Origin of the sequence: Bradyrhizobium sp. AUGA SZCCT0176, from assembly GCF_018130145.1 — a bacterium.
Classification (GTDB): Bacteria; Pseudomonadota; Alphaproteobacteria; order Rhizobiales; family Xanthobacteraceae; genus Bradyrhizobium.
Genome location: NZ_JAFCMB010000002.1, coordinates 1 through 56,524, shown reverse-complemented (window position 1 = coordinate 56,524; position 56,524 = coordinate 1). Strand labels below are relative to the sequence as shown.

Below are 56,524 nucleotides of genomic sequence, written 5' to 3'. Positions count from 1 at the left end.
CCGTGACGCTGACGCTGACTTCGACTTCGGGGTGCACGGCGATCGCGATCGAGTGCTTGCCGATGGTCTTGATCGGCGCGTCCAGCATGACCTGGCTGCGGCTGATGGTGACGCCGTCGGCTTCGAAGGAAGCGATGATGTCGCGCACGCTGACCGAACCGAACAATTGGCCGGTTTCGGAGGCCTGGCGCAGCACGACCACGTTGCGGTCGTTGATCTTCTCCGCGACCTTGGTCGCTTCGCCCTTGGCCTTGAGGTTGTTGGCCTCGAGTTCGGCCTTCATGCCGTCGAACTTGGAGCGATTGTCCGCGGTGGCGCGCAGCGCCTTGCCGCGCTTGAGCAGAAAGTTGCGGGCAAATCCGTCCCTGACTTTGACGACTTCGCCCATCTGGCCGAGCTTGGCGACGCGTTCCAGCAAAATGACTTCCATATTCGTTCTCCTTTTGAAGTGGTGATGATCCGGTTCGAGTGGATGGGTGGAATGGTTACGCTGCAGGCACCGGCGGCGGTCTGCCGCGCATGAAGCGTTGGCGAAATCCGAAGACGGCGTCGGCGAGGCCAAGAACGACCATCGCCAATACCGGCCAGCCGAACACCACGACGACGGCGTAGGCGCAGGACAGCCAGAACGCGCGGCCGTTCAGCGCCAGTGTCAGCGTGTGCAGTACGGCAAAGCCGGTGATGGCGTAAGCCATCAGCAGTGCTGTCGCTGTGATCTGCGCGAACAATGCGGGAAGCCCGCCGACGAAACAGAACGCCAGTGCGACCGACAACGCGACCAGCGTCATCGGCGGTAATTCGGCGGCCTTCAAATCCGGCCACGGCCGGTGCAGGCGGCCGGAGGTCGCGGTGATTTTGCCGGCGAGCCAGAGATTGAGGGTCAGCGTCATCATGGCGACGATCGCGGCTGCCGGTGGCGCGATGATTGCGAGCGCGCTAACCCACCGCTCGGTGTCGCCTGATGGCGCGGCATTGCGGGGCGTCAGAATTCGCAGCAGGCCGCGTTTCAGTGACGCCGTAATCGCCTCGGCGTCGCTGCCGAGCGTCAGCATGGCGGTGATCGTGGTCAGCATAGCAAAGCCTGCAATCCACAGCAGGATGCGGCCGACCGGATACCATTCCACGGCAGGTGCGGCAGGCGACGCGCCATTGCCTGCTTCCTCGGCGGGCAGCGGCCGTCCGAGCAGCGCGAGATGGCCGAGCCACCAGGCGGGCAGGGCGACGGTGACGACAAAGGCGATGCAGTAGGGCAGGCCGAACATCAGCCCGAGGCCCGAAGCCGCGGCGATGCCGCCGATCGTTGCCGCAAGCGGTCCCCATCCAAGGGCGGCCACCATCAGCGGCAGCGGGGCCAGATAGAACAACAGCAATGAGATCAGCGCGCCCGAGATGATCGAGGCGAACATCAGCGCCGACGCAGAGCCGGCCGCAAGCGCAATGAGTATGATCACGATCATCAGCTGTCCCGCTCCCTTCGAGCGGTTAGAGGTCTTTGGACCCCAACCATCGGCGACCGGACGACCCGGAAGCCTTATGAAAAGTCGCGATCGGCGGCACGGATGCCGCCGATCGAAATTGTCTTAGCGAATAACGTAGGGCAAGAGGCCGAGGAACCGCGAGCGCTTGATGGCGCGGGCGAGTTCACGCTGCTTCTTGGCGGAGACGGCGGTGATGCGGCTCGGCACGATCTTGCCGCGCTCGGAAACGTAACGCATCAGCAGCTTGGAATCCTTGTAGTCGATCTTCGGCGCATTCGGACCCGTGAACGGGCAGGTCTTGCGGCGGCGGAAAAACGGACGGCGTGCACCAGCTTCAGCCATGATTCTTACTCCTCTACCGCTGCGTCTTCATCGCGCGGACGGCGCGGCCCGCGGTCGCCACGGAAGCCACCGCCTTCGCGATCGCCACGGAAACCGCCTTCGCGGTCACCCCGGAAACCACCGCCACGGTCGTCGCGTTCGCGATCGCGATCGGCCTTGCGCATCATGGCAGAGGGACCTTCCTCGTGCTCTTCGACGCGGACGGTGAGATAGCGGATGACGTCTTCGCTGATCCGCTCCTGCCGCTCGATCTCGGTGACCGCAGCGGAGGGCGCATCGATGTTCATCAGCACGAAATGTGCTTTGCGATTCTTGTTCATGCGATAGGTGAGGGAGCGTACGCCCCAGTTCTCGGTCTTGGTGATCTTGCCGCCGAGCCCTTCGACGATGCCCGTCATCTGGGTGGTCAGCTCTTCGACCTGCTGGGTGCTCGCATCCTGACGCGCGAGAAAAACATGCTCATAAAGAGGCATGGGTGTCCTTTCCTGTGTTGGCGCGGTTCCCGGCGGCAAGCCCTTCGAGACCTTCGGAAAGGACTCGATAATGCTCAGAAGGCGGAAGCACGGGACGACGGGCCAACTGGCCCTGCCACATCAACATCGCCGAAAGGTGAGATTGCTGAGACCGTCCGTTCAGCTCCCGGCCGGGATCCACGGATGCGCGGTTTATAGAGATTTTGAGCCCGCTGGCAAGCGTTGATGCGGGATTTTGGCCCGGTTGATGCCATGGCCGACCTCTGCCTCCAAGGACCCAATTGACATATTTGTTTGTATGTCATACAAATAAAAGACGAGAGGGCAAAATGGCTCCCAAAATGGTTTCCGAGTCCGTCGAAACCGCTCAGGCACTGGCCGGCGACCCCAAGCACGCCGTCCGCGCCACGCGTTCCGCCGGACGCCAGATGCGTTCCCGCCTGCTGGATGGCGCCAGCCGCCTGTTCAAAGAGCGTGGCCTTTCCGGCACCTCGATCTCGGATATCGCTGCCGCTGCCGACGCGTTTCCGAGCCAGATCACCTATTATTTCCGCACCAAGGAAGCGCTGTTCGTCGAGGCCGCCTGCCGCGACATGCTCTACGTCGCCCGTGCGGCCGAGCAGGCGGCGTTGTCGGCGCACACGCCGCGCGACTACACGCGCGCGCTGGTCGAGAGCGTGACATCAACGGATTCGGTCGCCTTCTTTGCCGAAGCTCTGACGCTGACGCGCCGCCGCCAGGATCTCGCGCCGCTGGTGGAGCGCACCATCGAACGGCTGCACGGCGAGGGCCTGCGCGCCTATTCGAACCAGATCGAATGCCACGGCTGGAGCACGCTGCGCGATCCCGACGCGACCTCGCGGCGATTCTGGGCGGTCGCGATCGGCGTGATGGTCGAGGGCTTTGCCATGGGCCGTTCGGCCGAAGAATTATCCGCAGAGATGCTGCGCGTGCTGGGCGAGCAGGCGACGACGAAATCGGCCGGCGACGGCGGCCGCCTGCGCCTCGTCGGCAATCCCACATCCGCTTCAGATTCAACCGAAGGGGAGACATCGTCATGACCGCGCTTCGCATGCGTGCCCGTGATTTCCTGTCCGAGGATGAATTGATCGCCGTGCGCCGGCGCTCGACCTGGAAAGGCGTTGCCCTGATCGTTCATGCCTGGGTATTGATCATTGGCTCGATCGCGCTGGTGGCGTGGTGGCCCAATCTGCTGACGTTTCTGCTGGCCGTCGGCATCATCGGCTCGCGCCAGCTCGGGCTTGCGATCCTGATGCATGACGGCGCCCATGGCTGCCTGTCGGCCGACGAGAAAACCAATCTGACTCTGAGCCAGTGGTTCTGCGCCTATCCGGTTTTTGCCGAGACCCGCGCCTATCGCCGCTATCATCTGCAGCATCATGCGCGCACCCAGCAGGAGGATGATCCCGATCTCATCCTGTCGGCGCCGTTTCCGATTACGAAGATGAGCTATCGCCGCAAATTCCTGCGCGATATCACCGGGCAGACCGGCTATCAGCAGCGCAAGGCGCAATTGCTCAACGCGCTGGGTCCTGCGGAATGGCCACTGTCGAAGCGCGCTGCCCATTTTTGGGAAAAGCTTGGTCCGCAGTTCGCGGTCAATGCGGTGATGTTCGCAGGCCTTGCCGCTGCCGGGGTGTGGTGGGCCTATCCGCTGTTATGGCTGCTGCCGCTCTTCACCTGGCAGATGGTGATCACCCGCATCCGCAATATCGCCGAGCATGCCGTGGTGCCCGACAGCAGCGATCCCTTGCGCAACACCCGCACCACGCATGCCGGTTTTCTCGAGCGGCTGTTCATTGCGCCCTATTACGTGAACTATCATCTCGAGCATCATCTGCTGTTCTACGTGCCTTGCTACAACCTGCCGCGCGTCCACAGCATTCTGAGCCAAAGCCGGCATGCCGACCGCATGGAGGTGCAGCCGAATTACGCTGCCGTGCTGCGGCTCGCCACCGCGAAGCCAAACCAGCAGGATCGTCCGGGCCAGCTTGTGAGCAGCGCGCGCCGTGCGCGGGCCGGGGCGGAGGTCGGCGGCGATCAGAAGGCCGGCGGCTTCTAGCCGCCGCTAACGCGTGTTCGGCCGGCTTGCGCATTGGCGCGGCGAAACAGCACGAACAGAAACGCCAACAGCACCGCGGCCGACAGGGCGAGCGACCAGTGAATGCCGATCGCCGCGCCGAACAGGCCCACGGTGATGCCGCTGAAGGCCCGCATGCCGAGCCCGGCCATGTTGAACAGGCCGACGACGCGGCCGCGAATGTCGGCGGGGGCATTCAGCTGGACCATGGTCTGCGCCATCGTGTTGAACGACAGCTCGAAGAAACCTGCGGCGAACAGCAGTGCGATCGCAAGCGAGTAGATCCCGACCGACGCGAACGCGAGCAGCGACAACGCCCATAGAATGGCAAGGACGATGGCCGTCTGAGGCGTCGCTCTGAGCCGTCCCCACGCTTCCAGCGCGATGCCTGCGAGGAGCGCGCCGGCGGCGTCGGCCGCCAGCAGCACGCTGTAGGCCACGCCGGGGTCGCCGTGGCCGAGATCGATGGCAAAGCCCGGCATCTGGGCGTGATAGGCGTTGCCGATCATGAAGGAGGTCAGCCCGGCGAGCAGCGTCATCGAGATCAGGACAGGGTAGGTGCCGATGACACGGATGGTCTGCACGATGTCGGAAAGGCCGCGGACGGCGAGGCGCTTTGCCACTGCGCCCTGGGCGCTGATGGGTGCCCAGAACAGCCAGAGCAGCATCGGGAGATAAAAAAGCGTGTTGAGAATGATGCCGTGGGACGGGCCGAGTGCCAGCATGATCACGCCGCCCGCGGCCGGACCGACCAGGATTCCCAAATAGCGCGCCATCGCGTTCAGCCGCACCGCGCTCGGCAGGTCGGCGGGGCCGACGATATCGTAAAGCAGCAGCTGGTTCGGCGTCTGCCACAGCACGCCGGCGCAGCCGTGGATGACCAGGAGCAGCATCGCGTGCCACATCTGAAGCGTGTCGGTGACGAAGAAAACTCCCCATCCCGCCGACGCCACGATGAAAAGCAGCATTCCGCACTGAATGATGCGGCGTGGATCGAACCGGTCGGCGAGCCCGCCGACGGCGACGGAAAACAGCAGAAATGGCAGCCAGTGCGACAGCACCGCAAAGCCCGCCAGCGCCGGCGAATGGAATTTCTGGAACACCACCCAGTAGCTGATCACGTGCTCGACATTGTCAGCCATCATGGCCAGCACGTAGGCGACGAACTGGGCCCGATAGGGCCGCGACTTCATGGCCGCGAACGAGCTTGACGCCACGGGTTTCGCAGAAGGTTCAGGACTCAAGAGATCACCTGGGTAAGACTTATGAGCACGACTTGGCCGGGGCTCGGCGATTGCGGGGCTGGCGCGGCATCCGTTTCCGCTCGCGCCGTTACACGCTTGTTACATGGCGCTCAAGACAGCAGGAGCTGCTCCGGTGCCGAAATAGCTGGGTTGATCGATATCTGCGATGATGCCGGCAAGCGCCGCGGCGAGGTTCCGGGCGGCGTAACCAATTTTGCACCGCGATTGCTTGTGCGATGCACGCTCCGTCCGGCTTGACAGGGCGGCGAAAGCCGGTGTCTTACGGCTGCACTTGAAGGAGTTTTCAGTCAAAATGACCGCAGCATTCACCTTTCCGGGCCAGGGGTCGCAGGCCGTGGGCATGGGCAAGGCCCTGGCGGACGCCTTTCCGGCCGCGCGGGCGGTATTCGACGAGGTCGATGCGGCGCTCGGCGAAAAGCTGACCGCGATCATCTGGGAGGGGCCTGCCGAAACCCTCCAGCTCACCGAAAATGCCCAGCCGGCGCTGATGGCAGTGTCTATCGCGACCTTGCGCGTGCTGGAGACCGAGGCCGGCTTCTCGGTCGGGCGGGATGCGGCATTCGTGGCCGGTCACTCGCTCGGCGAATATTCGGCGCTGGCCGCGGCCGGCAGCCTCAGCCTCAGCGATACCGCGCGCCTGTTGCGCACCCGCGGCCTTGCGATGCAAAAGGCCGTGCCGGTCGGCGTCGGCGCCATGGCCGCGCTGCTGGGTCTGGACTACGAGGCGGCGGTGGCTGTCGCGGCTGAAGCTGCGCAAGGCCAGGTCTGCCAGGCCGCCAATGACAATGGCGGCGGGCAGGTGGTGGTCTCCGGCGACAAGGCCGCGGTCGAACGCGCGCTTGAAATTGCAAAGACCAAGGGCGCCAAGCGCGCGATGCTGCTGCCGGTGTCCGCACCGTTCCATTGCAAGCTGATGCAGCCCGCGGCCGACGCCATGGCGAAGGCGCTGGCCGATGTGACGATCAAGGCGCCGGCTTCGCCGCTGGTGTCGAACGTGCTGGCCGCGCCGATCACGGATCCCGATGAGATCAGGCGCCGCCTGATCGAGCAGGTCACCGGCACCGTGCGCTGGCGCGAGTCGGTCGCCTATATGGCGGGCCACGGTGTCACGCGATTTTTCGAGATCGGCGCCGGCAAGGTGCTGAGCGGGCTGGTCAAGCGCATCGCCGACGGTGCCGTTGGCGTATCCGTCGGCGGGCCCGGGGACATTGCCGCCGCCAAGGACGCATTGGCGGCTTCAGCGTAAGCGCGCCGAAAAGGAGACTTCGATGTTCGATTTGACGGGCAGGACGGCGCTGGTGACCGGCGCGACCGGCGGCATTGGCAACGCCATCGCGCAGGCACTGCATGCGCAGGGCGCGACGGTGGCGATCTCGGGTACGCGCCGCGAAGTGCTGGATGCCTTCGCCACCAAGCTCGGCGAGCGCGTTCACGTGCTGCCGTGCAACCTTTCCGACAGCGCGGAAGTCGAGGCCCTGGTGCCTGCGGCGGAGGCGGCGATGGGGCAGGTCGATATCCTGATCGCCAATGCCGGCATCACCCGCGACAACCTGTTCGTGCAATTGCGCGACGAGGATTGGGACGACGTCATCAACGTCAACCTGACCGCGACCTTCCGCCTGGCGCGCGCCGCGACCAAATTGATGATGCGCAAGCGCTTCGGCCGCATCATTGCCATCACCTCGATCGTCGGTGTGACCGGCAATCCCGGACAGGCCAATTACACCGCGTCGAAGGCGGGAATCATCGGCCTGATCAAGACGCTTGGCGCCGAGTACGCCAAGCGCAACGTGACCGCCAATTGCATCGCGCCCGGATTCATCAAGACACCGATGACGGATGCGCTCAACGACAAGCAGCGCGAGACCATCCTGTCGAAGGTTCCTGCAGCACGGCTGGGAACGCCCGAGGACATCGCCGCGGCGGCGGTTTATCTCAGTTCGAACGAGGCGGCTTACGTCACCGGGCAAACCATCCACGTCAACGGCGGAATGGCCATGATTTGAGCCGGTTAACGGCCCGATCGATGGGCTCAAAGGCGGTTTCGGGGGGCCGGGCGAGGGCTTGTAGTCAACGGTAGGGAAGTATGATAACCGAACCACCGACGGATGGGCAAACAAGGCCATTGCAGGATTTTGAAACCCTGTATATTGGCGTGGCGACGCCTGCCGTTCGCCGGGCCTTTATCGGCTACCACCGTGCCGAATCAAGACTATGCGCGATTGCGAAGGAAGTTTAACGACCACGATGGCTCGTATCGTCTTGCGGTATCTTGGGGTCGGGTCCAATGGAACAAGCACGAGGTTGAACGATGAGTGAGATTGGCGAGCGGGTTAAGAAGATTGTGGTCGAGCACCTCGGTGTTGAACCCGAGAAGGTGGTCGATGCGGCAAGTTTCATCGATGACCTTGGCGCTGACAGCCTCGACACCGTCGAGCTTGTGATGGCATTTGAAGAAGAGTTCGGTTGCGAGATTCCCGATGACGCCGCGGAAACGATTTTGACCGTCGGCGACGCGACAAAATTTCTCGAAAAGAACGCGAAAAGCTGACGCCCCCGCGCGGTGCGCATAGAGCCGGACGGGCCGTTGTCGAACGGTCCCCCGGTTTCTTGTTATGGACCGCCAGTTTCGGGCCGGAGTTTTTGATATGAGGCGGGTTGTCGTCACGGGGCTGGGCATGGTTACGCCACTCGGCTGCGGCGTTGACGCAACGTGGACGCGTATCCTCGCCGGCAGGAGTGGCGCCAGGCGAATCGAGACCTTCGAAGTTGCCGATCTCTCCAGCCAGATCGCCTGCGTGATTCCACGCGGCGACGGTAGCGGCGGCACCTTCAATCCGGACCAGTGGATGGAGCCAAAGGACCAGCGCAAGGTCGATGATTTCATCATCTTTGCGATGGCCGCCGCGCGCCAGGCGCTCGACGACGCCGATTGGCATCCCGAGAGCGAAGAAGACAAATGCGCGACCGGCACCCTGATCGGGTCCGGAATCGGCGGCCTGTCCGGCATCGCCGATACCGCCCTGCTGCTCAAGGAGCGCGGGCCGCGCAAGGTCTCGCCGTTCTTCATTCCAGGGCGGCTGATCAATCTCGCTTCCGGCTACGTCTCGATCGAGCATGGTCTCAAGGGACCTAACCATTCCGTAGTCACCGCATGTTCGACCGGCGCGCACGCGATCGGCGACGCCAGCCGCCTGATCGCGCTCGGCGATGCCGAGGTGATGGTGGCGGGCGGAACCGAATCGCCGATCTGCCGGTTGGCGATGGCAGGCTTCTGCGCGGCGCGCGCGCTCTCGACCGCCTTCAACGACACGCCGGAACGGGCTTCGCGTCCCTACGACAAGGATCGCGACGGCTTCGTGATGGGCGAGGGCGCCGGCATCGTGGTGCTCGAGGAATATGAGCACGCCAAAAAGCGCGGCGCGAAAATCTACGCCGAGGTGATCGGCTACGGCCTGTCCGGCGACGCCTATCACATCACCTCGCCAGCGCCGGACGGCGATGGTGCCTTCCGCAGCATGAGTGCGGCGTTGAAGCGTGCTGGAATCAGCGCTTCCGATATCGACTACATCAACGCGCACGGCACCTCGACGCAGATCGGCGACGAGATCGAGCTCGGCGCGGTGGAGCGGTTGCTCGGCAATGCAACGTCCAAGGTGTCGATGTCGTCGACCAAATCGTCGACCGGGCATCTGCTCGGCGCGGCCGGCGCGATCGAGGCGATTTTCAGCATCCTTGCGATTCGCGACAACATCGCCCCGCCCACCATCAATCTGGAAAATCCGTCGGTGGAGACGTCGATCGATCTCGTGCCTCAAACGGCGCGCCAACGCGAGATCAATGTCGCGCTGTCGAATTCTTTCGGTTTCGGGGGTACCAACGCCTCCGTCATCGTTCGGCGCGTAGTTAGTTAGCAAGTGTTTAGAGCGACTCCACCGTTTTGCCGTATTCGGCGATGACTCCTAGACGTGGGCGTATGCTATTGGCCGGGCAGGGGTTTGTCAGGCCACGATTGAACCGGCAGGATTCAGGTTGCATCGATGAGTGAAAGGCCGCCCATTTCCCCCCGGAGCCCGCGCGCTGCGCTGGAGCCCGAGCAGGTACCGCCGCCGCCGAAGCGGTCCGAGCGTGCCCGCAATCCGTTTGTCGTGATCGGCAATGCCATCATCACCATTCTGATCATTTTGATGATCGGCGCGGGCACGGCGTATTATTACGGCCGCCAGCTTTTGGAGACGCCGGGTCCGCTGCAGGAAGACAAGATCGTCAATATTCCGGCACGCGCCGGCAAAAGGGACATCGCCGACGCGCTGCAGCGCGAGGGCGTGATCAACGTCAATCCGTGGCTGTTCATCGGCAGCGTGTTTGCGTTGAAGGCGAGTTCCGATCTCAAGCCCGGCGAATATTCGTTCCAGAAGCGCGCCAGCCTGCGCGATGTCATCGCCACCATCGTCGAAGGCAAGGTGGTGCAGCATGGCGTCACCATTCCCGAAGGCCTGACCTCCGAGCAGATCGTGGCGCGCCTCACCGACAACGACCTGTTCTCGGGCTCGCTGAAGGAAATGCCGCGCGAGGGCACGCTGTTGCCGGAAACCTATAAATTCCCGCGCGGCACCAGCCGCGAACAGGTGGTCCAGCGCATGCAGCAGACCCAGAAGCGGGTGCTTGCGGAAATCTGGGAACGCCGCAATCCGGACATTCCGGTCAGGTCGCCGGAGGCGTTGATTACGCTTGCCTCGATCGTCGAGAAGGAAACCGGCCGGGCCGACGAGCGCAGCCGGGTCGCCGCTGTCTTCACCAACCGGCTGCGACAGAAGATGAAGCTGCAGTCCGATCCCACCATCATCTACGGGCTGGTGGGCGGCAAGGGTACGCTGGGCCGGCCGATCAAGCGCTCCGAGATCACCCAGCCGTCGCCCTACAATACCTATGTGATCGAAGGCTTGCCACCGGGCCCGATCGCCAATCCCGGCCGCGCCTCGCTTGAGGCGGTCGCCAACCCGGCGCGGACCCGCGACCTGTTCTTCGTCGCCGATGGTAGCGGCGGACATACCTTTACTGAAACCTACGACCAGCACCAGAAGAACGTCGCCAAGCTGCGGGTGCTGGAAAAGCAGATCCAGAACGACACGGTCGAACCGGCCGAAGAGGCCGCAGCTCCTGCAGCGGCAGGCGCGCCGGCGGCCGACACCAACCCGACGGCGACGACGCCGAGGCCAACGGGGACGAAGAGACAGCCCGCACGTCCGGCGGCGCCTGCGGCCGCCCCCGGCGCCCGCCAGGGCGCGGCGCAATCGACCACCACGGCGCCGGTGGTTCAGCGCTAAGTCAATTCCATCAGGCGTGAATTCGTTTTAAGCTCGCGCCGCACCCCGAGTCTCGCATCTCCCTGTTTTCGGAAAGTTTTACGCGATGGCGCTATCGAGCATGACCGGTTTTGCCCGGAGCAACGGCGCCAGCGGTCCGTACACGTTCGAATGGGAACTGAAGTCGGTCAACGCCAAGGGCTTTGACCTGCGGTTGCGGCTGCCGCCCGGATGGGACGAACTCGAGGCTTTAGCCAAGAAGCGCGCCGGCGAGGTGCTGTCGCGGGGCACGGTCTACGCCAATCTCAACGTCAAGCGTGCCAACGCGGTCTCGACCATCCGCATCAATGAGGACGTGCTCAACTCGATCGTAAAGGTGGCGGGTGTGCTCGCCGGCAAGATCGACGCGGTGGCGCCCAGCATCGATGGTCTGCTCGGCATCAAGGGCGTCATCGAGGTGGTCGAACCCGAAAGCGATGAGGCCGAAGACAAGGCGGCCAAGGACGCCGCGGCGCTGGCCTTCGAGCAGGCGCTGGCCAATCTGGTCGAGATGCGCCGCCGCGAGGGCGTCACGCTCGGGCAGATTCTCAACCAGCGCATGGATGAGATCGAGAAACTCGCGAAGAGGGCCGAGGCCGCGCCCGGCCGCAAGCCCGAGGCGATCAGGGTGCGTTTGGCCGAACAGGTCGCGGCGCTGCTGGAAACGTCAGATCGTTTCGATCCTGACCGGCTCAATCAGGAAGCGATCATGATCGCGGCCAGGGCCGACATCCGCGAGGAGCTCGACCGCATCGCCTCCCACATCGCCCAGGCCCGCGAGATGATCGGCAAGGGCGGCCCGGTGGGGCGCCGGCTGGATTTTCTCGCCCAGGAGTTCAACCGCGAGGTCAACACCTGCTGCTCGAAATCGAACGATCTGGAGTTGACCAATACCGGGCTCGAGATGAAAAACGTGGTGGAGCAGTTCCGCGAGCAGGTCCAGAATCTGGAGTGAGCGATGACGGCTGGTGGTTTCGACGGGGTTGAGCGGCGCGGACTGATGTTCGTGCTGTCCTCGCCATCCGGCGCGGGCAAGACCACGCTGTCGCGGATGCTGATCGACAAGATGCCTGGTCTAAAGATGTCGGTGTCGGCGACCACGCGGCCGATGCGGCCGGGAGAGGTCGACGGGCGCGACTATTTCTTCGTCGACAAACCGAAATTCGAAGCAATGGCCAAGAAGGGCGAATTGCTCGAATGGGCCACCGTGTTCGACAATCGCTATGGAACGCCGCGCGCGCCGGTCGAGGCCGCGCTGTCGGCCGGGCAGGACGTGCTGTTCGATATCGACTGGCAAGGCACGCAACAATTGCGCGAGAAAGCCCGAGCCGACGTGGTCAGCGTGTTCATTCTGCCGCCGTCGGCTGCCGACCTCGAAAAGCGCCTGCACACCCGCGCCCAGGATTCAGACGAGGTCATTCGCGGAAGGATGGACCGCGCCACCCACGAACTGAGCCATTGGGCGGAATACGACTACATCGTCATCAACCAGGACGTCGACCATGCCTTCGCCGAGGTGCAGTCGATCCTCAAGGCCGAGCGGCTCAAGCGCGAGCGCCGCACCGGACTGACGGAATTCGTTCGCGGCCTGCAGCGCCAGCTCGAAAAATAATCCCGACTGCGATCGCAGGCCTGGTTCGTCCCTAGGTTACGCTAAGCCCGGCCTTACGTATGCGCACTGCGCGCCAAACGCGCCAGCATCTCCGTTACCCGCCGCTCCGGATCGTCGGGCGCGCGCGGATCGCGGGGAACGTCGCGGGGAGTATTGCTGCGCCAGATCGGCGTCTCGTCCGGGAACATCGATGGCGACGTCCGTTCGGTCGGGATCGAGTCCCAGATCGCACGGCGATCACCGCGCGCTTCCAGCGGGACCGCCTGTGCGCGGCCGAACCGGTAAACCAGACTTGCGGAGATGCCTGCCAGCGCCAGCGCACCGGCCATCACCAGCAGCAGCATCTGCATCGATGCCGACCGTCTTTCCTGCGATGTGTCAGCGGCAGCGAGCGCAACCGGGGGGACGGCGGGCTGCGGCGCCGCTGTGGGATTGGTTTGAAGGCTCTGGGTTTGAAGGTTCTGGGTCTGGAGGCTTTGGGTCTGCGGGTTTTGAGTCTGCAGGCTCTGCGATGGCTCGGCCGCGGCAAGGCGCGGACCGCTCGAGGGGCTGACGCCCGAAGATTCCGGCCAGCGCGACGCGACGGACGATGGCGGCGGCGAGTCCGGTGCGGCCGCAATTTGGCTATTTGCGATTCTAGCAGCGGGCACGGCACCCGTGCTCTGCGGCTCGATCAGATCCTCGACGCGCGCCTGCGGCGCGGTCAGTTCGGCGCGTGCGTTGGCGATCGCTTTGCGTGCATTGATGCTCTGCTGCGGCGAAACGGCATTGGCCGCCTCCGCCGATGCGGAATCCGATGCTGCAGGCGTGGATGAAGATTCCTTCGGCGCGGCGCGCGCGGTCTTGTTCTTCCCTTCGCCGATGTACCAGCAATTGCGTTTGGTGGCGTGATCGGTCCGGTAATACCAATGACCGCCTGCCGGCAAAGGTCCTTTTGGACGCGTCAGGCAGGTGTCCGCCGTTTTCGCGCTGTTCTCCTTGTTCGCGCTGTTCTCCTTGGCGGCATCCTGGGCAACGGCAGCGAAACTGGTTCCCGCCAGAATACTGGCGAAGAACGCCGAGATGAATTTCGCTGAACGCTTTGACATGGCCATCCCCGATGATGATACGCGACGCTTACGCGACACTTACGTCTCAAGTTTTCGTTAAAGACTTGGGTCGTAATGGGCCGCAATTCCGGAGCGGGTAGGGCATAATTGGGGCTCGCCGGCCGCATCTGAGAGGCGGGTGGGAGCGAGAGCCTTTTCCGTTCCGATTGATCGATCGGAACGGGGCTCTAGCTTCTTGATTTGACGCGTTTTCTTAACGCGAACCGGTAGCCACTTCGCTGGAAAACGCTCTAGAAACAAGCACGAAAGCTACTGTTTGCTGGCCGTCCACGTTCCACCACAACCGGTCGATTGCCGGAACGTTCCGGAGCCGCTGCGGCCGGAGAGACGGCCGGAACTGGTGACCGTGATGCCGTTGAAATTGCCGACCGTGCGGGCGGAACCGTTGCCGCTGACGCTGCCACTGACGCCCTGGGCGATGATCCTGCCGCTGGTCACGACCACCGCGCCAGTCGTGGTGCTGCCGCAGCCGACGGATGTAACCATCCAAGCGCCGTCGAAATTGCCGCCGCCACCACCTCCACCACTGCTGCGCGAGGCGCGGCGCGGGCTCTCGGCTTCGGGCTTGCTGCGCCGTGCGGGCTTCTCCGTCTCAATCGCGCGCGGCGTGGCGCGAGAGCCCGACAGTGATTTCTCGTCATTGCCGATACTGCCGCCGGCGCTGCCGGATTGCGCCAAGCTGGCGCTTACGCCGAATGCGGCTGACATCAACAGGGAGAACAGAGCAATCCTGACCGAGCGTTGACCGGCGGCGTTTTTCATAACAGGTGCCTTCAATTTCTCGAATGTAGAGTCGGCTTCATCTGAGACGAGCGGGAGCCAAGTGCGATGCTACTGTTTCGACGCTGTCCACGTTCCGGAACAGCCGTCCGATCGCCTGAACGTTCCGGAGCCGCTGCGGCCCGAGAAACGGCCGGAGCTGCTCCAACTCAAACCCGAGACGGATCCGCCTGACGTCGTTGCGCCGCTTGCACTAACCTGACCGGAACTCAATTCGCCCGAGATCCTGCCGCCGCTGATCACGAACCGCTCCGTGCTGCTGCCGCAGCCCTGGGATTGGGCAACCCACGTGCCATCGAAATTGCCGCCACCGCCACCGCTCTTCCGCGCAGCGCGACGCGGTTCGTCGGGCTCGGGCCTTGGCTTGCTGCGTCGTGCGGGCTTTTCGGTCTCAACCGCCCGCGGCGTCGTGCGCGATCCCGACAGCGATTTCTCGTCATTGCCGATGCTGCCGCCGGCGCTGCCGGATTGCGAGAAGCCGGTCGTTCCGAACCCAGCTGACATCAAAAGGCAGAGCAGACCAACCTTGATCGAACGTTGAACAGCGTTTTGCATAAACCGGTGCTTTCAATGACTCGAATCTAAAATCTAGCGGCCGGATCCGTCGGCGCAGACCGCACCGATGACGCGGCAAGACTTGCCAGCCTTGTTGCACTCGTCAAGCGCGGCCTCCTTGGCGCGCTGGACCGTGTCGCGCTGAACCAGCGAGTAAGAATTCCCCGAGATCGCAAACGCGCCGCAGCGCGATCCATAGAAGCTGAGCTCGAGCGGACATTTGCTCGATCCGCAATTCTTGAGCGCATCGTCGACCGCCGCGCGCCGCGACGCGTGATTCCAGGAGATGCCCCATTTGTTGCTGTCGGGGCCGTAGACGATCGATCCCCAGGGTTTGAGATCGTCCATCTTGCGCAGCCGCGTCAGCACGCCCTCGGTGGCCTCGCCGGTCGGCGTCATGCTGCTCTTGGCCTGGAACTGGCTGATCGCCAGCCGCATGCCGTTCTTGCTGTCGAGCGGCTCCGGATCGAAATTGTGCTCGTAGAGCCGGTCGCTCAATTCCCTGAGCAACGCGACGTCCTTGATCGCGATCCGGTCGGGATCGGGGCGTAGCGTGCTGGAGAGCTGCGGCGCCGGTTGCGGTGCGACCGCGACCTGCGGCGAGGCGGGCGAGCTGGGCGCGACAAAGTAGAAGGTGCCGTCGATCGGCGAGGACGACACCCAGGGCTGCTGCGTGCCGCCGGTCTCACGCTTCACCGCGAGGCCGACCTGGTTGAAGGTCTGGAAAATATCGAGGCCCGATTGCTTGATCGTCGCCGCCAGCGCCTTGGTGTAGGGGCTGTTGCCGCCGGTGCCGTCCTGCGCGACGTTGCCGGGCTGCGTCGCGTAGGAAATCAGCGTGCCTTCCGGCGCGCGCATCTGGGCGAGGCCGCCGTCGGAGGCGCGCAGGCCGCGCGCGCCGAACGGATTGTTACGGCAGGCATCGAGGATCACCATGTTGAGCCGCGTGCCAGAGCCCTGCATCTGGCGCAGCACGAGGTTGACGTCCACCATCTGGAAATCGACATCGGCCTCGCGCGTCGGATTGGCGCCGACCGGAACCAGATAGTTCGAACCCGATACCTGAACACCGTGGCCTGCGTAGTAGAACAGCGCGACATCGGCGCCCTGGACCTGGCGGCCGAAATTCTGCACGGCGGTGTCCATGGCCGATTTGTCGAGATCGAGCTGGGCGCGGCCGCCGACCAGGGTAAAGCCGAGGCCGGCGAGCGTGTTGGCCATCAGCGCCGCGTCGTTGCGGGGATTGTCGAGCCGGGGAACGTTCTGGTAGGCGGAGTTGCCCACGACGAGCGCGATACGTTTCTCGGCGGCGGCGGGCGCGGCTGTCATCAGCGACAGCAGAAGCGCCAACGCTGCAAACGTCCAGACTTTGCCGTCGAAAGCCCCGCGCATTTCCAATAATTCCCCGCAATATGCCGGCAGGATACCAGCCTGCGCGGCCCCCGAAAAGCGGGCCGGATGTCCGATCGGTGCGGCCTATTGCTTCGACAGCGTCGCAGCGTGGTGTGGCGCGTCGCTGCAAGGCCGAGGCGTGACGCCGGTCGGGCTTTGTGGCAGTTTTCGTCTGACAGGACCCAAAAGAGAGGTCCGCAGGAGGATCGCATGAGCACGAAGTTTGCCGTATCGCGGCCAATCACGACGACGGTATTTCTATGCGGTCTCATCGCACTGCCAGCCCTGGCCGCTGCGGCCGAGCGGCCTCTCGGCGCCGACCCGGTCGCGGCGTGCGCCGCATTGTCGGGTGCAGGCAGCGGCGCGATCAAGGTCGATACGGCCGCGCTCACCGAGGCGAAGCCGCTGACCGTCGCGCCGGGCGGACCGACCCCCGCCGCCCGCATCAGTCCCGCGACCCCGCAATTCTGCCGGGTGCTGGGTCATATCGATCCGACCGATCCGAAGGCGCCGCCGATCCGCTTTCAGCTCAATCTGCCGCTGCAATGGAACGGCCGCTCGGTGCAATATGGCGGCGGCGGTTTCAACGGCGTGTTGATCACCGGGCTCAGCCTGCCGCCGGCCGCCCCCTTCGACAGCGCCTCGCCGCTGGCGCGGGGGTTTGCGACCTACGGCACTGACTCTGGTCACGAGACCAAGCCGGGCGAACCACCTCAGCTGTTTGCCGCGAACGACGAGGCCTTCGTCAATTTTGCGCATGCCTCCTACAAGAAAGTGCGCGACGCTGCCGCCATGCTGATGGAGCGGGCTTACGGCGCGAAGCCCGAGCGGATGTATTTCGTCGGCAGTTCGGAAGGCGGCCGCGAGGGGCTGACCATGGCGCAGCGCTATCCTGCGGATTTCGACGGCATCTTCGCCCGCGTTCCCGTAATCAACTGGGTCGGCCTGCAGCACGCCGGCACCCGCGCCGGCCTTGCGACCTGGGGGGAGGGGTGGATTCGCCCGGCGCAGGTCAAGCTCGTGCACGATGCGGTGCTCGCCGCCTGCGATGCGCAGGACGGTGTTGCCGATGCGCTGGTGGAAGACGCGGTCGGCTGCAAGGCGCGCTTCGATCCGGCGAAACTGCTCTGCGCCAGCGGCACGAGCGGCGACGCGTGCCTCAGCGAAGCGCAGCTCACCGCCATTCGCACGCTGCTTTCCCCCTATAAATTCCCGTTCGCGCTTGCCAACGGCGTCACCGAATATCCGGGGTGGGGCGTTTCCGGCGAGGGGACGAAATCCTTTGGCCCGACCGGCGGATGGAGCGCGTGGTGGCTGGGCTCCGCACCTCCGGCGCTGCCGCCGGTGCCTGCCAACGGCATCGCCTGGGTCTACGGGGCGGGCGGCATCGCGCATATCTTCGCGCGCGATCCGAATTTCGATGTCCGCAAATACCGGGTGGAGGATTTTGCCGAGCGGGTGCGCGAGGTTTCCGCGCTGATGGATTCGACCAATCCCGACCTCAGCGCGTTCAAGGCCCGGGGCGGCAAGCTCATCATGCTTGAATACATGGCCGACTACGCGCAGAGCCCCTACGCGGGGATCGGTTATTTCGAACAGGTGCAGAAGCGGATGGGTGAGGCGGCGACTGCCGAATTCGCCCGCCTCTATGCCGCGCCCGGTGTCGACCACGTCGGAAGCGGCGCACCGGCAAACGTCGACATGCTGTCGGTTCTGGTCGATTGGGTGGAGCATGGCCGTGCTCCGGGAAATCTCACCGTCGTCGAACAGCAGCCGGCGCTGCCGATCACCGTTGATCGCTCACTGCCGCTGTGCCAGTGGCCGGCCTGGCCGCAATACAAGTCAGGCGATTCAAAAAATGCCGCCAGCTTCGTCTGCGGGCGGTGAGGCGGGAGAAACGCGATCCGATCTGACGGCGGGGTGCTGGCGTTAGCCGAGACTGCCTTGCCGTCAGCTCGCTGTTCCCGCGGCGAAAGCCGCGAACAATGCCTTTCCCTGCGGCCAGTCCGCAAGCTGGCTGGTCTCGTTGATGTGTCCAAGTTCTCCAACCTCGACGATACCGCTTCCCCACTGGTTCGCTCTCTCTCGGGCATATTCGGCCGTGCCATAAGGGTCGTCCGCGCTCGCGACGATGAGCGAGGGAAACCTGAATTCCGTCCGCGGCGGATTGGCAAAACCGGCGGCCTCGACGGGGAAGGCCGGAGCTTCCGGGTTCGGCACCGCCACGAGGAATGCGCCAGCTACCGGCGCCGTTGAAACTTGCTGCCAATGCGCCACCAGGAGGCACCCCAGGCTGTGAGCGACGAGGAGCGGCGCCTGCCAGGCTGCACCAACCGCGCGATCTAGCGCCGCGATCCAGTCATCGAGTTCAGGCTGATTCCAGTCCGTCGGTTGGAGGCGGTGCCATTGCGGATTTGCAACTTCCCAGCGGGTTTGCCAGTGCAACTCACCCGATCCTCCGATCCCCGGCACAATAATGATCTCAACCATGTCCGCTCCGTTATCCCTTGTAAGGGGACAAAGTTGACGTCTTCCGTTGCGATCAGGAATGGGAAATGATCGGAAAAGAAGCGCGCGCACCGATGGATTTAAGGTTCACCCCATGTCATCCCGAGAAAACAACGTCGTAGCCCTCGATCCCACAGACATCGCGATCATCGAAGCCATGCAGGAGGATGGACGTATCGCGATGTCAGAGCTTGGCCGGAGGATCGGACTCTCTCAGCCCGCGACGTCCGAACGGGTCAAGCGACTGGAGGAGCGCGGCGTCATTACCGGCTATGGAGCTCGAATTAACCCTGCCGCGCTGGGGTTGGGAATGATGGCTGTCATCCGCGTGCGCACAACCCACGAACATATTCAGGCTTGCCTGAAGCAATTTTCCCAAATGCCTCACGTCATGGAGGTGCTGCGACTAACCGGAGAGGATTGTTTCATTCTCAAGGTTTTCGTGCCGTCTCCGCAACAGCTTGAAACGATCGTGGACGCTGTTGCCAAACACGGCTCTGTAACGACGTCGCTGGTCCTGCGCAGCGAGCAACCCAAACCGATCGGCCGCAAGTTGATCCAGCTCGCCGGCGCGTGACGGCTTCTCCGTCAGTCGTCATTTCGCACCGTATTTTGTCGAGCAGGCTCGCTTCAGTTCTTCAGAACAATGCTGCCGACCATCTTGCCGTCGCGCGCCACCACTGGAGAATTACGGTGACAGTGCACTCAATGGACGCATCGCAGCAATTCGCAAGATCATGCGCTCATCGTGCACGACCGGACGATTTCATCCGCGGCCGATAGTCTCGAGCGGAGTGCGGTAGAGCTCGTTGCTGTCCCCGTCAGTAACGCGCACGGCACATCCTGTCGAACACAGCTCGGGGCGAACGATGCAAAGCTCGTTCGCGAGGCTATCAGCTTTATCGATCGCGTAATCTGTGTTCTCGAGGATCATGCCGCCCTGGTTTTTAAACTCAGCGCCGACGACGAGATCAAAATTGAAGTATGGCATTAGAGCCCCCTGCCAAATTCCAACTGCATGGAATCTAACCTGAGTCTGTTTGGTTCCTTCATTACAATTCCGCGCGCGACATCTGATTGCGGTCGCCTGTTGCGTTTCGGTATCGCGACCGCATCATCGCGTGCACATCGACGAGGTACCCGCGGGTCGCTCGGCTGCAGCATGCTACCTATGAAGATCGATCTCGATTCGAAAAACGCGCAGCACCTTCAAGCGATCGCAAGCGCAAGCAGCCTAGGATACCTTGCTTGACCCCAAGCCCTGTTATTCAACGACCGGACAAGATTCGCTTTGGCTGGTTGAATAGAGGAAGAAAGATCAGGAGCAACACCGCCAACGATTCCGTGGAACTACGGTGACGGTGCATCTAACTTATCGGTAATGCCTTGGAAGACGCGACAGCGTCGCTGTTGCCGCAATTCATGGCAACGCTGCGCGCCTGCATCGCCTCAGTTCTTCAGCACGATCCGCCCGACCACCTTGCCGGCGCGCAGCTCGTCGATCCATTTCTGGACGTCGGCCATCGGTTCTTCCTTCATCGGCGTCGGCTTGATCTTGCCGGCGCGCGCCAGCGCCATCAATTCCTTGCCCTCGGCCAGCGTGCCCACCATGAAGCCCTCGATGGTCATGCGCTTGTAGACCCACTGCACCATCGGCAGGCTGAAATTGCCGCCCATCAGGCCGGACACCACGACCTTGCCGCCGCGCGCCACCACCGAAACCGCAAAGGCCATCGATTTCTCGTTGCCGGCGAAATCGACGACCGCGTCGAAGCCGCCCTCGGTCTCCTTGATCATGCGCTTGGCCACGTCGGGCTCCGACGGGTCGTAGGCGACCGCGGCGCCGTTCTTCAAGGCGCTCTCGCGCGCAGCCGGGCTTAGGTCCGCCACCGCGATCTTCTGCGTGAACATCGCCTGCGCGAATGACAGCCCCATCATGCCGACGCCGCCGAGCCCGATCAGCAGCAGATTGCGCTGCCGCGGACGATCGACCAGGCGCTTGAGCGCACCATAGGCGGTGACGCCGGAGCACATCAGCGTCGCGGCCTGGTTGACCGGCAGCGGATCGTAATCCAGCAAATATTTCGCGTCGGGCACCAGCACGTGGCTGGCAAAGCCGCCGTCGATGGAAACGCCGAGGAAGCGCTGCTTGACGCAGAGATTCTCATCGCCGTTCGCGCAGTCGCGGCATTGCCCGCAACCGATCCAGGGGAATACCGCCTGCTTCTTTCCGATCAGGTCTTTCGGCGCATCGGGTCCGACTTCCTCGACCACGCCGGCGATCTCATGGCCCAGCGTGAACGGCAGCGTCATGCCGCGCGTGGTATCGAGCTTCTTGCCGCCGCCGAGATCGGCGTAGCCGTCCTGGATATGCAGGTCGGAGTGGCACAGTCCGCAACGTTCGATGCGGACCAGGACTTCGCTACCTTGAGGTTGGGGCGTGTCGACGATGGTTTCGCACAGGGGCGCATCGAATTTGACCAGCGATTGGCGTCGCATCAGCGCCATGGCATTTTCTCCTCAGGGAACGTTTGATTTTGTGCTTCGTATATTGGTCAATTCACGGGCCATGGCAACAAAGCCGGAAACCGGGATCGTCTCGGCGCGCCGGGTCGCATCGACGCCGGCCGCGGCGGCCAGCCGGGCCGGATCGACCGACAGCGATTTGAGGCTCTGGCGCAGCATTTTCCGGCGCTGGCCGAAGGCTGCAGCCGCCACCTGCTCGAGCGCGCGGCGGTCGCACGGCTCCGGCGCGCTGCGCGGCACCAGCCGCACCACCGACGACGTAACCTTGGGCTGCGGCACGAAGGCTGCCGGCGATATGTCGAACAGGATCTTGGTCTCGGCGCGCCAGTTGGCAAGCACGGCGAGGCGTCCATAGGCCTCGTCGTCTTCTTTCGCGACGATCCGTTCGGCGACCTCGCGCTGAAACATCAGCACCATCATGTCGTACCAGGGCGGCCAGGGCTCGATCGAGAGCCAGTCCACCAATAATGGCGTGGCGATGTTGTAGGGCAGGTTGGCGACGATCTTGGCAGGCTCGCCGCCGAGCAGGGGGCGGGGATCGAAATGCTGCGCGTCGGCATGCACGATCTCCAGCCGTCCCGGATAGCGCTTGGCGATATAATCGAGCGGCGCCAGTGCGCGTTCGTCGCGCTCGACCGCGATAACGCGCCGCGCGCCCAGCGCCAGCAATGCGCGCGTCAGCCCGCCGGGGCCGGGGCCGATCTCGATGATGGTGGCGCCCTCGAGCGGACCTGCGGCGCGCGCGATCCGTGCCGTGAGGTTGAGGTCGAGCAGAAAATTCTGGCCGAGCGATTTGCGGGCCGACAGGGAATGTTCGCGGATGACGTCGCGCAGCGGCGGCAGATCGTCGATCGCGCTCATTCAGGGCTAGAGCTTTTTTGATTTGACGCGTTTTCTTGACGCGAACCGGTATCCACTTCGCTGGAAAACGCTCTGGCCGCCGCCATGCGCGCGGCGAGCCGCAACGCCGCGACGAGGCTCGACGGGTTGGCGCGGCCGGTGCCGGCGATGTCGAACGCGGTGCCGTGATCGGGCGAGGTGCGGATGAACGGTAATCCCAGCGTGACGTTGACGGCATCCTCGAACGCGATGGTCTTGATCGGGATCAGCGCCTGATCGTGATACATGCAGATCGCGCAGTCGTAGGTTTTTCGCGCGGCTTCGTGGAACATGGTGTCGGCGGGCAACGGCCCCCGGACCTCGATGCCGTCGCGCCGCAGGATGTCGACGGCCGGCGCCACCACCTCGATATCTTCCATGCCGAGCGAGCCGTCTTCGCCGGCATGTGGATTGAGGCCTGATACGGCCAGACGCGGGCTGGCGAGGCCAAAGCGGGCTTTCAGGTCGGCCACCGCGATGCGGGCCGTCGTCACGATCAGATCGGTCGAAAGCTGCGCGAGCGCGTCGCGCACCGATAGATGGATCGTCACCGGCACCACCGCGAGCGCCGGCGACCACAGCATCATCACCGGCTGCGGTGCCGCCCCGCCATTGGCGGCAAGCTCGGCGAGAAATTCGGTATGACCGGGATGACGGAAGCCGGCGCGGTACAGCACGCTCTTGGCGATCGGGTTGGTGACCACAGCGCTGGCCCGTCCGGCTCGGACATGGTCGACGGCCTGACGGATGGAAGCGAGTGCGGCGCTTGCGCTGGTGGTGTCCGGCTGGCCCGGCGGCGCGGTTGCGGCTTCGCCCGTCGCCACGACAGGCAATGCGCTGGCAAAAACGGCGGCCGCATCCTCCGGACTGGTGTCCGCGAGTTCGATTTTCAATCCGAGAATCTTTGCCCGCTCGGCGAAGCAGTTGCGATCGCCGAGCAGATAGAACGGCGGGAGGTCCAGTTCGTTACGCCGGAGCCACGCTGCGATGGCGATGTCGGGACCGATGCCCGCAGGCTCGCCGGATGTCAGCGCGAGGGGCTTTGCCATGCATCAACGACATTCGATCATTGCGGCTTTGCGGATCTCGGCCAGATAGGCTTTCTGCTTCGCCTCGTACTTCTCGGTATACATCTTTTCGCGGATTTCCCGCTTCTTCGGCGAATCGACGGTGGTCGACTTCCTGCTGCACAGGGCAACCATTTCCACGCCCTGCTTGGTGATCTCGGGCGGGGTCAGGTGGCCGATCGGAGTCTTGTCGAGCATCTCGCGCAACGGGGGAGCAAGCTCAGCCGATGTTTTCGTGACGGAGTCGCGGATCGTGCCGTTCTGCATCGACTTGAAGTAGGAGTTGGCCGCCTCGCAGCTCTGGACGCGCTCGCGCAGCACTTCCGCTTCCTTTTTCCGCGCTTCGATCGCGCCCGGCGGAGCACCCCGCGGCACCAGCAGCACGATCGGCTGCATCTTGTATTCGAAGGCTTCGACCTTCGTTGCCTCGCCGCCTTCCTGGGCGGCGGCGTTGACCTCCTTCTCGCCGACCTGGAGGCTCTCCTTGTACCGGCCGCGAACCAGGCTGGTCCAAACCATCTCGGCCTTGAGGCGGGCCTTCAGGGTCTCCGGCCGGATGCCCTGGCTTTCAAGTGATTTTGTCAGCTGCTCGGTCGAGAGCCGCATCCGCGAACCCATCTGGGCGTAGGACTGATCGACATCGCTGCCCGTGGGGTCGACGCCATACTTCTTGGCTTCCCGGATCTTCACCTTTTCGTCGATCAGCTGGTCGATCACTTCCTGGCGGGGCATCTGCTTGCGGGTCGTCAGGAAGTTCAGCTTGGTGCGCTGCTCGATATCGAGATTGGTGATGGGTTCGCCGGTGACCATACAGGCGATCGATTGCGCGTGCAGGTGAGTGCCGCTGCTGGTGAGCATGGCCAGCGCAACCGAGCAGCCTGCGATCCGGGACCGAAGGCGATGATGTCGAGGCTTGATGGTCGTCATGCTCATGTCAGGCGCATCAACCAATTCGATCCGCAATACGCCGGGAACTGTTCGGCAAGGCTTCCCACGTTCAAGGCTTCGCCCACGCTACTGAATGCCGCCGGCGCCGGAGGCCGACGTGGACGAATTGGCAATGGTCCGCAGGCCGATCTGAAGCATGAACCCGTGACTGAGGACCGGCGGCGTGGTGCCGGCGGAATAGGTATAGGACGTCACATAATTGGCAGCGAGCACGAAGCAGTCGTCCACATAGCCTGCGCCGATGATGTACTGATTGAGCTTGTTGGCTTCAAGATCCCACCGCGCGGAACCCGACACCACCCAGTTCGTCGCCAGCTTGACCGATGCGCTGCCGAGCAGGCCCTCGCGCCGGGTCAGGTATCCAAGGGCTGGCTGCGCCGCATAATTGCCGTACAGCAGGCTGACCGACCAGCGGTCGAATGAGGCGCGGCCCTCGGCCTCGAAACGATTGAGGTTGAGCGTTGCTTCGTCCATGCGCGAGCGCACGCTGAACGTATAGGTCCGGTTGGGCGAATAGTTGACGCGGGCGACATAGTCGGAGCGCGTGTTCTGCAGGCCGGAATCGACACCGGTATTGGTCAGGTCGGCGACCGCGAACGAGTTCATGCCGAACAGCTGATAGGATTGTCCGAACAGCACATTGACGCTGCCGCCGCGGTCGAATTGCGTGGTCGCCTGCACGCCGACATTGGCGCGGCCGCCGCCTTCGATGCGGTCGTAGCCCGAGAATTTGTCGATCGCGAACAAATTGCTGGCGTCGAACACCATGCTCTGCGCGTCTTCGTTGGGCAGCCTGCCGGCATAGGTCTCGTTGGGGCGGATGATGACCTGCGCGATCGGCTCGATCGTGGTGGTGCCCCAGGGCTGAACGTTGATGAAGGGATAGCGATATTCGAGGCCGACGGTCGGCATCACGCGCAGCGCGGTGGTATCGCCGACAGGCAGGAAATTCGAGACGCCCGGCTGATTCGAAATCGAGGCATCGACGGCGTCGACGCGGGCGATCGCGAACGGCGTCCAGATCTGGCCGTAGGGGTCGGTGTACGACCGCCGCCATTGCGCTTCCGCGGTGAACCTTGTGTAGGTGCCGGGGATGCCGCGCAGCAGACACTGCGTGGGTACCCGCGCGAGCGGATCGGCGGACGCGGTGGTGCAGAGCGCGTTGGTGTTTGCCATCGTCGTGATCGGGTCGAACGCCGCGGTCGAGCGCGACAGGCTGGTGAAGTTGGTCTTGTAGCTGACCTCACCGCCGAAGATCGGACTGTTGATCACGTTGGAATAGTCGACCACCGGATGGATGACCGGAACCTTCTCCTGGCTGCCGGAGAAGCTGAGGTAGTAGATCGTGCGCGCGTCGAAGAAGCTGCGATTGCCGACGCCGGTCAGATAGAGCTGCGAGATCGCTTCGGTCGGCAGGCTCAGGAACGATCCCAGCGTATCCCTGTACTGGGCCAGCCGGTAGTCGGACATGAAGAAGTAGTCGGACAGCAGCACGCCGTCCCAACCCCAGGTCCATTTGTCATTGATGGCGAACTGGCCCCTGGTTTCGACGCCGCCGCGGAAGTTGCGGTCGCCGGGCTGGCCGGCGAAGGCGCTGGGCTCAAGCTGGTTAATGCCATAGGCGCGGATCTGGTACGAGCCGTTGATCAGGCGTTGGCGGAATTCGCCCTGAAACAGCACGCCTTGCCGGGTCGTGATACGCGGATTGAAGGTCGCGTCGTAGTCCGGCGCAATCGCCCAATAGAACGGCGTTTCCACGCCGTAGCCGTAAGGCGTGTACGAGCTGAGGAACGGCATCAGGAAGCCGGTCTTGCGCTTCACGGTGGGATCGGGCGTCGAAAAATACGGCAGATACGCCATCGGCACACCGAAGAATTCGAGCTGGGCGTTCTCGAAATACAGCATCTTCTCGGTCTGGTCGTGGATGATGCGCGCACCCTTGACCTGCCACAAAGGCGGCTTCTTCGGATCGTCCTTGCAGGGCGCGCAGGCGGTATACACGCCGTTTTCGAACACGGTGTAATTGCCGCTGGTCCGGTCGGCACGGGTTGCCGCCATCCGCGTCGCATCCTCGGTGTCGACGCGCAGCGAATCGACGAAACCGTCACGGTAGTCGTCGCTCAGATCCATGATGTTGGCGTAGGTGACTTTGCCTTCGGCATCCGTCAGGCGGATGTTGCCCTCGGCGTGAAGGCGCTTGGTCTTCTGGTCGTAGATGACCTTGTCGGCCTCGACGCTGGTGCCGTTGTAGAACATCTGCACGTTGCCGACCGCCGACACGCGCTGGTTATTGTAGTCGTAGTCGACCTCGACGGCCTGCACGAGCATTTGCCCGTTGTTGTTGACGGGCCGGGGCGGCGGTTTGGGCGGCCGCGGATTGTAAGTGAAGCCCTGCGCCGAGGCGGGTGCCGTCCAGGCAAGCCCGATCATGCCTGCGAGCGCAAAGCCGGCGAGCAGGGCGATCATCGGGACGCCAACGGCGGCCAAGCGGCTCCGATAGCGGCGCAGCAGGCTGCGCCGCCTGAACGCAGGCGACCTCAACTGGCGGGCGGCGACAACGGCCACTACCCGTCCTCCTGGTACAGCAAGGCCAAAAAACCGGTGAGGCCGCCCACGCATACGGGCAACCACGCCGCAGCGATGGGATGCATCAACTCAGCCTTGCTCAAATCCTCAGTTACTTTCGACAGAACGTAGAGCAGAAAGCCCGCACCCACGCCACTCAAAACCATCTTTTGCACGCCGCCCATCCGGAAGAAGCGAAGGCTGACCGACGCCGCCAACATCACCATTGCAGCCAGCAAAAACGGCTGTGCGATGAGCTTGTGATACTGCAAACGGTAGCCGGCGGTCGCAAATCCCGAGCTCTCCGAAGATCGGATATAGCCGGGGAGTTGCCAAAAAGACACAGTTTCCGGGGTCGAGAAACTGTTGCGAATCTGGGCCGGCGTCAGGGTGGTTGTGATGTACAGGTTTTCCTGTTCGATCGGCGGCTTGTCGAGGGAGTATCGGCGCACCGATTTGAACGCCCAGCGGCCTTCTTCCAGCGACGCCTCGCGGGCCTCGATTCGTTCCTTGAACTGCAGGTTTGTATCAAACCGGAACACCGTGAGACCGGTCAGCCGCACGCCCTGGCGCTCGCTGCGGGCGGCGTTGATGATGGTCTGGCCCTCGCTGTTGATCTGGTTGAGCCAGAATCCGGACGCGTCCTGGATGCCGCCGCCGGGTGCCGAGCCGAACAGTTCGGCCTCCATCCGCTTGGAAAGTTCGCGCAGGTTGGCCGACATCGGGTTGTAGGCCACCGTGGCGATGGTGCCGAGGATGATCGCGCTGGCCAGCGCCGGCGAGATGAATTGCCACGCCGATACGCCGGCGGCGCGCGCCACCACGAGTTCGAGCCGCCGCGACAGCGCGAGGTAGCAGGTCATCGCGCCGATCAGGACGCAGAACGGCATCAGCTTTTCGAGCAGCTGCGGCACGCGGTACAGCGACGTCTGCGCGACCGTGATCGCCGACGCCGTCGGCAGCCCCGAGGTCTTGCGCACCATCTCGATGTAGTCGACCAGCACCAGCAGCACGAAGATGCTCGCAAACACGCCCACCGCCGCGACCAGGAAGCGGCCGGCGAAGTATCGTCCGAGCGTGTTGGTCAACATGCTCATGCTGTGGCCGGCCGTCCAAAGAGCCGCGCGAGGCGCGCATTCGATTTGTTGATCGCTTCGATCAGGGCGGCCGGCGGCTCCACCACCACGCCGCCGACAATCATCCACAAGCCGGCGCCGATCGATGCGAACAGCATCACGTACTGGACCAGCGCTGCGGTGGGGTTTTTCACCGCCATGACGGAGCAGGCGAATCCGGCCATGCGCAGGCCGAACACCGCGACAATCGAACCGCCGATCGAAAAATTGCGGCTCTGCCGCGTGGTTCGCGGCGTACCCAGGAACGCGAATGTCAGGACCGCAAACGCGAACGGATACACCGGCGCCATCAAGCGGTCGTGCAATTCGGCGTAAAATTGCCCGCCCAATCTCTTGAACACCGGGTCGTTTTCATCGGGCGAAACCAGTTCCCAGAGGTAGCGTTCGCGAATCCCCAGCACCGCGTCGCGCTGATTGGAAAATTTAGACATGTCGAATGCGTAGCGCCCGAACGCCACCAGCGCGGGGTCGCGCTTGCCCGCCTCGAATCGTTCAAGATTGCCGTCTTCCAGCACCAGGTACGAGCCGTTCTCGTTCTTCAGCACCGTGCCGTGATCGGCGATGATGGTGACGCGCTCTTTCGGATCGCGGCGATCGTCGACGAAGATGCCGGCGAGCACGCCGCCCGGCAGGCGTTCGCGGATGCGAATCGTCAGGTTCTGGTCGAGCTGGGCGAAGCGACCGGGCTGCAGGATGTTGGTCAGCACGTCGGCGGTGATCTCGGCGTCCCATTGCTTGATCCGGCGCATGCCGTCGGGAGCGAGAAAGGCGCCGATGAAGGCGACCATCAGCGCCACCACGCAGGTGGCGTAGAAGAAGGGACGGAACAGCCGGAAAGGCGAGAAGCCGGCGGCGTTCATCACGATGATCTCGGAATCGGTGGCGAGCTTGTTCAGCGTGTGCGAGACCGCGATCATCAGCGCGATCGGCGCGATGATCAGAACCAGCGCGGGAATCACCAGGCTGGTGATGCCGAGGAAGGTGATGATGGTCTGACCCTGGCTCGTCATCAGGTCGATGCCGCGCAACGCCTGCGTAATCCAGATCACGCCCGTCAGGCTGACCAGGACCAGCGCAAACGACGCAAGCGTCGTGCGGAAGATATACTTGTCGATAGACCCCATCGTTTACCGCACGATCCCACCTAGCGTGCCAAAAGAGCGGCTTGCGACCAATCCCGAAACCGGGATCCCCAAGGTCGCGCCGCCAGCCTTTCAGCCGTCTCCACTCTCTCTACCATCCCTTTGATCCGTCAACAAAATGGCCGGGCCGTGGCACCCTTAGGATATGGTTAATTATTCGGCCCCTGTGGCCTTGGGGCCACGCAGGCGCTTGGCAGCGCCGCGGCTGACAGGCCATAGTGGGGCAAATCAAGGTCCCGGCTGATCGGGACCGTCACCAAGAGACCATTCTGAATACCGCTCCGCGTATCCTTGGGACTGTTTCCGGTCCCGCAATCAGCCCTGAATTCTGGAGGAATTGCCTATGTCCGACGCCGTCAAGGTCGGCTTTGTCCCGTTTTCCGCGGCGTCCCGCGGCATTCTGGTGGTGTTTTGCGACGATGCGCTGAAGTTCGGCGCGGCGACCCGCAAGGCGCTGGGATCAGCGGCCGACACCGTCAAGCGGGCGGCGGCGGCCAACCAGTTCAAGGGCAAAAGCGGCGCGGCGCTGGACATTCTGGCGCCGGAGGGAATCAAGGCGCCGCGACTGATCGTCGTCGGTCTCGGCAAACTGTCGGCGTTGAAGGAGAAGGATTTTCTCAAATTCGGCGGCGTCACCGCCGGCAAGCTCAATGCCGCCAGCGACGCCGTCACCATCATCGCCGAACTGCCCGATGGCGCGATGCAGCCTGATCAGGCCGCCGCCATCGCGGCGGGCGTCCGGCTGCGCGCCTATAAATTCGACCGCTACAAAACCAAGAAAAAGGACGAAAACGGCGCCTTGCGATCAGATGTTTCGATTGCGGTGGCTGACGTTGCCGCCGCTCGCAAGGCCTTCGCGCCGGAATCGCACGTCGTCGACGGCGTGATCATCGCGCGCGAGCTCGTCAACGAGCCGCCGAACGTGCTTTTCCCGATCGAGTTCGCTCGCCGCGCCAGTCAGCTCAAGAAGGTCGGCGTCAATGTCGAGGTGCTCGACGTCAAGGCGATGACCAAGCTCGGCATGGGTGCGCTGCTCGGCGTCGGCCAGGGCTCGACCCAGCCCAGCCGCACCGTGATCATGCGCTGGAACGGCGGCAAGAAGGGCGAGCAGCCGGTTGCCTTCATCGGCAAGGGCGTCTGCTTCGACACCGGCGGCATTTCCATCAAGGGCGCCGCCAGCATGGAAGACATGAAAGGCGACATGGGGGGAGCTGCCTGCGTCGTCGGCCTGATGCATGCGCTGGCGGCGCGCAAGGCCAAGGTCAACGTCGTCGGCGCCATCGGCCTCGTCGAGAACATGCCTGACGGCAATGCCCAGCGTCCCGGCGACATCGTGACCTCGATGTCGGGGCAGACCATCGAAATCATCAACACCGATGCCGAAGGCCGGCTCGTGCTGGCCGACGTGCTCTGGCACGTCAACAAGAAGTTCAAGCCGAAATTCATGGTCGACCTGGCCACGCTGACCGGCGCGATCATGGTCGCGCTCGGCACCGAACATGCCGGCTTGTTCTCCAACAATGACGAGTTGTCGGAACGGCTGAGCAAGGCCGGCTTTGAGACCGGTGAGAAAGTCTGGCGTCTGCCGCTCGGTCCGGAATACGACAAGCTGATGGATTCGCAGTTTGCCGACATGAAGAATGCCGGTGCACGGTACGGCGGCTCGATCACCGCCGCCCAGTTCCTGCAGCGTTTCGTCGACGATACGCCGTGGGCGCATCTCGACATCGCGGGAACCGCGATGGGCGCGCCGAAAACCGAGATCAATCACAGCTGGGGTTCAGGCTACGGCGTCCGTCTGCTCGACCGGCTGGTCTCGGAATATTACGAAGCCAAAAAATAGCAGCGCAATAGTAGCGGAAGAGCAGAAACCTGCATGACGGAAGTCCTGTTCTATCATCTGCAGAACATGTCGCTCGAAAGCGTCCTGCCGCCGCTCCTGGAGAAGTCGCTGGAGCGGGGCTGGCGCGTGGTCGTGCAATCCACCTCGCAGGAACGCACCGATGCGCTCGATGCGCATTTGTGGACCTACAGCGACGATTCGTTCCTGCCGCACGCCACCTGGCGCGCCGCAGACGCGCCGGATCAGCCCATCATCCTCTCGACCGAGGAGGGCAATCCGAATCGCGCCAATGTCAGGTTCCTGATCGACAATGCCGCGCTGCCCGCGGATTCCGACAGCTACGAGCGCCTGGTGCTGGTTTTCAACGGCGACGATTCCGACGCGCTGACCGCGGCGCGTGGCGTTTGGACCGATTGCAAGGCCCGCGGCTTCGAGGTGACCTATTGGCAGGCCGACGAGCGGGGCCGCTGGCAGCGCCGACAATAGCGACATAAGACAATTAATGATAATTTGAAGTTTCTTCCGGCGGGCTTGTGGGTAGCCATGGTCGTGCCGCAAAGTGATGTTGGGACAAGTAGTTACATTAGGGGTGGGAGCCTGGGTCCAGCGTGCGAGACGGAACGTTCAATCGAAAGCCATTGCTGGCGTTGCTTCTGCTCGGTCCCGTGATCGCGGGCTGCAGCGGCGCGCCCGACCTGCTTTCGAAGGATGCCGATTGGTTTTCGCGTCCCAGCCGCATCTTCATCAAAAACATTTCGATCGAGACGCCGCCGCTCACGCCAGACAAGCCGGTCACGGCGGAAGATCTTGTCTCCGCCGACGGCGCCTGTCCGGGGATGGCGCCGCCGCCCGGTGCGGCCGACGCCAATGCGCAGGCGGGTAGCAATCCGCCGCCCTCGACGAGCGGTACCGTCGCACTTGGCCATACCGAATGCGACGTGGTGCGCGGCATCGGCGCGCCCGACAACGTCAACTTCTCCAACAACGGCCGCGGCGATCGCGTTGCTATCGTTACCTATTCGCGCGGCCAGCGCGCCGGCATCTACACGTTCACCGCCGGACGTCTGTCGTCGATCGAGCGCGGGCCCGAGCCGGTGCAACAGCCGAGGGGCGCCAAGCCGAAGCGAAAGCCGGCAGCGACGTAGTCATCTGCCTCAGGGCATCATGAAGCCGTAGGGTGGGCAAAGGCGCATCAGCGCCGCGCCCACCGCCTTCCATTTTTGCGATCTTGATGGTGGGGACGCGGAGCCTGTCATCGGGCGCGCGTTCGCGCGACCCGTTGGCTTTGCCCATCCTGCGCACTACGCACCAATCGCGTAGCAATAGGCTTGGCTAACCCGTCGCCTCGTCATATTGCGAACTCGCCTCCAGCCAGTCTTCCTCAGCGCGCTGTAGCGCGCTGGCTGCACCGGCGCGGGCCTTGCTGAGCTGGGCGGCCTGCTTCGGATCGCGCGTGAACAGGTCCGGCAGCGCGAGCGCGGTGTCGATCTTGGCGAGGATGCCGTTGATGCGCGCGATCTCGGCCTCGGCCTCGGCGATTTTCTGCCGCAGCGGCGTGCGCTTTTCACTTTTGCCGCGTTCGGGCTTTGCGTTTTCCTTCGCGCGCTCATTGCCACGGTCGCGCGAAGCGGGTCTGACGTCGCGGATCGACAGCACCATCCGCCGATAATCGTCGAGATCGCCGTCATAGGTCGTCACTGTCTGGTTGGCGACCACCCACAATTGATCGGCGCAGGCTTCGATCAGATAGCGGTCATGCGAGACCATGATGACGGCGCCGGGAAATTCATTGATGGCTTCGGCCAGGGCGGCGCGGCTGTCGATGTCCAGATGGTTGGTCGGCTCGTCCAGGATGATCATGTTGGGGCCGTAGAACGTCGCGAGGCCGAGCAGCAGCCGCGCCTTCTCGCCGCCCGACAGGCTCTTCACCAGGGTGTCGCCGGCCTTGCCGGAAAATCCGATGGCGCCGACCCGCGCGCGCACCTTGCTCTCGGGCGTCTCGGGCATCAGCTTGCGGACATGGTCGTAGGGCGAGCCATCGAGGTTGAGTTCGTCGACCTGATGCTGCGCGAAATAGCCGACCGACAGTTTTTCCGCACGCGTGATCCGCCCCGAGAACGGCGGCAGCTTGTTCGCGAGCAGTTTTACAAGTGTCGATTTGCCGTTGCCGTTCGATCCCAAGAGCGCGATGCGATCTTCGGTGTCGATCCGCAGCGTGACGCGGTTGAGCACGGGCTTTTTGGGATCGTAGCCGACCGAGACGTCATCGACCGCGATGATCGGCGGCGACAGCATCTTTTCAGGCGTCGGGAATGAAATCTCGCGCACGTCCTGCGTCACCAGCGCCGTGACCGGCTTCATCCGCTCCAGCATTTTCACGCGCGACTGGGCCTGGCGCGCCTTGGATGCTTTCGCCTTGAAACGGTCGACGAACGCCTGCAGCCGCTTGCGCTCGTCCATCTGCCGCTTGGCGTGCTTGGCGTCGAGCATCTCGCGCGTGGCGCGCTGCTCCTCGAACGACGAATAGGTGCCCTTGTAGAGGGTCAGCTTGCCGCGATCGAGATGCAGGATCTGGTCGACCGACGTGTCGAGCAGATCGCGATCATGGCTGATCACGACCACCGTGCGCGGATAATTCGCCAGATGGTCTTCCAGCCAGAGCGTGCCTTCGAGGTCGAGATAGTTGGTGGGCTCGTCCAGCAGCAGCAAATCGGGCGCCGCGAACAACGTCGCGGCGAGTGCGACGCGCATGCGCCAGCCGCCGGAGAATTCCGAACAGGGGCGGGCCTGATCCGCGGTCGAGAAGCCGAGGCCCGAGAGGATCGCCGCGGCGCGGGCAGGCGCCGAATGCGCATCGATATCGACCAGCCTGGTCTGGATCTCGGCGATCCGGTGCGGATCGTCGGCAATCTCGGCTTCCTGCAACAACGCGTCGCGCTCCAGGTCGGCCTTCAGCACGACGTTGATGAGGCTTTCCGGCCCGTCGGGTGCTTCCTGCGCAAGGCTGCCGATGCGCCAGCGCGGAGGTATCGAGATGCTACCGGATTCGGTCGGCAGATCACCGCGAATCGCGTGAAACAGCGTTGATTTCCCGACGCCGTTGCGGCCGACAAAGCCGACGCGCGCGCCGGGCACGATCTGTACCGAGCTGTCCTCGATCAAAAGCCGTCCGGCAATCCGGATCGAGATATCTGTGATTGAAAGCATGCGGCCTTGTCACCGGACCCGCCGCCAAACGCAACCGATTTATCTGACGAACAGGCTCTCCTGAGCCTCCCGATACAGGTTAATGCCGCTCGTTCTCGCGCCGGCGGAGCTCATTGATCAATTGCTGCAATCGGGGCGAGAGTTCGGTTTCCGGACGCATATACTGCTGCAAGCGTTCGCCGACGGCATCGCAGATCGATTGCGAAGTCCGGTGATCGATCTGCTCGAAAACGGGATTGATTCGGCTATCCATGGCGAGTTCCAGCGTCGCTTTTGAGTAAATCTGAGTAAGTTGCTGCAGGATCAAGTCACGAGGCTGCGATTTGTTTCCGGTTGCAGAACTCCTATGCATGCATCTGAAACGAGCCGAAAAAGCGCAGTCCCACTGGTTCCCTGAATGGCCGGGGGCCATAGCGGGCCCGCCGAAGCGGATGCGGGCCTACTCCCAGCGAAGCCCCGGCAATGCAATGCGATCGATTGCGAAACGCGATCATCCGATCGCGAAGCGTGATCGTCTCCGCGAGGTTTCGGCGCGGAAAACGCGCCATCCGTGAGCTCGCTTCGGATCGGCCCGCAAGACGCCCGATCCGGGGGCGGGCAGGGGGCTGGCCAGCGAAAACGCGTCAAAACTGCGCGATAGCGCGGCATTGGGTCGCTTGCCGTCGCAGGACTGCGCCGATATAAGCCCCCAACTCCCAATCAGTGTTTGTAAGGACGTAACTATGGCGATGGAACGCACTTTCTCGATCATCAAACCCGACGCGACCGAGCGCAATCTGACTGGCGCCGTCAACGCGTTGATCGAGAAGGCGGGTCTTCGGATCGTGGCCCAGAAGCGCATTCGCATGACGCGCGACCAGGCTGAAACCTTTTACGCGGTCCACAAGGCGCGTCCGTTCTTCGGCGAACTGGTCGACTTCATGACGTCGGGCCCGGTCGTGGTGCAGGTGTTGCAGGGCGAGGGTGCGGTGCTGAAATATCGCGACGTGATGGGCGCCACCGATCCGTCGAAGGCGGCCGAGGGCACGATCCGCAAGGTTCACGCCAAGTCGATCGGCGAGAATTCGGTGCATGGTTCGGACGCGACGGAGACGGCCGCGATTGAAATCGCGCAGTTCTTCTCCGGCAACGAAATCGTCGGTTAATTCAAAACGAGCGGCGCGCGAGCGCCGCCCAGGACGGCCAAGCGCCGGGGGGAGCATGCTGTGAACTGGGTGCTGCAAATTTTCGATCCGGCGACGATCTCGACTTTCTTCACGCAGTTCCAGGCCGAGATGCAGCAGCCCGCCTTCTGGGTCGCGCTCGGCAAGATCATGTGGATCAACATCCTGCTGTCGGGCGACAATGCGCTCGTCATCGCGATGGCGTGCCGCGGGCTGCCGCCGCGCCAGCGGTTCTGGGGCATGATCCTCGGCGCCGGCGTCGCCGTTGGGCTGCGCATCATCTTCACCGGCATCGTCGTGTCGCTGATGGCGCTACCGTTCCTCAAGCTGGTCGGCGGACTGGCGCTGCTCTACATCGCGGCCAAGCTGTTGGTGCCCGAAGATGAAGGTGAGGGCGACGTGCACGCGGCGGCGCACCTGTGGGCTGCCGTGCGGATCGTGGCGATCGCCGACATCGTGATGAGCCTCGACAACGTGATCGCGGTCGCGGCGGCCGCCAATGGCAGCATTCCCCTGCTGGTGATCGGCCTTGCGATCAGCGTTCCCCTGATCGTTGCCGGTGCGGCGCTGATCATGGCGCTGCTGACGCGCATGCCGGCTCTGGTGTGGGCCGGTGCAGGCCTGCTCGGCTGGGTCGCGGGCGAGGTGATGGCCACCGATCCTGCCGTCGTTCCGCATTTGCGTGCGCTTTCCGACGGCCCGGTCGGCGTCCAGCTCGACAAGCTATTCGGCTGGACCGGCCTGCACTTCGCCAATGGCGGTCATGGCGCCGAGGTGGTGTGCGGGCTGATCGGCATCGCGATCGTGCTGGTGGTGGGATCGATGTGGCGCAAAAGCGCGCAGCAAAAACACGCCGCCGAGCACGCCGCCAAGGCGGCGTAGGTGTTCAGACAGCGGATTGCGTAGCGAACGGCTCGCATCGCGAAAACGGTAACGCCCGGGAATCTCCCGGGCGTTTTTTATGTGAGCTTGGCGTTCTCGGCGATCCGTCGCATCCCTGCTTGGGGCCGCTGTGCAATGAGACAGGGATAATTCTGTCTTTACCGCCGCACGATCGAGCCGGAGCGTCCGACCAGCCGCGCCAGTTGCTTGAAGCGGCTGCCGACACGGTCGGCGACCAGATCGACCATCCGGTGCTCGAACACCAGCATCAGCTTGCGGCCCTGGCTGCGGAAATGCGTCGCGGGCAGCACGCCGGTTCGCGCCGCCGAGATCAGATGCGCAACGCGGAACGCCGCGCCCAGCATTCTGGCGCGTTCGTCCATCGCCGGAGGCACCAGCTCGCGAATGCGCGCCGGCGGTTCGTTTTCCTCGCTGAGACCGGCGTAGCGATAAAACACCGACAGCGCGACAAAGGCGCGGCCCTGGTGGCTGATCGAGCCGAAATTGCCGTTGGTGATCAGGCTCAGCGTCTCCTCGCCGCGATGGTCCGGATGCACCCGCCAGCCGATGTCGGACAGCAGGCATGCGGCGTGGCGCAGCCGCCGTTCCTCGACGGTTTCGCGCAGCTTGACGACCCTGACCAGACGATCGGTCCACGAGACCAGTTCTTCGGCATGGCGGGCGGACCGCGACAACAGCTGGTTCAGCGTTTGCGCGGCGCAGATAAATCCATCGAGGGCGCGCTCGGATGGTGGCAGCTTTTCATACAGCAGCCCCTCGCGCACGCCGAAGGTCGAGAACACGATGGTCTTGGGCCTGGCAACGCGAATGATGTGTTCGAGCACCAGCGCCGCGTAGGTCAGCAGCGGCCGCCGCGCGTCGGAGATCATCTCGATATTGGCCAGCATGTTGGCCGCGGCCAGCCGCCTCAGCCGCTGCGCGAAGTCGAGCGCTTCCGCCGCCGGGATCGAATAACCGTGCATCACCCGCAGCGGGTAGTCGCTCTGGATGATGTGGATGCGCGCCAGCGCGCGCCAGGTGCCGCCGACCGCATAGAAGGTGCGGCCGCGGCCGGCCTTGAGCTGGGCGACGTCGGACAGTTCGTCCCGGACGATTCGGTCGGCGCGTTTCAGCGATTTGTCCGACAGATCCTGCAGCGCCAGGCTGCCGAGCGGCAGCGTGACGCCGCTGCGGACGCGGTTGCGGTGCACGTCGATCAGTTCGAGCGAACCGCCGCCGAGATCGCCGACGATGCCGTCGGGATTGTGCACGCCGGACACGACGCCGAGCGCCGACAATTTGGCCTCGCGCGGTCCCGACAGGATTTGAATGGGGGCGCCGCAGATGCGCTCGGCCTTGGCGATGAAGTCGGGGCCGTTGGAGGCGTCGCGGCAGGCCGCCGTGGCGATCGCATAGACGCGGCCGACCTTCTGGATCTTGCACAACGCGCGAAACCGCCGCAGCGCGGTCAATGCCTTGGCGACGGCGTCGGTCGCCAGCAGCCCGGTGGTCTGGACCTCGCGGCCGAGCCCGCACAGCGCCTTCTCGTTGAAGATCGTGACGAGGCTGCGCGCCATCGTTTCATAGACGACGAGACGAACCGAGTTCGAACCGATATCGATGACGGCGACGCTGGATGCGCGCTTGCGCGGCCGCTTCACCGCCAATCCCCCATATGACGTAACCCGCTAGGACGAATGCTGACGCTCATTACGGCGCGTGAGGCGGCGCGGCGAAGATTCCTTGAGAGACTTTCCACGGCCTGACAGACTCGGATTCGTCATGAAGTAGTTGTGCAGATTGAACGGCTCTTCGCCTTTCGCGGCCTTCATACGCGTTGAAGACCCGTCCGGCAACAATTGCCAGCTTTGCTCGGTATCCTTCAGGTTCGCGACCATGATCTGTTCGAGAACCTGCTGATGAACCGTGGGATTTTGCAGCGGACAGAGCACCTCGACGCGGCGGTCCAGGTTCCGCGGCATCATGTCGGCGGACGAGATATACACAGCAGCTTTTGTGCTCGGCAGGCCTTGACCCATGCCAAAGCAGTAGATTCGGCCGTGTTCGAGGAACCGGCCGATGATGGATTTGACGCGGATGTTCTCGGAAAGTCCGGGCAGCCCGGGCCGCAGGCAGCAGATGCCGCGCACCACGAGCTCGATCGCGACGCCGGCCTGCGAGGCCTCATACAGCGCATCGATGATGTCGGGGTCGACCAGCGAGTTCATCTTCATCCAGATCGCGCCGGGCTTGCCGTGGCGGGCGTAATTGGATTCACCCTTGATGTGTTCGATGATGCGGTTGCGCAGCGTCAGCGGCGACACCGCCATGCGCTCGATGTCGCTGGGTTCGGCGTAGCCGGTGATGTAGTTGAATACCCGAGCCGCATCGCGCCCGATGATCGGGTCCGAGGTGAAGTAGGACAGGTCGGTATAGATGCGCGCGGTGACCGGGTGATAATTGCCGGTGCCGGTGTGGACATAGGTGGTGAGGTTGCCGCCCTCGCGGCGCACCACCATCGACAATTTGGCGTGGGTCTTCAGTTCGATGAACCCGTACACCACCTGCACGCCGGCGCGTTCGAGGTCGCGCGCCCAGCGGATATTGGCTTCCTCGTCGAACCGCGCCTTCAGCTCGATCAAGGCGGTCACCGACTTGCCGGCTTCGGCGGCTTCGGCCAGCGCGCGCACGATCGGCGAGTTATTCGAGGTGCGGTAGAGCGTCTGCTTGATGGCGACCACGTCGGGGTCGCGGGCGGCCTGTTGCAGGAACTGCACGACGACGTCGAAGGATTCGTAGGGGTGATGGACCACCAGATCCTTCTGCCGGATCGCAGCGAAGATATCGCCGCCATGGTCGCGCACGCGCTCGGGATGGCGCGGCACATAGGGCACGAATTCGAGGTCGGGCCGGTCGAGCCGCGTCAGCTGCGACAGCTCGTTCATCGCCAGCACGCCGTCGACCAGGAAAATCTCGTCGTCGGCGGTGGACAGCGCTTGCTGCACGAAGGCGCGAAGCTCCTCCGGCATCTTGGCTTCGATCTCGAGCCGGATCACCGATCCGCGCCGCCGCCGCTTCAGCGCGGTCTCGAACAGGCGGACCAGATCCTCGGCCTCTTCCTCGATTTCCAGTTCGGAATCGCGGATGATGCGGAAGGCGCCCTGGCCCTTGACGGTATAGCCGGGGAACAGGCGGCCGATGAACAGGCCGGTGGCCTGTTCCAGGGTGATCAGGCGTACCGCGCCGTCCTTGCCCGCGGGCATGCGGATGAAGCGGTCGATCTTGCCGGGCATGCGGATCAGCGCGTTCATCGGCTTGCCGTCGGCGACCCGCGACAAATGCAGCGCGATCGTGAAACCAAGGCTCGGGATGAACGGGAAAGGGTGCGCCGGATCGATGGCGAGCGGCGTCAGCAGCGGGAAGATGTTATGGAGGAAGTGATCCTCGATCCAGCTCCGCTCGGCCTTGGTGACGTCATGGCCATCGACCAGAATGATCCCGGTCTTGGACAGAATGGTGCGCAGGTCGCTCCAGATCGCCTGCTGATCCGAGGCGAGTTCCGAAACCGTCTTGTTGATGGCGACGAGCTGCTCGGACGGGGTCAGGCCGTCGGGGCTGCGTTCGGCGATACCTTCACGGACCTGCGCCTTGATACCGGCGACACGGACCATGAAGAATTCATCAAGGTTATTGGCTGAAATCGACAGGAACCGGACCCGCTCCAGCGTGGGGTGGCCGGGATTGACCGCTTCCTCGAGCACGCGGCGATTGAAGTGCAGCCAGGACAGCTCGCGATTGATGAACCGCTCCGGGCTGGTGGCGATGGCCAGTGGCGCTTCGGCAACTGCGTCTTTTTCTGTTATTTCAATAGCTTGTGCCGAGTCCATGAAGTTTCGGTCCATCTCAGTTGGAGCGCAGCGCCAGTTTAGGCGGATGCCGTGCGCACCATGTGATAGTTGGATGACGTTTCGATGACATTGATGTTCCGCCCGCCGCCGCCGTCAAGGCGGCGGGGGCGTGACATGGCGCGCAGCGGCAGCAGCGCCCGTCAGGCGTTGCGCAGCAATTCGGCTGCCAGCGCCCGGGTCACCGGCCGGCCGAGCCGCAGCGCCTCGCTATCCAGCAGGTCGATGGCCTGGCGCGCAGCCGCATAGGATCGCTCGATCCGGCTGGCGAGATAGCTCACGACAGTCTCGTCGATGCTCAGCTGCCGGTCGGCGCAGAATTTGACGATCAGGCTGCGGAACAACAGATCGTCGGGCGGCAATAGCGGCACCGTCGGCACCGCGCGTAGCCGCGACCGCAGATCGCGCAGCTCGACCTCGAACGCCGATGGCGCCATCCGCGCCGTCATCAGAATGAAGGCTTCGTCTTCCCGCCCCAGATTCATCAGGTGGAACATCGCACGCTCGTCGAAATCCCCCGGTTTCAGGTCCTCGACCACCAGCGCCCCCGTCGCAAGCGCGCCGGGTACGGCGGTGGGCGTCAAAGCGTGTGCGGATATCGAGCGGGCGCCGGCTTGCTCGGCCCAGATCGCGGCGAGATGGCTCTTGCCGGAGCCTTCCGGGCCTACCAGCAGCATGATGCGGTTGGGCCAGTCGGGCCAGCTTTCGATCAGCGCCAGGCCCGCCTCATTGGCTGGCCCTTCCAGAAAATTGTCGCGGGTCAGGCTTTCTGCATGCGGCAGCGCAAAGGCAAGCTGACGGGGTTGAACGCGAACTGCCACGCAAGTCTCCGGAACCATGGCGTTTTCAAGCGAAGTGGGTACCGGTTCGCGTGAGGACGCGTCAAACAAAACGCTTCAAACAAAACGCCTATTTGGCCTCGATCGTACTCATGTGCCGCACCCACTCCACGAGATAGAGGGAGACGGAAACCAAAGTAAAGACCGTAACAAAGCCCATCAGGATCAGGTCGTATGGCGTCGGCTTGAAGTTGAAGCCGAGCGACGCCAGCACCAGGGCGGCGAACGCCACCTGCGCCACCGTGTTGAGCTTCGAGACCATCAAGGGTTTCATCGGGATAGGCTTGTCGAACAACCATGACACAATCACGGCGGTGACGATCATGATGTCGCGCGACACCACCAGGATCACGATCCACAGCGGCACCGCGCCCCAGATTCCGAGCGAGACGTAGATCGAGACCAAAAGCGCCTTGTCGGCGAGGGGATCGAGCAGGGCGCCAAGCTCGCTGGTCATATTGAAGCGCTTGGCGAGGAAACCGTCGACGGCGTCGCTGACACCGGCAATCACGAAGATAGCGAACGCGATCTCCATCTGCCTCGAGGCGATCGCCCAGACGATAATGGGCACCAGGATGATGCGACCCAGTGTAATGATATTCGGAATATTCAACTCGGTCGCTTCCCGGCTACCGGCCTAATTGCGTAACAGATCCGGCCCTTTGCGGGGCGGGCCGGTTGTTATCTACATAGTATATCGACCCCGCGCTTGCGAGCCATTGCAGGATCGCCGAAATCCTCGTAACCAGCCGTCTTCTGACGGGAATTGAGCATGATCGACCGCAAAAACGGGCTCACTTACGCCGATTCGGGCGTCGATATCGATGCGGGCAATCGCCTCGTCGATCTCATCAAGCCGATGGTGCGTGCCACCGCCCGCGCCGGCGCCGACGCCGAGATCGGCGGCTTTGGCGGGCTGTTCGACCTCAAGGCAGCCGGCTTCACGGACCCGGTGCTGGTGGCCGCGACCGACGGCGTCGGCACCAAGGTCAAGATCGCGATCGAGACCGGCCTGCACGGCGGAATCGGCATCGACCTGGTGGCGATGTCGGTCAATGACCTCGTGGTGCAGGGCGCCGAGCCGCTGTTCTTCCTCGACTATTTCGCCTGCGGCAAGCTCGATCCGGAAGCTGCGGCTGCCATCGTGGCCGGCATTGCCGAGGGCTGCAGGGAGTCCGGCTGCGCCCTGATCGGCGGCGAGACCGCGGAAATGCCTGGCCTCTACAAGGACGGCGATTACGACCTCGCGGGCTTTGCTGTGGGGGCTGCCGAGCGCGGCACGCTGCTGCCGAGTTCAGACATTGCGATCGGCGACGCCGTGATCGGTCTTGCCTCCTCGGGCGTGCATTCCAATGGCTTCTCGCTGGTTCGGAAAATCGTTGAAAACACCGGCCTCGGCTTTGACGCCCCGGCACCGTTCTCGCCCGTCATGACGCTCGGCGGCGCGCTGCTGGCGCCGACGCGGCTCTATGTGAAATCGTGCCTGCGCGCGATCCGCGAAACCGGCGCCATCAAAGGCCTCGCCCACATCACCGGCGGCGGCTTCACCGACAACATTCCGCGCGTGCTGCCGAAGCATCTCGGGGTCGGCATCGATCTGGCGCGGCTGCCGGTATTGCCTGTCTTCAAATGGCTGGCCGAGCAGGGCGGCATCGCCGAGCTCGAATTGTTGCGCACCTTCAACTGCGGCATCGGCATGATCGCGATCGTCAAGCCGGAAGCGATCGACAGGGTCACCGAAATCCTCACCGAGGGCGGCGAGACTGTCGCCCTGCTCGGTGAAGTGATCGCGGCGGAAGGCGAGCATCGCGTGGTCTATAACGGTCATCTGGACCTGTCGCGGTGACGCCGTGAAGCGCCGCGTCGCCATTCTGATCTCCGGGCGTGGATCGAACATGGCCGCGCTGATCGACGCGGCCAAAGCACCGGATTTCCCGGCGGAAATCGTCACCGTGATTTCCAACCGCGCCGATGCCGGTGGCCTGGAAAAGGCTGCTGCGAGCGGCATTCCCACGACCGTGATCGAGAGCAAGCCGTTCGGCAAGGACCGCGCAGCCTTCGAAGCGGTGCTGCAGCGGGCGCTCGATGAAAAGAATGTCGAGCTGATTTGCCTTGGCGGATTCATGCGGCTGTTCACCGCCGAATTCGTCAAACGCTGGTACGGCAAGATGCTCAACATCCATCCCTCGCTGCTGCCGTCCTTTCCGGGCCTCGATCCGCACGGCCAGGCGCTGACGACCGGCGTGAAGATTTCAGGCGCCACCGTGCATTTCGTGATCCCGGAAACCGACGCGGGGCCGATTGTGATGCAGGGCGCGGTCGCGGTGGCCGATGGCGACACCGCCACGACGCTGGCTCAGCGCATCCTCGGCATCGAGCACCGCATCTATCCCGAAGCGCTGCGGCTGCTCGCCAGCGGCAAGGTCCGCCTCGAAGGCGACATCTGCAGGATTTCGGGACAGGCCGCGCCGGACGGAACCCTGATCTGGCCCGCGGTGTGATGCGGCGCTTGTGGCCCGCTGCGGGATACCGCATCGAGCCACGACGATTCAGCGCGGCGCGGGCGGCTGGCTAACGGGCAGGCGCTGCGGCGGGCGGCCAGCGCTGGTCAAGCGGCGCCGGGGGCTCTGGCGGGGGCACGCTGGCGCGCTGTGCCGGCGCTGGTTTGGGCCGGGCGGCGGCTAGGGGCGGCGCAGGTGCGGGGCCTGCAAAACAACTGATCGAGCCGATCGTGGTCGAACCATATTGCACGTAACCGCTGGTCTGCTGCGGCGAATGTGGCGCATTGATCGGCAGATAGACCATGCAGATCGTGCCGTCGACTGGATCGCGCAATCGCTGGATGACGGTATCTTTCAACGGCCCTCCGAATTGCCGCTCGATCTGCATGGTCGGCATCTTGCTCCAATCCACCGGCTGGGCGTGCGCAAGCGGCGGCGACAGCGCAAGGCTTGCCGCACACACGCGCCATGTGGACAGGGCGCGCCGCCGGCCCTGCGTTCGTCGACTTCGCCGCATCGCTGAATATCGCTGCTCAGAATTCAGCGGCCATGCCGACACGGCCGATATGTTCGGTGCCGCCGCCGTTCGAATAGCTGCCGAACAGCACGGTCGGCGCCGGGGTGTTGAGGCGATACGCAAGCCCGAGGCCCGCGCCATAGGCGTCTCGATAGGCGCCGCCGGTCGCCGATACCGTGAGCTTGCCTGCGGCGGAAGGCATCACGACGGGGGCGAGTGCTGCGCTGGCTGCGATGCCGCGGCGCGCTTCGGTGCGGTTGGCATCGACCTGGCTTTGCACGCCATTGAGCTGGGTTTGCAGCCCGGTGACCTGACTTTGCAGGCCGGTAACCTGGCTCTGCAGCCCGGTGGCCTGGGTCTGCAGCCCCGCGGCCTGCGACTGGAAATTCGCCGTCGCGCTGTTGAGCTGGCTGATATTCGCAGCGTCCGTCGCGCTGACGCCGGCGGCGACATTGGTGACGCGCCGCTCATTGCCGGCGGAGCCGACGGAGACCGTATTGGCGGCGGTGGCGGTCGAATTGGCGCCGATTGCGACGGAGTTGGTGGCGGTGGCGGAGGCGTTGACGCCGACCGCAACGGCGCCGGTCGCCGTGGCGTTGGCGCTGGTGCCAAATGCCGCGCTGTTGACCCCCGATGCGGCACTGTTGGCGCCGGCGGCCACGCTGTTGGTTCCGGATGCGGTGCTGTTGTAGCCCAACGCCGCGCTTTCCTGACCGCCGGCATTGGCGCCGCGGCCGACCGCCGTCGCGCTGGCGGCGCCTGCCGTCGCGTCGGTGCCGAAAGCCGCGGCATAATTGAAGTTTGCGGTTGCGCCCGTGCCAAAGGCCGAAGCACTGGTGGCGGTCGCACTGGCACCGGTACCGACCGCCACGCTTTCGCCGGCAGCGGTATTGGCGTTTGCGCTCGACCCGATCGCGATCGAGCCGGTGGTGCTCGATGCGTTGACGCCGATGGCGATCGAACCGGCGCCGGAGGCGTGCGCTCCGAGGCTGCCGGTGCCGCTCGCTGCAATCGCGCCAACGCCGGTGGCGAACGCGTTGTTGACCTCGGCGCCGCTGTAGGTGACGCCGTCCTCGGCGGCAAGCGCGCTCGAGATCGGCAATGCCATGGCGCCAATCAATGCGAGGATCGCAGGCGTTGCAAACTTGATCATAAATACCCCTGAAATTTCCTGTCTCCCGCAGGGCTTATTCGACTGAGGGCAAACCGTCGTATCCCCGGCGGCATTGGTTATGAACAGGATGGCACCGGCCAGGCAATTTCATCTGATGTTGCGGATGCGTCACAGGAAAGCGGCGGCGGCGACGGGAAAACATGAACTGCATGGCGCTAACGGCACCTCAGGGGAGCGCCTCGATGCGCAGCGATCGCTCGGTATCGGTGTTCACGCGATGTTTGTGCGTTGAACTTTATCTTCTGGCCGCTGACCTATGATGAAGCCAGCCGCGTGGGACCCAAGAACATCATGGATGACGCAAGAACAGTATGAATAAGGTCGTTTTCTCTACCGATGATTTGTCCACTGAACTCGACGACAACGGGCGGTTCAAGCTCTGGAGAGAGCTTCATAGCGACCTCTATTGCGCGTTCGACTATTCAAGGCTCAACGACTCCGTGTTTTCGGCGCGCTATCAATTCTCCCAGTACGGAAACGTGAGGACCAGTCGGTTCAGCAGCGGTGCGATCAATGGGTTAGCGCGAACGCCGCGGCACATTGCGAACGACACCACTGAACTCTTTGCCTTCACGTTCAATCATGCCCGCGAATCGGTATCGATACGATGCGAGTTGACGAACCGTGAATGCATCATGGCGCCTGGCGGGGCAACATTTTATACCGCAGACAACGCAGGCATATGTCAAAGCAAGGCCGGGTTGAAATCGACGACCGTCGCAGTGGCACGCCAAAATCTCATTGAACTGGTTGCCGATCCGGACGATCTCATTCTCAGTCAATTCGACCTGAACAATCCGACGCTCCGGCATCTGGCGCGATATCTCGACATCATCCAGGAGCCGAACGACGATGGCGGCAATCCATTGGATGCGCACATCGAGACGACCTTTCTGGATCTCTTTGCGCTCGCGCTCGGCGCACGCCGCGACGTGACTGAAGTTGCCCGCAACCGCGGGCTGCGCGCTGCCCGCCTGCAAGACGTTCTCCTCACGATCCGGAAAGGATTCTCCGATCCGGCCTTCTCGTCGGAACGGGCGGCCCGCGCTCTCGGCGTATCGCGCCGCTATGTCAACGACCTGCTTTCCGAGACCGGCAACTCCTTCGCCGCGCGCGTCCTGGAGTTGCGCCTGCAAAAGGCACGCATGATGCTGGCCGATCACCGCAACGATCGCCTCAAGATCGACGAGGTCGCGTTCGCCTGCGGCTTCAACGAGGTGTCGTATTTCCACCGCTGCTTCCGCCGCCGCTTCGGCGCGTCGCCGGCGCAATATCGTGGCAGTGGGGGCGGGGACGCCTAGTTCCGTTTCGCCCGTCTTGGACCAGGCCAGTGCCGCCCAGTGCCACCCAGTGCAAGGTACTGTGGCCGCCGAACAACAGCGGCTTCTATTCGGTCCCTGGTGAGGCCCGTAAGCGATTGACGCTGTGCACGAACTGGGCGCAAATCCGGGCTTGCTGACCGGCATGTCGTGCACTGTTTTCGAGCGGGCGCTTTCTTCGGGAATGAAATTGATGCGCTGCGCATCGCGAGCGGAGAGGATCGGGGGCGGTCGCGCTTTGGCGCGACTGGCGGCGATCGCGTTCGTGCTCGCGTTCGGCGTGTCTTCCGCGCAGGCACAGCTGACGCCGACACCGACCCCCACGCCAACACCGACGGCCTCGCCCACACCATCGCCGTCCCCGACGCCGCAGATGATCAACTCAGCGGTGTCGTCGACCGCGACCATCACCAACCTCGGCAGCAATTTCCTGGAACGGTTCGGCACCACCAGCGGCTTCAGCCGCATGATGCGGACCAATCCCGGCGGCGGCGGCGCCTCCGAGGCTGCGGAAACACCGCGCTACCGGACCTGGTTCGAGGGCTATGGCATTTCGGCCAACAACGGTCCGCTCGGGTTTTTCGTCGGCGACACCCGCAAGACCTGGGGCGGCGTCGCCGGCATCGGCGCGCGCATCGCAACCGGCGTCAATGTCGGCTTCTCCGTCGACCAGAGCCGCACCGACATCGACGTGCCGCTGGCGTTGCAGTCGGCCAGGATCGACCTGACCCAGTTCGGCTTCAATGCCTCCGTGGATGCCGGGCCGTGGACCTGGGCCAGCGTGATCGTGCACGGTTTTGGCAACGTCAATTCGCGCCGCGATACCGGTTTGGGTTTCGCGACTGCCGGCTACAACGCCATGCTCGACGGCGTGCTGAGCGAAATCAGCTACTACTGGTCCAAGGACCAGTACCGCATCGTGCCCAAGGGCGCGGTCGAATATGTCCACGCCCAGACCGGAGCGTTCCAGGAGTTCGGCGGCCTCGATCCGGTGACGGCAACGGGCGCGACGGTGCAGCGCTTCCGCGTGCTTGTTGGTGCCGAGGTCGGGCATTACTGGATCTTCGATCAGAAGATTTTGGACCTGTCGGCCTATGGCAAGTTCGTCAACAACGTCGTGCAGAATTTCTCCGACACCACGGTGAGCCTCGGCGCCCAGAGCGTGACCTTCCAGGGCATCGGCGAAAGCCAGTACGGCGCGGATGCCGGCGCCTCGGCCTCGCTCAGCCTGACCAACACCGCGCGCCTCTACATCAACTACGACGCCAAATTCCGCGCCGCGATGCAGTCGCACCAGGGCACGTTCGGCCTTGAACTGAAGTGGTGATTTTTCCTTCTCCCTCGCAAGCGGGGTCGAGACGAGCGAAGCTCGCTCTTAGAGGTTAGGGAAGCCATGGAGCGGGCGTCATTGAAACAACGCGCCTTCGCGCGTACAATTTCTCGCTCACCGTGGAGAAATCGAAATGGCGAACAAAGACGGCCATGGGCAAGCCAGCGACCCGCGTGAATTGACGCTCGATGAGCTCGACAACATCTCGGCCGGGCACGGCGTTGTCATCCCGCCTCAGGGCTTCGACAAACTCGAAACCCAATCGCCACCGCCGAAGCCGGTGAACCCGGTAGGAACCAAGATTATTTAGGCCGCGCGCCTAAACCGCCTTATCCCGATCGACCCTGACCACGCGGCCTTTTTCGATCGCGAGCGCCAGCCTGCCGTGCTTCAGCGACAGCGCCGCTTCGCCGAACAATTCGCGGCGCCAGCCATGCAGTGCGGCGACGTCGGCCTGATCGTCGGCCGCGATCTGCTCGAGGTCGTCGACGGTCGCGATCACCTTGCTGGCCACCGCATGACGCTCCGAGGTCATTCGCAGCAGCACCTTCAGGAGTTCGACGATCGCAGCGCCATTCGAATTGCCGCGCGGCTTTTCGAGCTTCGGCAAGGTCGCAGGATCGCGCGCGATGCCGCGTTGTACGGCGGCGACGATGTCGCTGCCCCATTTGGAGCGGTCGAAACCCTTCGGCAGCGAGCGCAGATTGGCGAGACGCTCCAGCGAGGTCGGCGCATGGGTGGCGATGTCGCCGACCGCGTCGTCCTTCATCACGCGGCTGCGCGGCACGTCGCGGCTCTGCGCTTCCTGTTCGCGCCAGGCTGCGACTTCCATCAGCACGGCCAATTCCTTGGGCTTGCGCACCCGCGTCTTCAGCCGCTCCCAGGCGCGCTCGGGATGGAAATCATAGGTCTTTGGCGAGGTCAGGACTTCCATCTCCTCGCTGACCCATTCGCTGCGGCCGCGCTTCTTCAAATCGGCGTCCAGCGCCGCGAACACGTCGCGCAAATGGGTGACGTCGGAGACCGCGTAATGCATCTGGTCTGCGGTCAGGGGCCGGCGCGACCAGTCGGTGAAGCGATGCGTCTTGTCCGGGCGGTGGCCGGTGATGCGCTCGACCAGCGCGTCATAGGCGATGCTGTCGCCATAGCCGAGCACCATCGCCGCCACCTGCGTGTCGAAGATCGGGTGCGGAATGGTGCCGGACTGATGCCAGACGATCTCGATGTCCTGCCGCGCGGCATGGAACACCTTCAGGACCGCCTCATTGCCCATCAATTCGAAGAACGGCTTGAGGTCGATGCCCTCGGCCAGCGTGTCGATCACGACGGCTTCGTCCGCGCTGGCCATTTGCACGACGCAGAGCAGGGGATAATAGGTCGTCTCGCGGAGGAACTCCGTGTCGACGGTGATGACCGGGTGCTTGGAGAGGCGATCGCAGGCAGCCGCGAGGTCGGAAGTGGTGGTAATCAGATCCATGAACAGTCCATGACGCTTACGACAGGCGTTCGGCCGAAAGCGCTGGTATGTCAAGGGTCTTTGGGCAAATTTTGGCCCGGAATAGGAGGCACAGCACCGCTTTCTGCGTGCGCTTTGCGGCAGGACGCGCTTGGGGCGAGCCCTGCAAACGGTGGTTCCGGCCAAGGATCCCAGGTCGAAGCCAGGTCGAAGCCAGGCTGGCCGGAAGAATTACTCGTAGCGGGCGCGCTTCGACGGCCGGCGCCCCGAGGGCAGTGCGAGCACGATGAGGCAGAGCGCGACCATCATCAGCCCGATGAATTCGATGGCAAAGACGTTCAACGAAAAGCCGTCCACGGCAATCACTCCCCAGTACGGTCGTTAGAATTGTCGGGAGTGGATTGAGGGGATGTTAATCGAAATGGTTAAGCGCCGGGTCCGTCCGGCAATGGTGGATGGGCGCTTAAGAAGCGGGGTTAACGGGCGGAGGCGAATGCAACTTTGGGGCGAAGCGAATTGTCAATGAAGCTGCGCCATGTATGGGCGATGGAAGGGCAGACAGTCTCGCTCACATCGCATGGGCTATTTGAATGAAACGGCTGGGCATTACGATCTTGCTGATCGCCGGCGTTGTCGTGCTCTGGATGACGGCCTTTCCGAGCGTCACCGTACGATATCGCTTGACGCTTGAAGTGGAGTTGAACGGCGAACGAAAAACCGGTTCGAACGTCAGCGAGGTCTCCTACCGGAAGAATCCACAATTCCTGGGCGCTTCCGCCAGTATGGTTGCGGAGGTTCGTGGTGAGGCCGTTTGGGTCGATCTGGGTGAGCGCGACACCTTGCTCGCGCTGCTCGCGCCGGGCGGGGATCAGCGGAGGCCGGAGTACGTCCTGCCGGTGCTCTACGGTGTTACGAGCGGGGGTGTCGGGGTGGAAGAACTCGGCCGTATTGGCGCGTTGGAGGGCCGGCGCGAGGTCCCGCTCGGGTCAGTGCCACCCATGGTGAGGCTTCGAAACGTGAATGACCCGAAGAATGTGGAATTGGTTGCCCCGGCGGGACACGGATTGAAGCTGGTGCGAGCGACGATTGAAATCGTCGATGCCGGATATTGGCCGCTAAATCAGATCGGCCTTTCCGGCGTTCCGATTTCTCACAAGCTCCGGGATGAAATTCCATGGCTGGACGACAGTTCGGGCACAGAAACATTTTGGCGATCTCTCTACGGCGCGGGATTTCAATCGAATGGGTCGGTCGAGCCTCGCAGGCTCTTGATTAGCGGACGCTGAAAAGGATGGGCGGAGCCCTTTGCGAAACCCAATCCCCTTAGTAAGCGAGCCCGCACGAGCGCAGCGGTATGCGGAATGAGATCTCGGTAAGGAAGCGGACGAGGGAAGCGGGCTGTTGGGCTTCCGCTAACGCCCGCGATCGCAGCAGGCGCTTTCGCCGCCGAGGACGGCTCGCTCCCCGGACCAGCATTTCATACCGCCTGCATTGGGCCGGCGTGCTCGGCAGCAGCGGTCTCTTCGCGTTCCAAGGGCAGGGTGAAATGAAAGGCGGCGCCGCAAGGTTTATTCGCGTCGGCCCAAATCCGTCCCCCTTGCGCTTCGATGATCGAACGGCAGATGCTTAGTCCCATGCCGAGGCCACTGGATTTGGTGGTGAAGAATGCGTCGAAGAGGTGCTCGAGGCTCGCCGGATCCAGTCCCGGACCGGTATCCCGCAAGCTGACGTGCACGCCGTTCGAGGCATCTGCGGCAGTGCTAATCAGCAACTCCCGCGTCCCCTCGCTGGCGCCGTTCATCGCTTCGATGGCGTTGATGATCAAGTTGAGGATCACCTGTTGCAGCTGGACCCGGTCCGCCTGAATGAGCGGCAAGCCATCTGCGAGTTGCGTCCGCACCCAGACGCCGTTCTGTACTGCTTCGCCGCGGGTCAGGGCTATGACCTCGAGGATCGCCTGGTTGATCTCCAGGCGCTCCTTCCGCGGGGGAGCTTTCTTGATGAGGGCCCGGATCCAGCCGATGACGTCGCCGGCACGCTTGCCGTCACCCGTGATCTGACTGAGGATCTGCCGAACCTCGCCGAGGTTCGGTGGCTGAGCGCCTAGCCAGCGCAAGGCTGCCTGGGCGTTGAGCACGGTCGCGGCGATCGGCTGGCTGACTTCATGGGCGACCGAGGCCGTCAGCTGCCCCATCGTGGCGACGCGATTGGCGTGGGTGAGCTCCGCCTGCGCGGAGCGCAAGGCCTCTTCGGCCCGCTTGCGTTCGGTGATGTGCCGCCCGACGCCGCGGTAGCCGACGAAGCGCCCAGACTCGTCGAACATCGGCAGCCCCGAGACGGATACGTAACGCTTGCTGCCGTCGGGGGCAGGGCGCGCGAGTTCGAAATCACGGAACGGCAGGTGGGCATCGAGTGTCTGCCGGTGCTTGCGCCAGGCCTCTGCGTCGGGCTCCAGGTAAGGCACCTCCCAGCGCGTCTTTCCGATCTCGGCGCCCCACGCCGGCGCGTCAACAAGGTTCTCGGCGAACTCCTGGTGAGTAAAGCGATGCTGCGCGTCGGTCTCCCAGTACACGTCGAAGGAGAATTGCACGAGGGTGCGAAAGCGCTCCTCGCTTTGCCGCAGCGCCTCTTCCGCCCGCTTGCGCTCGGTCAGATCGAGGACAAAGCCAACACCTTGATTTGTACCTTCTTCGAACATCGCCCCGCCGATCAGCACGTGGACGCGGCTTCCGTCCTTCCGCAAGTACGCTTTCTCGAACGGTTGGGCCGTCCCGATCCGCTTCAACTCTGCCACGGTACGCGCGTCGCGGTCGCGCCATTCCGGCGGTGTCAGGGATGTCCGGTGCAGGCGACCCGCGGTGAGATCCTCCCGGTCGTATCCCACCATGCGGAGAAACTCGTCATTGGCCTCAAGAATGCGCCCGTCGACTTCCCAGATGATGATCCCGATGATGTTGGCGTCGACCAGGCGCCGGATCTTCCTGTCACGCTCTTCGATTTCGCTCTGGAGCTGGACGTTCTCCTCTGTCGCTTTTCGCCGGCGCCTCGCTTCGAACCGTGCGAGTGCCAGCGCTGCCGCCGCCAGGACCGCGACAACGACGACAGCCGTGGCGATCAGCCAGGCCTTGCGTTGTTCGAGTGCCTTGGCGCGCCTTTCCTGATCCACGCGCAGGAAGCGCTCGTGGTCCACCATCTGGTCGATTTGCGACCGGATCTCGTCCAGGCTGCGGATCATCGCCAGCGCTGCCGGCCCGGAGCTGGTTCGGGCAGTATTGACGATGTCATCGATCTCGCGCAGCTTTGCTGCAACGGTCAGCGCCAGATGTCCCGCACGATGGTTCTGCAATGGATCGCTCGCTACCAGAGCCTGGAGCGCGTGGGCGTCGCGGCGCACGCTTTCGTCGGAGACGCCGTAGGCCTTGAGATATGAGGGGTCCAGAGTCAGCAGATACCCGCGCCTTTGGGCCTCCACGTCGGCGATGACTGTCCGCAGCCGATCCAGCGTCTCGAGCACCTGGCGACCACGCTCGAACAAGAGATCTGCCGCTTGTCGCTCCTGCCAATATCTGAAGCCGAGAAACCCGGTCGCGACAACCACAGTTAGAAGAACCGCGACCACCAGCGCCAGCGGACGAGCAAACCACCGAGAGGACTGGCTTAGAGTGACTGACATTGGCCTGCTTCGATGCTCGCGTGAGCGATTATTTTCTGATGCCGACGCAGAACATTGCTAGTATAATGAAAACATAGCCGCGGTCCGCGGGATGCGACGGGAACCGGCAAGCTCCACCGTGCAGATTACACGCAAGGGGCCAGAACGTCACGGGTAAGGCCCCGACCGCTTGTTGTGAAGGCAGATCCCCCGGCAGGAGCAACCACATGGCTCCAAACCACTTGTCTCCAAACCATTTGGCTCCAAACCACTTGGCTACAGGTGAAAAGTTTCCGAGCAGTCCAAGCTCGGCCAGCCGGCGGAGCTTCGTCAAAGGATTGGGCGCGGCGGGGGCGACATTGCCGGCCCTCGCCATGCTGCCGCGGTGGGGTTTTGCGGAGGATGCCGCCGCGAGCTATGCCAGGGCTGCGATTGATTGGAAGCAATTTGCGGGGCAGACGATCACGCTCGCGGGCGCAATTCATCCCTGGTCGAACGCGATCACTCCGCTTTTGTGGGACTTCACCAAGCTCACCGGTATCATCGTCGCTACCGACTTCCGGTTGGAGACCGCGTATCTGGGCGCACTGCCGATACAGCTCAACCGTGGCAGCAGCACCCCCGACGTCTTCATGTGGACGACCTATGGCCAGGGCATCGCGGCAGGATGGCTCGAGCCGCTGAACGGGTATTATTCCGACAAGTCGCTGACTGATCTCGGCTGGTACGACGAGAGCGACCTTCTCAAGACCGCCCGCGCCTTTCCGCTGTGGTCGGACCGCGAACGTTACGCCGTCCCGATCACCTCCGAGGCGGTGACCTTGTTCCTCAACGGCGATGCGCGGGCAGCCAAGAATCTGCCGGTTCCCCAGACTTTCGAAGAACTGCTTGCCGGCGCCAAGACGCTCAAGACCAACGAGATGTCCGGGATTGCCATGCGGGCGCAGGCCGGCGGCAATTCGTCCGTGCCGGCCATGAGCTTCGTGTTCTCTTACGGTGGGCACATGGTCAAGGACAAGAAGGCCGCGTTCGCGAGCCCGGAGGCGATCGCGGCCGTCGAAATGTTCGGACAGCTGCTCAGCCAGGCCGGGCCGGTCGGCGTCGGCAGCTATGAATGGTACCACGTATTGGACGACTTCCTGCAGGGAAGGACGGCAATGGCCATCGACAGCAGCAACTTTGCGACCGACATCTCCAACCCGGCCAAGAGTCGCGTGACGAGGCAGGCTGAGTTTGCAGCTTTTCCGCATGCAGCCGGGCACGCATCCGTTCCCTTCATGTCGCACTGGCAGGCGTGCATCAATTCCAAATCGCGAAACAAGCGGGCCGCTTTCCTGTTTCTGATGTGGGCGACAAGTAAGGCGACCTCGCTGCAGACCGCAGCGGCGGGGCTCGCGACGACACGCCTGTCGGCCTGGTCGAGCGAGGGCTTCAAGAAGGCGTTCGGCCCGCAGGCCGCCGCAGCGGCGCTGACCAACTTGCAAAATGCCGACGTCGACCGCGCGAAGGCTATACTTTTCCATCCGCAATCGAGACCCATCATGGACGCCTTCATGATCGGCGTGAATGAAGTCGTCTCGGGAGCGAAATCGGCGAAGATTGCCATGACCGCCGCCGCCGAGAAGGCCAATGCGGTGATGCGCGGATAGTCAAGTCGGCTTTTGGGTTGCGGGCGCCCGGCATTCCCCACGCCCTCCATCAGGCGAGAGATTTGCAAAACCCGGGCGCGACGCGCGTTCGGCGAACGCTTGTCGCTCCACCCGTCCTACGGACTGCAGCATGGGTGGAAGCTTTGGCACTAACGCCGGCCGGAAAAAATATAGTGCCGCTCGGCGTCAATCCGTTCCGCCGTGAAAGCTGTCCATCCAATACCGCGTCTGTGCGTCGGTCCAACCGGGAACGGCATAGCCCTTGGTGGCAGCAACAGGTTGGGCCGAGCGCGACTGGCCCGCAGGCGATTTGGAGTGCTGCACCTTTGCGGCGTTGGCAGAAGCACAGAGGGCGATCAAAAGGCCCAAGGCCAAAACAGCGCGCATTACATTTGCTCCAGGCAAACCGTATTGTGCAGGTAATGCGCGGGCCGAGCCGTCGCAATCCGTAGCGGCTTCACGATTCTGTGGCGTTTGCGCCAAAACAGGTTGCGCCCTTCGCTGGCGGCCAAGGCCTGCGCGGGATCAAGATGGTGCGACAGCATCACGGATTCCGGTTTGATCGGGCCGTGCTCTACACCCGTTCCACGCACCGACTTGAGTGTGATGTCCGACACAGCGGCCTGGCGCGCCGCGGACTATCGATCTCTTACGAGTGGCGGGGACAGTCCTTCCACCGACAACGGGAGAGACTGATATGACAAAGCTGAACACTGAAGCGCGCGAACTGAATGTTGCCGAACTCGACTCCGTCTCGGGCGGATTCATCTGGATCCCGGTCGTCGTGGTTGCCTTCGCCACCGGCACCGCGATCCGCATGGGCATCGATGCGGTGGTCGACAAGGTCACCAAGTAAAAGCCACCAAGTAAAAGTCCTGCAGCGCCTTTCGGAGAAGCCTGGTTTCCTCGGAAGGCGCGCAGCAAGCAGCCTGCATCAGCGCAGCGATATACGGGATCCGTGTTTGCTGACTGTTTATCTCGCGCCTCGATGGGAATCGCCGGCATCTCCGGCACGACTTGACGCCACGGTTTCGGAAGCCATCACACCATCAGGTCGTGCGGCGCATGAAAAGCGGTGACGCTCGCCAACGGCTCCAGAGCGAAACCGAAATTGTCATCAGCGGGATTTCCTGACAGCGATTGCGCAAGCATTTGTGCTCCCGCCGACGTCGCCAGCTGTCCGTTGATTCCTGCAGCATCTTCGCTTTGGCTGATTGCAGCTTGGGCAAAGTCCACATCAAGGGGATCGATGACGTTTGAACCGCCAAAGCCGGAAATCTCGTCGTTGAACTGGAACGAGTCACCGGCGGCCGACGCCTTGAAGTCGAATCCGTCGCTGGTGCCGTAAATAGTGATCTTCACCACCTGGGCTGTGCCGTCGATGGTTGTGACCGTGAAGCTGTCGCAAAGGGTGTCGCAGCTATTGAGCGCCTCCACGGTGCAGTTCGCGTTGTCGAGCGTGTAGGTCCACACGCCGGCCGCCGTCATGGTGAAGGTGCCGTAGCCGCCCGCGCTCGCCTCCGGCCAGCAAACCGGCGTGAAGGTATTGGGCGTATTGTCGACGTCGGTGTCGGTGAGCATGCCGCACGCGTCCGGCTTACCATGATCATCACAACCAGCCTCGACCACACATCCGGCTGTGGTGCCGGAGATGACGGCCGGGTCGTTGGAGCCCTGGATGGTGACCTTCACCACCTGGGCGGTGCCGTCGATGGTTGTGACCGTGAAGCTGTCGCAAAGGGTGTCGCAGCTATTGAGCGCCTCCACGGTGCAGTTCGCGTTGTCGAGCGTGTAGGTCCACACGCCGGCCGCCGTCATGGTGAAGGTGCCGTAGCCGCCCGCGCTCGCCTCCGGCCAGCAAACC

The 56,524-nt window shown here is 63.5% G+C and carries 55 protein-coding genes and 1 pseudogene (1 of these 56 cut by a window edge); 26 read left to right on the top strand and 30 right to left on the bottom strand.

What is annotated here, in order from left to right; translation table 11 throughout:
- The 4 genes from rplI to rpsF all read right to left on the bottom strand — a co-directional run.
- Nucleotides 1-430: the 5' portion of a 50S ribosomal protein L9 gene (gene rplI / locus JQ600_RS05260; RefSeq protein ID WP_212388584.1), read on the bottom strand. It extends 170 nt beyond the left edge of the window; the window shows 430 of its 600 coding nt (coding positions 1-430); its start codon is at nt 428-430; its stop codon lies beyond the left edge, outside the window.
- A 55-nt stretch (nt 431-485) separates the two neighbouring features.
- The gene (locus JQ600_RS05255; RefSeq protein WP_212388581.1) at nt 486-1,457 is read right to left on the bottom strand and encodes a DUF2232 domain-containing protein; all 972 of its coding nucleotides are present in this window, start codon (nt 1,455-1,457) and stop codon (nt 486-488) included.
- A gap of 123 nt (nt 1,458-1,580) precedes the next feature.
- A complete protein-coding gene (rpsR, locus tag JQ600_RS05250) occupies nt 1,581-1,820 on the bottom strand; it encodes a 30S ribosomal protein S18 (protein WP_002711478.1) in 240 nt (79 codons plus the stop codon).
- A gap of 5 nt (nt 1,821-1,825) precedes the next feature.
- Entirely contained in the window at nt 1,826-2,293 is a 468-nt protein-coding gene (rpsF, locus tag JQ600_RS05245; RefSeq protein ID WP_192740693.1) for a 30S ribosomal protein S6, read from the bottom strand.
- A gap of 329 nt (nt 2,294-2,622) precedes the next feature.
- Here rpsF and JQ600_RS05240 point away from each other — a divergent pair, with 329 nt between their 5' ends.
- Nucleotides 2,623-3,354, top strand: coding sequence for a TetR/AcrR family transcriptional regulator C-terminal domain-containing protein (locus tag JQ600_RS05240; protein WP_212489731.1), 732 nt, complete (start codon nt 2,623-2,625; stop codon nt 3,352-3,354).
- On the top strand, nt 3,351-4,376 hold the full coding sequence (locus JQ600_RS05235) for a fatty acid desaturase family protein (RefSeq protein WP_212264803.1): 1,026 nt from the start codon (nt 3,351-3,353) through the stop codon (nt 4,374-4,376). The genes JQ600_RS05240 and JQ600_RS05235 overlap by 4 nt, the downstream gene beginning before the upstream one ends.
- On the opposite strand, the gene JQ600_RS05230 is transcribed toward JQ600_RS05235, so the two are convergent.
- The gene (locus JQ600_RS05230; RefSeq protein ID WP_312010965.1) at nt 4,373-5,611 is read right to left on the bottom strand and encodes an MFS transporter; all 1,239 of its coding nucleotides are present in this window, start codon (nt 5,609-5,611) and stop codon (nt 4,373-4,375) included. The two genes, JQ600_RS05235 and JQ600_RS05230, sit on opposite strands and share 4 nt — an antisense overlap.
- 340 nt (nt 5,612-5,951) lie before the next feature.
- Here JQ600_RS05230 and fabD point away from each other — a divergent pair, with 340 nt between their 5' ends.
- The 7 genes from fabD to gmk all read left to right on the top strand — a co-directional run bounded on the left by fabD (nt 5,952) and on the right by gmk (nt 12,616).
- Nucleotides 5,952-6,905: an ACP S-malonyltransferase gene (gene fabD / locus JQ600_RS05225; RefSeq protein ID WP_212264802.1), complete on the top strand. Its 954-nt coding sequence runs from the start codon at nt 5,952-5,954 to the stop codon at nt 6,903-6,905.
- A 22-nt stretch (nt 6,906-6,927) separates the two neighbouring features.
- On the top strand, nt 6,928-7,665 hold the full coding sequence (gene fabG, locus JQ600_RS05220) for a 3-oxoacyl-[acyl-carrier-protein] reductase (protein WP_212264801.1): 738 nt from the start codon (nt 6,928-6,930) through the stop codon (nt 7,663-7,665).
- A gap of 305 nt (nt 7,666-7,970) precedes the next feature.
- The gene (locus JQ600_RS05215) at nt 7,971-8,210 is read left to right on the top strand and encodes an acyl carrier protein (protein ID WP_006020277.1); all 240 of its coding nucleotides are present in this window, start codon (nt 7,971-7,973) and stop codon (nt 8,208-8,210) included.
- Nucleotides 8,211-8,307: 97 nt separating this feature from the next.
- Entirely contained in the window at nt 8,308-9,573 is a 1,266-nt protein-coding gene (gene fabF, locus JQ600_RS05210; RefSeq protein WP_212264800.1) for a beta-ketoacyl-ACP synthase II, read from the top strand.
- A 126-nt stretch (nt 9,574-9,699) separates the two neighbouring features.
- Nucleotides 9,700-10,986, top strand: a complete 1,287-nt coding sequence (mltG, locus tag JQ600_RS05205; RefSeq protein ID WP_212264799.1) for an endolytic transglycosylase MltG — start codon at nt 9,700-9,702, stop codon at nt 10,984-10,986.
- A gap of 85 nt (nt 10,987-11,071) precedes the next feature.
- Entirely contained in the window at nt 11,072-11,959 is an 888-nt protein-coding gene (locus JQ600_RS05200; RefSeq protein ID WP_212388579.1) for a YicC/YloC family endoribonuclease, read from the top strand.
- A 3-nt stretch (nt 11,960-11,962) separates the two neighbouring features.
- On the top strand, nt 11,963-12,616 hold the full coding sequence (gmk, locus tag JQ600_RS05195) for a guanylate kinase (protein ID WP_192740726.1): 654 nt from the start codon (nt 11,963-11,965) through the stop codon (nt 12,614-12,616).
- A gap of 53 nt (nt 12,617-12,669) precedes the next feature.
- On the opposite strand, the gene JQ600_RS05190 is transcribed toward gmk, so the two are convergent.
- The 4 genes from JQ600_RS05190 to JQ600_RS05175 all read right to left on the bottom strand — a co-directional run bounded on the left by JQ600_RS05190 (nt 12,670) and on the right by JQ600_RS05175 (nt 16,389).
- A complete protein-coding gene (locus JQ600_RS05190) occupies nt 12,670-13,704 on the bottom strand; it encodes a hypothetical protein (RefSeq protein ID WP_212388576.1) in 1,035 nt (344 codons plus the stop codon).
- Between the two features lie 270 nt (nt 13,705-13,974).
- Nucleotides 13,975-14,487: a hypothetical protein gene (locus JQ600_RS05185; protein ID WP_212489730.1), complete on the bottom strand. Its 513-nt coding sequence runs from the start codon at nt 14,485-14,487 to the stop codon at nt 13,975-13,977.
- Nucleotides 14,488-14,556: 69 nt separating this feature from the next.
- Nucleotides 14,557-15,009: a hypothetical protein gene (locus tag JQ600_RS05180; RefSeq protein ID WP_249135716.1), complete on the bottom strand. Its 453-nt coding sequence runs from the start codon at nt 15,007-15,009 to the stop codon at nt 14,557-14,559.
- Between the two features lie 84 nt (nt 15,010-15,093).
- Nucleotides 15,094-16,389: a caspase family protein gene (locus JQ600_RS05175; protein WP_249132897.1), complete on the bottom strand. Its 1,296-nt coding sequence runs from the start codon at nt 16,387-16,389 to the stop codon at nt 15,094-15,096.
- 273 nt (nt 16,390-16,662) lie between these two features.
- Between JQ600_RS05175 and JQ600_RS05170 the strand changes: the two genes are divergently transcribed.
- Entirely contained in the window at nt 16,663-18,339 is a 1,677-nt protein-coding gene (locus JQ600_RS05170; RefSeq protein WP_212264792.1) for a tannase/feruloyl esterase family alpha/beta hydrolase, read from the top strand.
- Nucleotides 18,340-18,402: 63 nt separating this feature from the next.
- On the opposite strand, the gene JQ600_RS05165 is transcribed toward JQ600_RS05170, so the two are convergent.
- Nucleotides 18,403-18,942 carry an alpha/beta hydrolase gene (locus tag JQ600_RS05165; protein ID WP_212388568.1) on the bottom strand — a complete coding sequence of 180 codons (540 nt, stop codon included), beginning with the start codon at nt 18,940-18,942 and terminating at the stop codon, nt 18,403-18,405.
- A 112-nt stretch (nt 18,943-19,054) separates the two neighbouring features.
- Between JQ600_RS05165 and JQ600_RS05160 the strand changes: the two genes are divergently transcribed.
- A complete protein-coding gene (locus JQ600_RS05160; RefSeq protein ID WP_212264790.1) occupies nt 19,055-19,537 on the top strand; it encodes an Lrp/AsnC family transcriptional regulator in 483 nt (160 codons plus the stop codon).
- Between the two features lie 189 nt (nt 19,538-19,726).
- On the opposite strand, the gene JQ600_RS05155 is transcribed toward JQ600_RS05160, so the two are convergent.
- The 8 genes and pseudogenes from JQ600_RS05155 to lptF form a co-directional block, all read right to left on the bottom strand.
- Nucleotides 19,727-19,951, bottom strand: coding sequence for a hypothetical protein (locus tag JQ600_RS05155; protein ID WP_192740718.1), 225 nt, complete (start codon nt 19,949-19,951; stop codon nt 19,727-19,729).
- Between the two features lie 458 nt (nt 19,952-20,409).
- Nucleotides 20,410-21,468, bottom strand: a complete 1,059-nt coding sequence (locus JQ600_RS05150) for an alcohol dehydrogenase (RefSeq protein WP_212388565.1) — start codon at nt 21,466-21,468, stop codon at nt 20,410-20,412.
- Between the two features lie 12 nt (nt 21,469-21,480).
- Complete coding sequence (gene rsmA / locus JQ600_RS05145) at nt 21,481-22,347, bottom strand: 16S rRNA (adenine(1518)-N(6)/adenine(1519)-N(6))-dimethyltransferase RsmA (protein ID WP_212388562.1); 867 nt, start codon at nt 22,345-22,347, stop codon at nt 21,481-21,483.
- 71 nt (nt 22,348-22,418) lie between these two features.
- Nucleotides 22,419-23,414, bottom strand: a pseudogene (pdxA, locus tag JQ600_RS05140) (4-hydroxythreonine-4-phosphate dehydrogenase PdxA); the annotation flags it as partial.
- Between the two features lie 3 nt (nt 23,415-23,417).
- Complete coding sequence (locus JQ600_RS05135; protein WP_409363295.1) at nt 23,418-24,365, bottom strand: SurA N-terminal domain-containing protein; 948 nt, start codon at nt 24,363-24,365, stop codon at nt 23,418-23,420.
- A gap of 81 nt (nt 24,366-24,446) precedes the next feature.
- Nucleotides 24,447-26,846, bottom strand: a complete 2,400-nt coding sequence (locus JQ600_RS05130; RefSeq protein ID WP_212464636.1) for an LPS-assembly protein LptD — start codon at nt 26,844-26,846, stop codon at nt 24,447-24,449.
- A 98-nt stretch (nt 26,847-26,944) separates the two neighbouring features.
- Nucleotides 26,945-28,042, bottom strand: a complete 1,098-nt coding sequence (lptG, locus tag JQ600_RS05125) for an LPS export ABC transporter permease LptG (protein ID WP_212388559.1) — start codon at nt 28,040-28,042, stop codon at nt 26,945-26,947.
- Nucleotides 28,039-29,205 carry an LPS export ABC transporter permease LptF gene (lptF, locus tag JQ600_RS05120; protein WP_212388556.1) on the bottom strand — a complete coding sequence of 389 codons (1,167 nt, stop codon included), beginning with the start codon at nt 29,203-29,205 and terminating at the stop codon, nt 28,039-28,041. The genes lptG and lptF overlap by 4 nt, the downstream gene beginning before the upstream one ends.
- Nucleotides 29,206-29,566: 361 nt before the next feature.
- Here lptF and JQ600_RS05115 point away from each other — a divergent pair, with 361 nt between their 5' ends.
- The 3 genes from JQ600_RS05115 (at nt 29,567) to JQ600_RS05105 (ending at nt 32,211) form a co-directional block, all read left to right on the top strand.
- Complete coding sequence (locus tag JQ600_RS05115; protein WP_212388554.1) at nt 29,567-31,066, top strand: leucyl aminopeptidase; 1,500 nt, start codon at nt 29,567-29,569, stop codon at nt 31,064-31,066.
- 33 nt (nt 31,067-31,099) lie between these two features.
- Nucleotides 31,100-31,552: a DNA polymerase III subunit chi gene (locus JQ600_RS05110; RefSeq protein WP_211994614.1), complete on the top strand. Its 453-nt coding sequence runs from the start codon at nt 31,100-31,102 to the stop codon at nt 31,550-31,552.
- A 161-nt stretch (nt 31,553-31,713) separates the two neighbouring features.
- Nucleotides 31,714-32,211 (top strand): hypothetical protein, encoded by a 498-nt coding sequence (locus JQ600_RS05105; protein WP_212264958.1) that lies wholly within the window; start codon nt 31,714-31,716, stop codon nt 32,209-32,211.
- A 187-nt stretch (nt 32,212-32,398) separates the two neighbouring features.
- Here JQ600_RS05105 and JQ600_RS05100 read toward each other — a convergent pair whose 3' ends face one another.
- Complete coding sequence (locus JQ600_RS05100; RefSeq protein ID WP_212388552.1) at nt 32,399-34,273, bottom strand: ABC-F family ATP-binding cassette domain-containing protein; 1,875 nt, start codon at nt 34,271-34,273, stop codon at nt 32,399-32,401.
- 82 nt (nt 34,274-34,355) lie between these two features.
- On the opposite strand from JQ600_RS05100, the gene JQ600_RS05095 reads away from it, so the two are divergent.
- From JQ600_RS05095 to JQ600_RS05085, 3 genes are all read left to right on the top strand, one after another.
- Nucleotides 34,356-34,550, top strand: a complete 195-nt coding sequence (locus tag JQ600_RS05095; protein WP_212264781.1) for a hypothetical protein — start codon at nt 34,356-34,358, stop codon at nt 34,548-34,550.
- 445 nt (nt 34,551-34,995) lie between these two features.
- The gene (gene ndk, locus JQ600_RS05090; RefSeq protein WP_192740707.1) at nt 34,996-35,418 is read left to right on the top strand and encodes a nucleoside-diphosphate kinase; all 423 of its coding nucleotides are present in this window, start codon (nt 34,996-34,998) and stop codon (nt 35,416-35,418) included.
- Between the two features lie 60 nt (nt 35,419-35,478).
- The gene (locus JQ600_RS05085; RefSeq protein WP_212264780.1) at nt 35,479-36,318 is read left to right on the top strand and encodes a TerC family protein; all 840 of its coding nucleotides are present in this window, start codon (nt 35,479-35,481) and stop codon (nt 36,316-36,318) included.
- A 158-nt stretch (nt 36,319-36,476) separates the two neighbouring features.
- Here the strand turns inward: JQ600_RS05085 and ppx are convergent, their stop codons facing one another.
- The 4 genes from ppx to JQ600_RS05065 all read right to left on the bottom strand — a co-directional run bounded on the left by ppx (nt 36,477) and on the right by JQ600_RS05065 (nt 41,675).
- Nucleotides 36,477-37,979: an exopolyphosphatase gene (ppx, locus tag JQ600_RS05080; protein WP_212388547.1), complete on the bottom strand. Its 1,503-nt coding sequence runs from the start codon at nt 37,977-37,979 to the stop codon at nt 36,477-36,479.
- 27 nt (nt 37,980-38,006) lie between these two features.
- Nucleotides 38,007-40,205: an RNA degradosome polyphosphate kinase gene (locus JQ600_RS05075; protein ID WP_212464422.1), complete on the bottom strand. Its 2,199-nt coding sequence runs from the start codon at nt 40,203-40,205 to the stop codon at nt 38,007-38,009.
- Between the two features lie 161 nt (nt 40,206-40,366).
- Nucleotides 40,367-41,044: a chromosomal replication initiator DnaA gene (locus tag JQ600_RS05070; RefSeq protein ID WP_212388542.1), complete on the bottom strand. Its 678-nt coding sequence runs from the start codon at nt 41,042-41,044 to the stop codon at nt 40,367-40,369.
- Nucleotides 41,045-41,132: 88 nt separating this feature from the next.
- Nucleotides 41,133-41,675 (bottom strand): CDP-alcohol phosphatidyltransferase family protein, encoded by a 543-nt coding sequence (locus JQ600_RS05065; RefSeq protein ID WP_192740702.1) that lies wholly within the window; start codon nt 41,673-41,675, stop codon nt 41,133-41,135.
- A gap of 159 nt (nt 41,676-41,834) precedes the next feature.
- Between JQ600_RS05065 and purM the strand changes: the two genes are divergently transcribed.
- Both purM and purN read left to right on the top strand, forming a co-directional pair.
- The gene (purM, locus tag JQ600_RS05060) at nt 41,835-42,908 is read left to right on the top strand and encodes a phosphoribosylformylglycinamidine cyclo-ligase (RefSeq protein WP_212388539.1); all 1,074 of its coding nucleotides are present in this window, start codon (nt 41,835-41,837) and stop codon (nt 42,906-42,908) included.
- 4 nt (nt 42,909-42,912) lie between these two features.
- Nucleotides 42,913-43,563, top strand: a complete 651-nt coding sequence (gene purN, locus JQ600_RS05055) for a phosphoribosylglycinamide formyltransferase (protein ID WP_212489729.1) — start codon at nt 42,913-42,915, stop codon at nt 43,561-43,563.
- Nucleotides 43,564-43,633: 70 nt separating this feature from the next.
- Here the strand turns inward: purN and JQ600_RS05050 are convergent, their stop codons facing one another.
- Nucleotides 43,634-43,960 carry a hypothetical protein gene (locus JQ600_RS05050; RefSeq protein WP_212264774.1) on the bottom strand — a complete coding sequence of 109 codons (327 nt, stop codon included), beginning with the start codon at nt 43,958-43,960 and terminating at the stop codon, nt 43,634-43,636.
- Nucleotides 43,961-44,096: 136 nt separating this feature from the next.
- Nucleotides 44,097-45,233, bottom strand: a complete 1,137-nt coding sequence (locus JQ600_RS05045; RefSeq protein ID WP_212489728.1) for a DUF1720 domain-containing protein — start codon at nt 45,231-45,233, stop codon at nt 44,097-44,099.
- Nucleotides 45,234-45,312: 79 nt separating this feature from the next.
- On the opposite strand from JQ600_RS05045, the gene JQ600_RS05040 reads away from it, so the two are divergent.
- From JQ600_RS05040 to JQ600_RS05025, 4 genes are all read left to right on the top strand, one after another.
- Complete coding sequence (locus tag JQ600_RS05040; RefSeq protein ID WP_212388530.1) at nt 45,313-45,486, top strand: hypothetical protein; 174 nt, start codon at nt 45,313-45,315, stop codon at nt 45,484-45,486.
- 79 nt (nt 45,487-45,565) lie between these two features.
- The gene (locus JQ600_RS05035) at nt 45,566-46,555 is read left to right on the top strand and encodes an AraC family transcriptional regulator (protein ID WP_212388527.1); all 990 of its coding nucleotides are present in this window, start codon (nt 45,566-45,568) and stop codon (nt 46,553-46,555) included.
- A 211-nt stretch (nt 46,556-46,766) separates the two neighbouring features.
- Nucleotides 46,767-47,900 carry an autotransporter outer membrane beta-barrel domain-containing protein gene (locus tag JQ600_RS05030; RefSeq protein ID WP_212388524.1) on the top strand — a complete coding sequence of 378 codons (1,134 nt, stop codon included), beginning with the start codon at nt 46,767-46,769 and terminating at the stop codon, nt 47,898-47,900.
- A gap of 136 nt (nt 47,901-48,036) precedes the next feature.
- On the top strand, nt 48,037-48,213 hold the full coding sequence (locus JQ600_RS05025; protein WP_212264770.1) for a hypothetical protein: 177 nt from the start codon (nt 48,037-48,039) through the stop codon (nt 48,211-48,213).
- A 9-nt stretch (nt 48,214-48,222) separates the two neighbouring features.
- On the opposite strand, the gene rnd is transcribed toward JQ600_RS05025, so the two are convergent.
- Both rnd and JQ600_RS37200 read right to left on the bottom strand, forming a co-directional pair.
- The gene (gene rnd / locus JQ600_RS05020) at nt 48,223-49,380 is read right to left on the bottom strand and encodes a ribonuclease D (protein ID WP_212264769.1); all 1,158 of its coding nucleotides are present in this window, start codon (nt 49,378-49,380) and stop codon (nt 48,223-48,225) included.
- A 210-nt stretch (nt 49,381-49,590) separates the two neighbouring features.
- On the bottom strand, nt 49,591-49,716 hold the full coding sequence (locus JQ600_RS37200; RefSeq protein WP_283813420.1) for a hypothetical protein: 126 nt from the start codon (nt 49,714-49,716) through the stop codon (nt 49,591-49,593).
- 233 nt (nt 49,717-49,949) lie between these two features.
- Between JQ600_RS37200 and JQ600_RS05015 the strand changes: the two genes are divergently transcribed.
- Nucleotides 49,950-50,645 carry a hypothetical protein gene (locus tag JQ600_RS05015; RefSeq protein ID WP_212388522.1) on the top strand — a complete coding sequence of 232 codons (696 nt, stop codon included), beginning with the start codon at nt 49,950-49,952 and terminating at the stop codon, nt 50,643-50,645.
- Nucleotides 50,646-50,836: 191 nt separating this feature from the next.
- On the opposite strand, the gene JQ600_RS05010 is transcribed toward JQ600_RS05015, so the two are convergent.
- Nucleotides 50,837-53,032, bottom strand: a complete 2,196-nt coding sequence (locus JQ600_RS05010) for a PAS domain S-box protein (RefSeq protein ID WP_212388520.1) — start codon at nt 53,030-53,032, stop codon at nt 50,837-50,839.
- 338 nt (nt 53,033-53,370) lie between these two features.
- Here JQ600_RS05010 and JQ600_RS05005 point away from each other — a divergent pair, with 338 nt between their 5' ends.
- Complete coding sequence (locus tag JQ600_RS05005; protein ID WP_249135714.1) at nt 53,371-54,660, top strand: ABC transporter substrate-binding protein; 1,290 nt, start codon at nt 53,371-53,373, stop codon at nt 54,658-54,660.
- 386 nt (nt 54,661-55,046) lie between these two features.
- Here JQ600_RS05005 and JQ600_RS05000 read toward each other — a convergent pair whose 3' ends face one another.
- Nucleotides 55,047-55,277 (bottom strand): hypothetical protein, encoded by a 231-nt coding sequence (locus JQ600_RS05000; RefSeq protein WP_212388518.1) that lies wholly within the window; start codon nt 55,275-55,277, stop codon nt 55,047-55,049.
- 80 nt (nt 55,278-55,357) lie between these two features.
- Here JQ600_RS05000 and JQ600_RS04995 point away from each other — a divergent pair, with 80 nt between their 5' ends.
- Complete coding sequence (locus tag JQ600_RS04995; RefSeq protein ID WP_212388516.1) at nt 55,358-55,516, top strand: hypothetical protein; 159 nt, start codon at nt 55,358-55,360, stop codon at nt 55,514-55,516.
- 185 nt (nt 55,517-55,701) lie between these two features.
- On the opposite strand, the gene JQ600_RS04990 is transcribed toward JQ600_RS04995, so the two are convergent.
- The coding region (locus JQ600_RS04990) for a VCBS domain-containing protein (RefSeq protein ID WP_212489727.1) at nt 55,702-56,524 on the bottom strand (823 nt) is incomplete at its 5' end.

Coding starts and splice junctions, on each gene's coding strand:
- JQ600_RS05255 (WP_212388581.1), bottom strand. CDS start 1,457: ATGATCGTGATCATACTCATTGCGCTTGCGGCCGGCTCTGCGTCGGCG.
- rpsR (WP_002711478.1), bottom strand. CDS start 1,820: ATGGCTGAAGCTGGTGCACGCCGTCCGTTTTTCCGCCGCCGCAAGACC.
- rpsF (WP_192740693.1), bottom strand. CDS start 2,293: ATGCCTCTTTATGAGCATGTTTTTCTCGCGCGTCAGGATGCGAGCACC.
- JQ600_RS05240 (WP_212489731.1), top strand. CDS start 2,623: ATGGCTCCCAAAATGGTTTCCGAGTCCGTCGAAACCGCTCAGGCACTG.
- JQ600_RS05235 (WP_212264803.1), top strand. CDS start 3,351: ATGACCGCGCTTCGCATGCGTGCCCGTGATTTCCTGTCCGAGGATGAA.
- fabD (WP_212264802.1), top strand. CDS start 5,952: ATGACCGCAGCATTCACCTTTCCGGGCCAGGGGTCGCAGGCCGTGGGC.
- fabG (WP_212264801.1), top strand. CDS start 6,928: ATGTTCGATTTGACGGGCAGGACGGCGCTGGTGACCGGCGCGACCGGC.
- JQ600_RS05215 (WP_006020277.1), top strand. CDS start 7,971: ATGAGTGAGATTGGCGAGCGGGTTAAGAAGATTGTGGTCGAGCACCTC.
- fabF (WP_212264800.1), top strand. CDS start 8,308: ATGAGGCGGGTTGTCGTCACGGGGCTGGGCATGGTTACGCCACTCGGC.
- mltG (WP_212264799.1), top strand. CDS start 9,700: ATGAGTGAAAGGCCGCCCATTTCCCCCCGGAGCCCGCGCGCTGCGCTG.
- JQ600_RS05200 (WP_212388579.1), top strand. CDS start 11,072: ATGGCGCTATCGAGCATGACCGGTTTTGCCCGGAGCAACGGCGCCAGC.
- gmk (WP_192740726.1), top strand. CDS start 11,963: ATGACGGCTGGTGGTTTCGACGGGGTTGAGCGGCGCGGACTGATGTTC.
- JQ600_RS05190 (WP_212388576.1), bottom strand. CDS start 13,704: ATGTCAAAGCGTTCAGCGAAATTCATCTCGGCGTTCTTCGCCAGTATT.
- JQ600_RS05185 (WP_212489730.1), bottom strand. CDS start 14,487: ATGAAAAACGCCGCCGGTCAACGCTCGGTCAGGATTGCTCTGTTCTCC.
- JQ600_RS05180 (WP_249135716.1), bottom strand. CDS start 15,009: ATGTCAGCTGGGTTCGGAACGACCGGCTTCTCGCAATCCGGCAGCGCC.
- JQ600_RS05175 (WP_249132897.1), bottom strand. CDS start 16,389: ATGACAGCCGCGCCCGCCGCCGCCGAGAAACGTATCGCGCTCGTCGTG.
- JQ600_RS05170 (WP_212264792.1), top strand. CDS start 16,663: ATGAGCACGAAGTTTGCCGTATCGCGGCCAATCACGACGACGGTATTT.
- JQ600_RS05165 (WP_212388568.1), bottom strand. CDS start 18,942: ATGGTTGAGATCATTATTGTGCCGGGGATCGGAGGATCGGGTGAGTTG.
- JQ600_RS05160 (WP_212264790.1), top strand. CDS start 19,055: ATGTCATCCCGAGAAAACAACGTCGTAGCCCTCGATCCCACAGACATC.
- JQ600_RS05155 (WP_192740718.1), bottom strand. CDS start 19,951: ATGCCATACTTCAATTTTGATCTCGTCGTCGGCGCTGAGTTTAAAAAC.
- JQ600_RS05150 (WP_212388565.1), bottom strand. CDS start 21,468: ATGGCGCTGATGCGACGCCAATCGCTGGTCAAATTCGATGCGCCCCTG.
- rsmA (WP_212388562.1), bottom strand. CDS start 22,347: ATGAGCGCGATCGACGATCTGCCGCCGCTGCGCGACGTCATCCGCGAA.
- JQ600_RS05135 (WP_409363295.1), bottom strand. CDS start 24,365: ATGAGCATGACGACCATCAAGCCTCGACATCATCGCCTTCGGTCCCGG.
- JQ600_RS05130 (WP_212464636.1), bottom strand. CDS start 26,846: ATGATCGCCCTGCTCGCCGGCTTTGCGCTCGCAGGCATGATCGGGCTT.
- lptG (WP_212388559.1), bottom strand. CDS start 28,042: ATGAGCATGTTGACCAACACGCTCGGACGATACTTCGCCGGCCGCTTC.
- lptF (WP_212388556.1), bottom strand. CDS start 29,205: ATGGGGTCTATCGACAAGTATATCTTCCGCACGACGCTTGCGTCGTTT.
- JQ600_RS05115 (WP_212388554.1), top strand. CDS start 29,567: ATGTCCGACGCCGTCAAGGTCGGCTTTGTCCCGTTTTCCGCGGCGTCC.
- JQ600_RS05110 (WP_211994614.1), top strand. CDS start 31,100: ATGACGGAAGTCCTGTTCTATCATCTGCAGAACATGTCGCTCGAAAGC.
- JQ600_RS05100 (WP_212388552.1), bottom strand. CDS start 34,273: ATGCTTTCAATCACAGATATCTCGATCCGGATTGCCGGACGGCTTTTG.
- JQ600_RS05095 (WP_212264781.1), top strand. CDS start 34,356: ATGCCGCTCGTTCTCGCGCCGGCGGAGCTCATTGATCAATTGCTGCAA.
- ndk (WP_192740707.1), top strand. CDS start 34,996: ATGGCGATGGAACGCACTTTCTCGATCATCAAACCCGACGCGACCGAG.
- JQ600_RS05075 (WP_212464422.1), bottom strand. CDS start 40,205: ATGGACTCGGCACAAGCTATTGAAATAACAGAAAAAGACGCAGTTGCC.
- purM (WP_212388539.1), top strand. CDS start 41,835: ATGATCGACCGCAAAAACGGGCTCACTTACGCCGATTCGGGCGTCGAT.
- JQ600_RS05050 (WP_212264774.1), bottom strand. CDS start 43,960: ATGCCGACCATGCAGATCGAGCGGCAATTCGGAGGGCCGTTGAAAGAT.
- JQ600_RS05045 (WP_212489728.1), bottom strand. CDS start 45,233: ATGATCAAGTTTGCAACGCCTGCGATCCTCGCATTGATTGGCGCCATG.
- JQ600_RS05040 (WP_212388530.1), top strand. CDS start 45,313: ATGAACAGGATGGCACCGGCCAGGCAATTTCATCTGATGTTGCGGATG.
- JQ600_RS05035 (WP_212388527.1), top strand. CDS start 45,566: ATGAATAAGGTCGTTTTCTCTACCGATGATTTGTCCACTGAACTCGAC.
- JQ600_RS05030 (WP_212388524.1), top strand. CDS start 46,767: ATGCGCTGCGCATCGCGAGCGGAGAGGATCGGGGGCGGTCGCGCTTTG.
- JQ600_RS05025 (WP_212264770.1), top strand. CDS start 48,037: ATGGCGAACAAAGACGGCCATGGGCAAGCCAGCGACCCGCGTGAATTG.
- rnd (WP_212264769.1), bottom strand. CDS start 49,380: ATGGATCTGATTACCACCACTTCCGACCTCGCGGCTGCCTGCGATCGC.
- JQ600_RS05015 (WP_212388522.1), top strand. CDS start 49,950: ATGAAACGGCTGGGCATTACGATCTTGCTGATCGCCGGCGTTGTCGTG.
- JQ600_RS05010 (WP_212388520.1), bottom strand. CDS start 53,032: ATGTCAGTCACTCTAAGCCAGTCCTCTCGGTGGTTTGCTCGTCCGCTG.
- JQ600_RS04995 (WP_212388516.1), top strand. CDS start 55,358: ATGACAAAGCTGAACACTGAAGCGCGCGAACTGAATGTTGCCGAACTC.